General features: G+C 38.1%; 68 protein-coding genes, 1 tRNA gene and 2 pseudogenes. 13 read left to right on the plus strand and 58 right to left on the minus strand.

Going from position 1 to position 52,130, the window contains the following annotated elements; genetic code table 11:
* Window positions 1-166 precede the first annotated feature (166 nt).
* The 3 genes from C3Z13_RS12760 to mobH all read right to left on the minus strand — a co-directional run bounded on the left by C3Z13_RS12760 (window position 167) and on the right by mobH (window position 3,028).
* The gene (locus C3Z13_RS12760) at window positions 167-289 is read right to left on the minus strand and encodes a hypothetical protein (protein WP_342750321.1); all 123 of its coding nucleotides are present in this window, start codon (window positions 287-289) and stop codon (window positions 167-169) included.
* Window positions 289-837, minus strand: a complete 549-nt coding sequence (locus tag C3Z13_RS00315; RefSeq protein ID WP_342750322.1) for a tyrosine-type recombinase/integrase — start codon at window positions 835-837, stop codon at window positions 289-291. The genes C3Z13_RS12760 and C3Z13_RS00315 overlap by 1 nt, the downstream gene beginning before the upstream one ends.
* Before the next feature lie 229 nt (window positions 838-1,066).
* Complete coding sequence (gene mobH, locus C3Z13_RS00320) at window positions 1,067-3,028, minus strand: MobH family relaxase (RefSeq protein WP_103854619.1); 1,962 nt, start codon at window positions 3,026-3,028, stop codon at window positions 1,067-1,069.
* Window positions 3,029-3,294: 266 nt separating this feature from the next.
* Here mobH and C3Z13_RS00325 point away from each other — a divergent pair, with 266 nt between their 5' ends.
* The 4 genes from C3Z13_RS00325 (at window position 3,295) to C3Z13_RS00340 (ending at window position 6,356) form a co-directional block, all read left to right on the plus strand.
* A complete protein-coding gene (locus C3Z13_RS00325) occupies window positions 3,295-3,555 on the plus strand; it encodes a type II toxin-antitoxin system TacA family antitoxin (protein WP_103854620.1) in 261 nt (86 codons plus the stop codon).
* 4 nt (window positions 3,556-3,559) lie between these two features.
* Window positions 3,560-4,027, plus strand: coding sequence for a GNAT family N-acetyltransferase (locus tag C3Z13_RS00330; protein WP_103854621.1), 468 nt, complete (start codon window positions 3,560-3,562; stop codon window positions 4,025-4,027).
* Between the two features lie 441 nt (window positions 4,028-4,468).
* Window positions 4,469-5,791, plus strand: coding sequence for an AAA family ATPase (locus C3Z13_RS00335; protein ID WP_219827865.1), 1,323 nt, complete (start codon window positions 4,469-4,471; stop codon window positions 5,789-5,791).
* On the plus strand, window positions 5,766-6,356 hold the full coding sequence (locus C3Z13_RS00340) for an HNH endonuclease family protein (RefSeq protein ID WP_103854623.1): 591 nt from the start codon (window positions 5,766-5,768) through the stop codon (window positions 6,354-6,356). Before C3Z13_RS00335 ends, C3Z13_RS00340 begins: the two co-directional genes overlap by 26 nt.
* A 25-nt stretch (window positions 6,357-6,381) precedes the next feature.
* Here C3Z13_RS00340 and C3Z13_RS00345 read toward each other — a convergent pair whose 3' ends face one another.
* Window positions 6,382-6,645, minus strand: coding sequence for a hypothetical protein (locus C3Z13_RS00345; RefSeq protein ID WP_103854624.1), 264 nt, complete (start codon window positions 6,643-6,645; stop codon window positions 6,382-6,384).
* A 260-nt stretch (window positions 6,646-6,905) separates the two neighbouring features.
* Here C3Z13_RS00345 and C3Z13_RS00350 point away from each other — a divergent pair, with 260 nt between their 5' ends.
* The gene (locus C3Z13_RS00350) at window positions 6,906-7,385 is read left to right on the plus strand and encodes a recombinase family protein (protein ID WP_219827866.1); all 480 of its coding nucleotides are present in this window, start codon (window positions 6,906-6,908) and stop codon (window positions 7,383-7,385) included.
* A gap of 82 nt (window positions 7,386-7,467) precedes the next feature.
* Window positions 7,468-7,560 (plus strand): annotated as a pseudogene (locus C3Z13_RS12920) (hypothetical protein); the annotation flags it as partial.
* 612 nt (window positions 7,561-8,172) lie between these two features.
* On the opposite strand, the gene C3Z13_RS00360 reads toward C3Z13_RS12920, so the two are convergent.
* From C3Z13_RS00360 to C3Z13_RS00380, 5 genes are all read right to left on the minus strand, one after another.
* On the minus strand, window positions 8,173-8,589 hold the full coding sequence (locus C3Z13_RS00360) for a hypothetical protein (protein ID WP_103854626.1): 417 nt from the start codon (window positions 8,587-8,589) through the stop codon (window positions 8,173-8,175).
* A 153-nt stretch (window positions 8,590-8,742) separates the two neighbouring features.
* Window positions 8,743-9,711 (minus strand): ArdC family protein, encoded by a 969-nt coding sequence (locus tag C3Z13_RS00365; protein WP_103854627.1) that lies wholly within the window; start codon window positions 9,709-9,711, stop codon window positions 8,743-8,745.
* Window positions 9,712-9,789: 78 nt separating this feature from the next.
* Window positions 9,790-10,617, minus strand: a complete 828-nt coding sequence (locus C3Z13_RS00370; protein WP_103854628.1) for a hypothetical protein — start codon at window positions 10,615-10,617, stop codon at window positions 9,790-9,792.
* Window positions 10,618-10,808: 191 nt separating this feature from the next.
* A complete protein-coding gene (locus C3Z13_RS00375; protein ID WP_103854629.1) occupies window positions 10,809-11,066 on the minus strand; it encodes a hypothetical protein in 258 nt (85 codons plus the stop codon).
* 110 nt (window positions 11,067-11,176) lie between these two features.
* The gene (locus tag C3Z13_RS00380; protein WP_103854630.1) at window positions 11,177-11,521 is read right to left on the minus strand and encodes a hypothetical protein; all 345 of its coding nucleotides are present in this window, start codon (window positions 11,519-11,521) and stop codon (window positions 11,177-11,179) included.
* Between the two features lie 242 nt (window positions 11,522-11,763).
* On the opposite strand from C3Z13_RS00380, the gene C3Z13_RS00385 reads away from it, so the two are divergent.
* The 7 genes and pseudogenes from C3Z13_RS00385 to C3Z13_RS00415 all read left to right on the plus strand — a co-directional run bounded on the left by C3Z13_RS00385 (window position 11,764) and on the right by C3Z13_RS00415 (window position 16,316).
* Window positions 11,764-12,342 (plus strand): TIGR03757 family integrating conjugative element protein, encoded by a 579-nt coding sequence (locus C3Z13_RS00385; RefSeq protein ID WP_181021972.1) that lies wholly within the window; start codon window positions 11,764-11,766, stop codon window positions 12,340-12,342.
* Between the two features lie 2 nt (window positions 12,343-12,344).
* Window positions 12,345-13,300: pseudogene (locus C3Z13_RS00390) on the plus strand (TIGR03756 family integrating conjugative element protein).
* Between the two features lie 17 nt (window positions 13,301-13,317).
* Entirely contained in the window at window positions 13,318-14,394 is a 1,077-nt protein-coding gene (locus C3Z13_RS12925) for an integrating conjugative element protein (protein WP_103854632.1), read from the plus strand.
* Between the two features lie 26 nt (window positions 14,395-14,420).
* Window positions 14,421-14,873 (plus strand): hypothetical protein, encoded by a 453-nt coding sequence (locus tag C3Z13_RS12930; RefSeq protein WP_103854633.1) that lies wholly within the window; start codon window positions 14,421-14,423, stop codon window positions 14,871-14,873.
* Window positions 14,849-15,307: a lysozyme gene (locus C3Z13_RS12935; RefSeq protein WP_245872481.1), complete on the plus strand. Its 459-nt coding sequence runs from the start codon at window positions 14,849-14,851 to the stop codon at window positions 15,305-15,307. Before C3Z13_RS12930 ends, C3Z13_RS12935 begins: the two co-directional genes overlap by 25 nt.
* 47 nt (window positions 15,308-15,354) lie before the next feature.
* Complete coding sequence (locus C3Z13_RS00410; protein WP_146256837.1) at window positions 15,355-15,786, plus strand: hypothetical protein; 432 nt, start codon at window positions 15,355-15,357, stop codon at window positions 15,784-15,786.
* Between the two features lie 203 nt (window positions 15,787-15,989).
* Window positions 15,990-16,316 carry a hypothetical protein gene (locus C3Z13_RS00415; protein WP_103854635.1) on the plus strand — a complete coding sequence of 109 codons (327 nt, stop codon included), beginning with the start codon at window positions 15,990-15,992 and terminating at the stop codon, window positions 16,314-16,316.
* A gap of 50 nt (window positions 16,317-16,366) precedes the next feature.
* Here the strand turns inward: C3Z13_RS00415 and C3Z13_RS00420 are convergent, their stop codons facing one another.
* The 49 genes from C3Z13_RS00420 to C3Z13_RS00645 form a co-directional block, all read right to left on the minus strand.
* Window positions 16,367-17,875: a conjugal transfer protein TraG N-terminal domain-containing protein gene (locus C3Z13_RS00420; protein ID WP_103854636.1), complete on the minus strand. Its 1,509-nt coding sequence runs from the start codon at window positions 17,873-17,875 to the stop codon at window positions 16,367-16,369.
* 4 nt (window positions 17,876-17,879) lie between these two features.
* On the minus strand, window positions 17,880-18,173 hold the full coding sequence (locus C3Z13_RS00425; RefSeq protein WP_146256838.1) for a hypothetical protein: 294 nt from the start codon (window positions 18,171-18,173) through the stop codon (window positions 17,880-17,882).
* On the minus strand, window positions 18,157-18,516 hold the full coding sequence (locus C3Z13_RS00430) for a hypothetical protein (RefSeq protein ID WP_181021973.1): 360 nt from the start codon (window positions 18,514-18,516) through the stop codon (window positions 18,157-18,159). The genes C3Z13_RS00425 and C3Z13_RS00430 overlap by 17 nt, the downstream gene beginning before the upstream one ends.
* A 28-nt stretch (window positions 18,517-18,544) precedes the next feature.
* Window positions 18,545-21,424, minus strand: coding sequence for a conjugative transfer ATPase (locus C3Z13_RS00435; RefSeq protein WP_103854639.1), 2,880 nt, complete (start codon window positions 21,422-21,424; stop codon window positions 18,545-18,547).
* An 8-nt stretch (window positions 21,425-21,432) separates the two neighbouring features.
* Window positions 21,433-21,846: a TIGR03751 family conjugal transfer lipoprotein gene (locus tag C3Z13_RS00440; protein WP_103854640.1), complete on the minus strand. Its 414-nt coding sequence runs from the start codon at window positions 21,844-21,846 to the stop codon at window positions 21,433-21,435.
* Between the two features lie 14 nt (window positions 21,847-21,860).
* Window positions 21,861-22,235, minus strand: coding sequence for a hypothetical protein (locus tag C3Z13_RS11985; RefSeq protein ID WP_245872482.1), 375 nt, complete (start codon window positions 22,233-22,235; stop codon window positions 21,861-21,863).
* A 37-nt stretch (window positions 22,236-22,272) separates the two neighbouring features.
* Complete coding sequence (locus tag C3Z13_RS11990) at window positions 22,273-22,893, minus strand: hypothetical protein (RefSeq protein WP_245872483.1); 621 nt, start codon at window positions 22,891-22,893, stop codon at window positions 22,273-22,275.
* Between the two features lie 14 nt (window positions 22,894-22,907).
* Window positions 22,908-23,267, minus strand: a complete 360-nt coding sequence (locus C3Z13_RS11995) for a hypothetical protein (protein ID WP_245872484.1) — start codon at window positions 23,265-23,267, stop codon at window positions 22,908-22,910.
* 11 nt (window positions 23,268-23,278) lie between these two features.
* On the minus strand, window positions 23,279-24,139 hold the full coding sequence (locus C3Z13_RS00450) for a TIGR03749 family integrating conjugative element protein (RefSeq protein ID WP_103854641.1): 861 nt from the start codon (window positions 24,137-24,139) through the stop codon (window positions 23,279-23,281).
* 10 nt (window positions 24,140-24,149) lie between these two features.
* The gene (locus tag C3Z13_RS00455; protein ID WP_103854642.1) at window positions 24,150-24,788 is read right to left on the minus strand and encodes a PFL_4703 family integrating conjugative element protein; all 639 of its coding nucleotides are present in this window, start codon (window positions 24,786-24,788) and stop codon (window positions 24,150-24,152) included.
* 76 nt (window positions 24,789-24,864) lie between these two features.
* Window positions 24,865-25,152 (minus strand): TIGR03750 family conjugal transfer protein, encoded by a 288-nt coding sequence (locus tag C3Z13_RS00460; protein ID WP_103854643.1) that lies wholly within the window; start codon window positions 25,150-25,152, stop codon window positions 24,865-24,867.
* Between the two features lie 9 nt (window positions 25,153-25,161).
* The gene (locus C3Z13_RS00465) at window positions 25,162-25,527 is read right to left on the minus strand and encodes a TIGR03745 family integrating conjugative element membrane protein (protein WP_103854644.1); all 366 of its coding nucleotides are present in this window, start codon (window positions 25,525-25,527) and stop codon (window positions 25,162-25,164) included.
* A gap of 98 nt (window positions 25,528-25,625) precedes the next feature.
* A complete protein-coding gene (locus C3Z13_RS11480; protein ID WP_146256840.1) occupies window positions 25,626-25,787 on the minus strand; it encodes a DUF3262 family protein in 162 nt (53 codons plus the stop codon).
* Entirely contained in the window at window positions 25,784-26,110 is a 327-nt protein-coding gene (locus C3Z13_RS00470; protein WP_103854645.1) for an integrative conjugative element protein, RAQPRD family, read from the minus strand. The genes C3Z13_RS11480 and C3Z13_RS00470 overlap by 4 nt, the downstream gene beginning before the upstream one ends.
* Before the next feature lie 330 nt (window positions 26,111-26,440).
* Window positions 26,441-26,968, minus strand: a complete 528-nt coding sequence (locus C3Z13_RS00475; RefSeq protein ID WP_103854646.1) for a hypothetical protein — start codon at window positions 26,966-26,968, stop codon at window positions 26,441-26,443.
* A 43-nt stretch (window positions 26,969-27,011) separates the two neighbouring features.
* On the minus strand, window positions 27,012-27,701 hold the full coding sequence (locus tag C3Z13_RS00480; protein WP_103854647.1) for a TIGR03747 family integrating conjugative element membrane protein: 690 nt from the start codon (window positions 27,699-27,701) through the stop codon (window positions 27,012-27,014).
* A 1-nt stretch (window position 27,702) separates the two neighbouring features.
* A complete protein-coding gene (locus tag C3Z13_RS00485; RefSeq protein ID WP_146256841.1) occupies window positions 27,703-28,032 on the minus strand; it encodes a hypothetical protein in 330 nt (109 codons plus the stop codon).
* Window positions 28,022-30,196 (minus strand): type IV conjugative transfer system coupling protein TraD, encoded by a 2,175-nt coding sequence (gene traD, locus C3Z13_RS00490; RefSeq protein ID WP_103854649.1) that lies wholly within the window; start codon window positions 30,194-30,196, stop codon window positions 28,022-28,024. Before traD ends, C3Z13_RS00485 begins: the two co-directional genes overlap by 11 nt.
* Entirely contained in the window at window positions 30,193-30,705 is a 513-nt protein-coding gene (locus C3Z13_RS00495; RefSeq protein WP_103854650.1) for an integrating conjugative element protein, read from the minus strand. The genes traD and C3Z13_RS00495 overlap by 4 nt, the downstream gene beginning before the upstream one ends.
* 629 nt (window positions 30,706-31,334) lie before the next feature.
* Window positions 31,335-32,051: a lysozyme family protein gene (locus C3Z13_RS00510; protein WP_103854653.1), complete on the minus strand. Its 717-nt coding sequence runs from the start codon at window positions 32,049-32,051 to the stop codon at window positions 31,335-31,337.
* Complete coding sequence (locus C3Z13_RS00515) at window positions 32,030-32,752, minus strand: TIGR03759 family integrating conjugative element protein (protein ID WP_103854654.1); 723 nt, start codon at window positions 32,750-32,752, stop codon at window positions 32,030-32,032. The genes C3Z13_RS00510 and C3Z13_RS00515 overlap by 22 nt, the downstream gene beginning before the upstream one ends.
* Before the next feature lie 120 nt (window positions 32,753-32,872).
* Window positions 32,873-33,433, minus strand: coding sequence for a PFGI-1 class ICE element type IV pilus protein PilL2 (gene pilL2 / locus C3Z13_RS00520; RefSeq protein WP_181021974.1), 561 nt, complete (start codon window positions 33,431-33,433; stop codon window positions 32,873-32,875).
* Between the two features lie 212 nt (window positions 33,434-33,645).
* Complete coding sequence (locus tag C3Z13_RS00525) at window positions 33,646-34,104, minus strand: PcfJ domain-containing protein (RefSeq protein WP_103854656.1); 459 nt, start codon at window positions 34,102-34,104, stop codon at window positions 33,646-33,648.
* 397 nt (window positions 34,105-34,501) lie between these two features.
* Window positions 34,502-35,242 carry a hypothetical protein gene (locus tag C3Z13_RS00535; RefSeq protein ID WP_103854658.1) on the minus strand — a complete coding sequence of 247 codons (741 nt, stop codon included), beginning with the start codon at window positions 35,240-35,242 and terminating at the stop codon, window positions 34,502-34,504.
* A 125-nt stretch (window positions 35,243-35,367) separates the two neighbouring features.
* A complete protein-coding gene (locus C3Z13_RS00540; protein ID WP_103854659.1) occupies window positions 35,368-35,733 on the minus strand; it encodes a hypothetical protein in 366 nt (121 codons plus the stop codon).
* An 83-nt stretch (window positions 35,734-35,816) separates the two neighbouring features.
* Window positions 35,817-36,371 (minus strand): hypothetical protein, encoded by a 555-nt coding sequence (locus C3Z13_RS00545; RefSeq protein ID WP_146256843.1) that lies wholly within the window; start codon window positions 36,369-36,371, stop codon window positions 35,817-35,819.
* A gap of 242 nt (window positions 36,372-36,613) precedes the next feature.
* Complete coding sequence (locus tag C3Z13_RS00550) at window positions 36,614-37,261, minus strand: DUF3560 domain-containing protein (RefSeq protein ID WP_103854661.1); 648 nt, start codon at window positions 37,259-37,261, stop codon at window positions 36,614-36,616.
* A gap of 111 nt (window positions 37,262-37,372) precedes the next feature.
* On the minus strand, window positions 37,373-37,510 hold the full coding sequence (locus tag C3Z13_RS11570; protein ID WP_181021975.1) for a hypothetical protein: 138 nt from the start codon (window positions 37,508-37,510) through the stop codon (window positions 37,373-37,375).
* A gap of 10 nt (window positions 37,511-37,520) precedes the next feature.
* Window positions 37,521-37,790, minus strand: coding sequence for a hypothetical protein (locus C3Z13_RS00555; protein ID WP_146256844.1), 270 nt, complete (start codon window positions 37,788-37,790; stop codon window positions 37,521-37,523).
* 91 nt (window positions 37,791-37,881) lie between these two features.
* Window positions 37,882-38,178, minus strand: a complete 297-nt coding sequence (locus C3Z13_RS00560) for a hypothetical protein (protein WP_103854663.1) — start codon at window positions 38,176-38,178, stop codon at window positions 37,882-37,884.
* A gap of 64 nt (window positions 38,179-38,242) precedes the next feature.
* Entirely contained in the window at window positions 38,243-38,680 is a 438-nt protein-coding gene (locus C3Z13_RS00565; RefSeq protein ID WP_103854664.1) for an STY4534 family ICE replication protein, read from the minus strand.
* An 862-nt stretch (window positions 38,681-39,542) separates the two neighbouring features.
* Window positions 39,543-39,929: a topoisomerase DNA-binding C4 zinc finger domain-containing protein gene (locus C3Z13_RS12550; protein WP_281258749.1), complete on the minus strand. Its 387-nt coding sequence runs from the start codon at window positions 39,927-39,929 to the stop codon at window positions 39,543-39,545.
* The gene (locus C3Z13_RS12555; protein WP_281258750.1) at window positions 39,899-40,072 is read right to left on the minus strand and encodes a hypothetical protein; all 174 of its coding nucleotides are present in this window, start codon (window positions 40,070-40,072) and stop codon (window positions 39,899-39,901) included. The genes C3Z13_RS12550 and C3Z13_RS12555 overlap by 31 nt, the downstream gene beginning before the upstream one ends.
* Window positions 40,044-41,567, minus strand: a complete 1,524-nt coding sequence (locus C3Z13_RS00570) for a DNA topoisomerase 3 (protein WP_281258751.1) — start codon at window positions 41,565-41,567, stop codon at window positions 40,044-40,046. The genes C3Z13_RS12555 and C3Z13_RS00570 overlap by 29 nt, the downstream gene beginning before the upstream one ends.
* Before the next feature lie 543 nt (window positions 41,568-42,110).
* Complete coding sequence (locus C3Z13_RS00580) at window positions 42,111-42,614, minus strand: hypothetical protein (protein WP_146256845.1); 504 nt, start codon at window positions 42,612-42,614, stop codon at window positions 42,111-42,113.
* Between the two features lie 23 nt (window positions 42,615-42,637).
* Window positions 42,638-43,111: a single-stranded DNA-binding protein gene (gene ssb, locus C3Z13_RS00585; protein WP_103854666.1), complete on the minus strand. Its 474-nt coding sequence runs from the start codon at window positions 43,109-43,111 to the stop codon at window positions 42,638-42,640.
* Window positions 43,112-43,354: 243 nt separating this feature from the next.
* Complete coding sequence (locus C3Z13_RS00590; protein WP_181021976.1) at window positions 43,355-43,852, minus strand: DUF3158 family protein; 498 nt, start codon at window positions 43,850-43,852, stop codon at window positions 43,355-43,357.
* Window positions 43,839-44,597, minus strand: coding sequence for a PFL_4669 family integrating conjugative element protein (locus tag C3Z13_RS00595; protein WP_103854668.1), 759 nt, complete (start codon window positions 44,595-44,597; stop codon window positions 43,839-43,841). Before C3Z13_RS00595 ends, C3Z13_RS00590 begins: the two co-directional genes overlap by 14 nt.
* Before the next feature lie 277 nt (window positions 44,598-44,874).
* A complete protein-coding gene (locus tag C3Z13_RS00600; protein ID WP_146256846.1) occupies window positions 44,875-45,237 on the minus strand; it encodes a hypothetical protein in 363 nt (120 codons plus the stop codon).
* A gap of 96 nt (window positions 45,238-45,333) precedes the next feature.
* The gene (locus C3Z13_RS00605) at window positions 45,334-46,116 is read right to left on the minus strand and encodes an STY4528 family pathogenicity island replication protein (RefSeq protein WP_103854670.1); all 783 of its coding nucleotides are present in this window, start codon (window positions 46,114-46,116) and stop codon (window positions 45,334-45,336) included.
* 74 nt (window positions 46,117-46,190) lie between these two features.
* On the minus strand, window positions 46,191-46,751 hold the full coding sequence (locus C3Z13_RS00610; protein WP_245872485.1) for a DUF2857 domain-containing protein: 561 nt from the start codon (window positions 46,749-46,751) through the stop codon (window positions 46,191-46,193).
* 2 nt (window positions 46,752-46,753) lie between these two features.
* A complete protein-coding gene (locus C3Z13_RS00615) occupies window positions 46,754-47,491 on the minus strand; it encodes a hypothetical protein (protein WP_181021977.1) in 738 nt (245 codons plus the stop codon).
* Window positions 47,460-48,122 carry a ParB family protein gene (locus tag C3Z13_RS00620; RefSeq protein WP_181021978.1) on the minus strand — a complete coding sequence of 221 codons (663 nt, stop codon included), beginning with the start codon at window positions 48,120-48,122 and terminating at the stop codon, window positions 47,460-47,462. Before C3Z13_RS00620 ends, C3Z13_RS00615 begins: the two co-directional genes overlap by 32 nt.
* Window positions 48,088-48,507, minus strand: a complete 420-nt coding sequence (locus C3Z13_RS00625; RefSeq protein WP_103854674.1) for a ParB family protein — start codon at window positions 48,505-48,507, stop codon at window positions 48,088-48,090. The genes C3Z13_RS00620 and C3Z13_RS00625 overlap by 35 nt, the downstream gene beginning before the upstream one ends.
* A gap of 51 nt (window positions 48,508-48,558) precedes the next feature.
* Window positions 48,559-49,902, minus strand: a complete 1,344-nt coding sequence (dnaB, locus tag C3Z13_RS00630; protein WP_342750323.1) for a replicative DNA helicase — start codon at window positions 49,900-49,902, stop codon at window positions 48,559-48,561.
* Window positions 49,903-49,904: 2 nt separating this feature from the next.
* Window positions 49,905-50,747 (minus strand): ParA family protein, encoded by an 843-nt coding sequence (locus C3Z13_RS00635; protein ID WP_103854675.1) that lies wholly within the window; start codon window positions 50,745-50,747, stop codon window positions 49,905-49,907.
* Window positions 50,748-50,814: 67 nt separating this feature from the next.
* Window positions 50,815-50,901, minus strand: a tRNA-Leu gene (locus tag C3Z13_RS00640).
* Window positions 50,902-51,141: 240 nt separating this feature from the next.
* Window positions 51,142-51,270, minus strand: a complete 129-nt coding sequence (locus tag C3Z13_RS12560) for a hypothetical protein (protein WP_281258752.1) — start codon at window positions 51,268-51,270, stop codon at window positions 51,142-51,144.
* Window positions 51,224-52,060, minus strand: coding sequence for a mechanosensitive ion channel family protein (locus C3Z13_RS00645; protein WP_181021979.1), 837 nt, complete (start codon window positions 52,058-52,060; stop codon window positions 51,224-51,226). The genes C3Z13_RS12560 and C3Z13_RS00645 overlap by 47 nt, the downstream gene beginning before the upstream one ends.
* Window positions 52,061-52,130 lie beyond the last annotated feature (70 nt).

The raw sequence follows: 52,130 nt of genomic DNA on the forward strand, positions 1-52,130 counted from the left end.
GCGGCGGATTTTGAATCCCTTGTGGCTCTCGTTATACATCTACACCCTACGCAATAGAACAAAACCGATCCAAGTACACATAACCTCTTGAATCGGGATTCATTCTACTATTTTTTCATTGCTTGTAAAGCCTAGACATTAAATTTCATCAAATTTAGAGCTATTTTTACAAACCATCCACACACTCCCTTATCATTTCACTATCATATTCTATATAACTTAAGGTAACCTTTATATCACAATGCCCTAAAAGTTGTTTAACGCTATAAACATTGTCTACGTTCTTCATTAATTGTGTTGCAATTGTATGCCTAAAACGGTGAGCTGATACATAAAACCAACAAGTTTTGAAATAACCGAAAAAATGTGGCTCACCTGATTAACTGACATTTCCCCTCCTCTATTTACAACAACTTTAGATACTTTATTTATATTGAATAGCTGATCTTTTTCAGTCTGTTTCAATCTCAGCATCTCAAACTTTAATTTACATAAATATGGGTATAGTTTTTTCGAAATAGGGATTTCATGATAATGGTGATTTTTATTTATATGCGAAGGGATTGATATCACCTTACGTTCTAAATCTATATCACAAATTCTTAATTTTGTTAGTTGGCTTCGTCTTATCCCTGTATATCTAAACGTCTGAAATAGTGCCAAAATAAACCATCTTGGTGTTAAAATATCAGGCAAATTCTCTTTTGAACATAATAAATCATGGATAACATTTATTTGATCAATACTCAGCGTTTTTCTTTTTGCTTTGTCTTCAGTAATAAATAATTTAGTAAATGGATTTTTATCTAAAGAAATAAATTGATATTCTAATTGCAAAATTATATAAACTCCTTAAATGACGTGCGTAATTATTCCAAGTGACTGGTTTTGCTGATTTTAAAACATGCTCCCTCCATTGAATAACATACTCATGAGTAAAATCATTCGGCATAAGTTCAGGATAGGTTTTAGTTAAGACATTGACAATCTTCTTATACCCATCCATTGTACTTGGACGGAGTGATTTATATAAAAAATTTTTCAAGTAATTGTTTAAAAGTACATGTCATACTAATTCTCCTTGTAATTTTAACCATTGATTATTTAACAAAATTTTATCTCCAAAAAATAGGCTAGTATCCTCAATAAGATAACCGCTCAAAAAAGAATGTTTATTCGGACCAATAACTTTACATTCCCAAATATTACGACTGTCATCTTCCATATGTTGCCTTTTATGGATACCTAAATTCTGGAAGTGTTTTTGTAGCAGTTCCCACGATGCTTGATCAGTACTCCCCGCTACTTCTCGTAAATATAGCTGAAAGATACTTGGCGTAACAAGAAATAGATGATTCTCAACAATATGGAGTTTAGCATTAGGTCTATTCCAGGATAATTTTTCAGCAATCACCCCTGCTTTTATCCAATCAATAAATTTTTTACCATCTATCATGTCAGATAAATCTGTACTTACCGCCAAGGTGGGAGATACATTATTGGACTTGGCCTGCTTGGAACGTTTTGGTTGTTTTGGCTGTTGCAGTTGCCCTACTTGAATGATTTCTTGTCCGACTGTGACCGGAGGCACAGTATTTACTGTTTCAGTCATAGAAGTCTCAAATCCTGATCCATGTTTCACTGCCTCTTTACACGTGGGTTCAATTTGAGAAAATAAATTAAGTGTAAAATCAATATCACTTACGCCCACTGTTTCAACTTTTTTATTGTTTATTGCCTCTCTTTGGCATTCTGTTTCAGAGCCTTTATTTTCAGGTGTATTTTCTGTTACCGCCGACCTATTTAATGAAGATGATGGAGACATATCTGAAGAAATAGGGATAGTATTCTCCTCAGATTTTGCGCTCTCTTCAACCACAAAGGTTACTCGCCCTTCAAATAATTCAGGGCGTTTGTCTATACTATCCCAAATAATATTCGGATCAATTTTAAGTAATGTAAAAGGTTTCGCAGGTGCCCAACCCACATTTGATACTACTTGACCATTCCATATAGCCGTTCCCGATTGTGTTTTCTGAATCGAATTATGTGCTTGCAATTCATCAAATAATTTTCCATTCTGGCTCGGTACGGAAATGCCCTGGCTTAATAAGTGTGCTCTAATATTGTCAGCCGTACTTTTACTCATTAGCCATAATCCCTCCTCTGTTAACCAACCATCAGAACCACCTTTTGGTGCATTTAATTTAAAATGGCTCACAACATGCCGTAAGGCAATGTGTAATTGTTTTGCAAAAGAAACTTTAGGTTGTTCAGATAATTTATTAGGGTCGCCTCCCAAGGCCAGCGTCACACTAATTTGATCCGCTTTTTGGATAATCTCTGTAAGTATTCCCGCTCTGTCGTGATGACCTGTAATTGTATACATCAGAGATGAAAAGGCCTGCTGATAAGTAGCTAACCAATCAAAAGCCACGTTAGGAATAAGATAATTTGCAAAAAATCCCCCAATCGCAGGGGGCAATGCATAATCCCTGTCCTTGATATATCTAAACTTGTAAGGCTGTGTCGGTATGCCATTCCAAGGATACCAACGTTCCCCATTTTTTTGTATTACTTCAAGATCAACAGCAACTTTACCAATATCATGTAATAAGGCCCCATAAATAATTGCCGCAGTCCATACATCACGCTGTTTTGCTTGTTCTTCTGGCGCAGCATTTTGCGGTAAAACATAATTTTGACGGAGTTTTGTGGCAATTGAGATAACCTCTAAACCATGATCTAGCATACCGCCAACATGGGAATGATGATGGGATTCTGAGGCAGGTAATAATTGCACCATTTCTGCATATCTTTCTATCGGCTCACGGTAATAGTGCTTAAACATCTCAGGCGACATTGAGACATTTTGCCAAATGGTTGTTAGATATTGTTGTCTCAGTGGGGTATTTAGCAGCTCATCTGCTTTTTTAGGTATAAACCATCCCTCTTTATTAAAAATATGGGAGGGAGCAATATTCTCTTTTTCTACCTTTTTAAACTTAGAAAGAATACGTAATAGCATTGAAAACTCTTGTTACATAAATCTATGATGATTTATTAAAACAAGGTTTTGAGCTACTCAGAAGACAAAATTTAATATTATTTATTTATAGTTTTTAAATGTTATAAGTTTACCTATGTTCAAATCAATCCTTATTTAGAGTTTTCTACTTTTATCGCCAATCACGCAAGCCATACCTTGTTATGTTACCAAAGTGCTTGCATACACAATAACTACACATTATAATTTGTATATTGATTGTATATTAATAGGATATGGAGACAACTATGCGTACAGCTGCAATTAACTTACGAGCTAAACCAATACAGCGTGATTTGATTGATCATGCAGCGTCTTTACTTGGAAAAACACGCTCTGATTTTATGTTAGATGCTGCTTGCACTTATGCACAAAACGTTATTTTAGATAGAGCAGTGTTTCAGCTTAATGAGGATAAATTTAATCATTTCATTGAAATACTTGAGCAGCCAGACTTAACTAATCCTGGGTTAGAGAAATTGATGGCTATCAACTCACCTTGGGAATGATAACGTGTATTCTAAACCTGAATTATTAACACACAACCATCACCTTGATTTATTTGATTGTGGTGAAGATTCACTAAATAGGTGGCTTAGACACAATGCAGTTAAAAATCAACAAAGTCAAGCAAGTAGAACATTCGTAATCTGTAAAGAGAATGTTGTTATCGGTTTTTATGCCTTAGCGGCAGGGTCAATAACTCATGAGTTTGCACCTGGTTCGTTAAGACGTAATATGCCTAAACCTATCCCAGTTATTGTCTTAGGGAGATTAGCTATAGATGTAAAATATCAAGGAAAAAAATTAGGGGCTGCATTACTCAAAGATGCAGTATTGAGAGCAAAAGTTGTATCAGAACAGGTTGGAGTGCGAGCTTTGTTAGTACATGCTTTGAATAAGCAAGCAAGGCAATTCTATTTACATTATGGTTTTCAACCATCTCCAATTGATGATATGTTATTGATGCTCAAATTGTAATTATTAAATTTTTATTGAGCTAACATCATTACTAAATAATCACTGGTTTTAACGTTCCTGTTTAAAATAAGTCTTGTGAGACTCCTCTAGGGCTTTACGTTTCTATAGGAAAGCCCTTTAGCCTTTTCGCAAGGCCCTTTCGGGTAAGTCCGCTCCACTTCTGTGGAGCGGTTTACCCTTGAAAAATTCCCCTTCCCCCCTTGGCCCTTTACTAGTTAACTAATAAAAGCACGGTTGAAAATTTTATCTATCTGTAAATTGGCTAAAACTCCGCGTATTACAATATGATTTTTTATATAATTCATGCTATCCTTATTCTATGTCTAGGCTTTGCAAGCAAACCTTGCACCCTATACAAGTGGATAAACTTTTTAAGTATTACACCTAAGCCATCAACAGAACAGCTATTGGTACTTTCGGCGGTAAATGATGATAAACTCATTGAAATTAAAAAATGTTGGACCTAAAGACAATTTAGAACTAAAACTAGGAACAAGATTAAATATCTTTACTGGTGATAATGGACTTGGCAAAAGCTTTTTACTTGACATCATTTGGTGGGCGTTAACTCGAACCTGGCCCAATGATATTAATTCAGAGATTGTAACCGGTTATTTAGCCAAGCCACGTGATATGGCACAAAAAAAAGAAGCTAAAATTGAATTTAACATCATTGGTAAAACAGGAAAACCAAAGAAATACAGTAGTACCTACGATGCTCGTGATGAAACATGGTCTGGCAGACAAGGGAGGCCAATAAATCCTGGTTTGGTCATTTACACAATGTCAGACGGCAGTTTTGCTCTATGGGATCCTGCTCGTAATTATTGGAAACAGAAAGGCGGAATTGATATTCAAGAACGTGTGCCTGCTTATGTCTATACTCAAAAGGAAATTTGGGATGGGCAGATTATCAAAAATTCTAATAATAAAGATGAACAAATTTTTGAAGGATTAGTACGTGATTGGAGTTTTTGGCAAATAGGAAATACTGAAGAATTCAGGTTATTAAAAGAATTGCTCAAATCTCTTTCGCCTGAAAATGAATTACTTGAACCAGGTGAGCTCACTCGTATTCGATTAGATGATGGCCGGAAGATACCTACTATCAAAATGCCTTATGGTAAGGAAGTGCCCCTTTATCACTTATCTTCAGGTGTAAGAAGAATTATAACTTTATGCTATTTCCTTGTATATGCTTGGCAAGAGCATCGTGAAAATGCAAGATTATTAGGCGAAGAACCAACAAAACAAATCATTTTTTTAATTGACGAAATTGAAGCACATTTACACCCTAAATGGCAGAGACAAATTATTCCAACTTTATTAAATGTAATGACTAAACTTGTAAATGGCGCACAAACTCAATTAATTACGGCCACACACTCTCCACTGATTATGGCTTCTCTTGAGCCTATTTTTGATCCAGTTAAAGATTTATGGGTGGATTTTGATTTAAAAGATGGTCTAGTTGAAGTAAAAGAAGAGCTTTTTGAAAAATTTGGCTCCATTAATAATTGGTTAGAGAGCGAAGCTTTTAATTTAAAAAATAGTTATGCGTTTGAATATGAAAAGTTAATAGAGGAAGCTAAAGCTTTAATTAGTTCAAAAAGAAAAGCTCAACCAACCAAAGATGAAATAGAATCTATGCGTAAAAGACTATCAGACGCACTCTCCCCTACTGATGAGTTTCTATTTTATTGGCGTTCCATTTGCGAAAAAAAAGGATACCTCCCTCATGTTACCAGTAAAACCTCATCCTGAACCTGGATATTTCAATCAACAAATTAGGGAACCAGGTAAAGCATGCCTGAAAGCCAATCCTGGTAAAAACAGATTAAAACCTTTCTGGACAAAGTGTTTGGGAGATATGCATTCCATATATCACGGAATATGTTGCTACTATGCCATATATATTGAACTTGAAAACGGTGCTTCGACGGTAGATCATTTTAAACCTAAAAATAAATATCCAGATTATGCATATGAATGGAGTAATTTTAGATTTTGTTGTCTACAAGCAAATCGTAGGAAACGTGATTATGAGGATATAATAGATCCGATGCATCTAAAAAAAGATATTTTACAGTTAGATATTGGGTCGGGGGAAATATATTATAGTGATCAGATTTCAGCGCCTGAAAAAGCATTATTAGAATCCACAATTGATCGTCTAAAATTAAATAGCCAAAGAATGTGTAATATGAGAATACGTCATCTGGCTGAATATTTACAGGGAAACATTAGTGGTAAAGGATTAAAACAAGAAGCCCCTTTGTATATTATGAAGCTTGCCGTCAGGGCATATATAATTTCTTTAAAAGACTAATTAGTAATATCATAACTATCATCAATTATGATATTGAATTTTTTTCTATCTGATTTTCCTCATCATCTTCTGGTTCAGTGGCTCTACGTGAGTTTAACCATTCTTCTTCTGATAAAAATTGTCTATAATTACAAATCATCATTCCTACATCATCACGTCCCCATAATCCGGCATAGTTAAATATTGACTCCTCTGGCTCTGCATGACAAATTTCTCCTTCACTTTGAGCAACGGCCAAATTTGAAAGCATAACGACTAGAATAATGATTATTTTGATAATAGCTGGCATTTTGATGATGATTTAAAAGTATCAATGTTGTTCCAGTGTAATAAATTTCATCTTTTTCTCATCCTAGAAACTATCTGAAATTTCAAAACAATTAATTCTCCTAAAATCTCCTGATATTTTGCAAAATAAGTACGTCATTAGGGTATACCTCAATGACACAGGCAAAAAGCCATTAAATGCCTCCGTCATTTAGACCAAAAATGGGGTTCAATAACAGGGTCATAAAAAAATAACCTTAATGAAGGTATATTGAGTATTTTATGTTCGCACGAATTTATATGCGGGTTTCAACCGAAGAGCAAGACCTACAACGCCAAGATAAATTGATCGAAGATGCAAAACAAAAAGGATTTTATGTGGTTGCGGTTTATCGTGAAAAAATTTCAGGTACAACAGAATGGGAAAAACGCCCTGAGCTCTCACGGTTAATTAGTGATTTGCAACAAAATGACGTAGTGATTGCAGAGAGCATCGATCGTTTAACACGATTAGAGCCGAAAAAAGCCCTTGAACTGATTGATGCCATACAATCGAAAGGAGCAAAAATTCAGGTTCCCGAAGTATTTGACTTTGATACCGTATCACAAAGCCTCGGTACAAGTGCAGAGGTTTTTGATCCTAAATTTTTAATGTCTGATCTCTTTTTAGCAATGCAGAATATGTTTTTAAAACTCGCCGTCAGTGTGGCACACAATGATTTCCAAAAAGAAAAGCAAGACAACATCAGGGAATTGCACTAGCACGCAAACAAAAGAAATATCGAGGACGGCAACCTAATACCGCATTACACCACGCCATTATTGAACAACGGAAAATGGGACATCCATTAAAGAGACCGCGGCAATCCTTAATACAAGTGAAAGTACGGTATTACGGGTTTGGCGACAAAGAAAAATAATCGTGAGGAATAAGTAATGGAAAAAGTAACATTATCAAAATCAGCCAAACCAATTAAAGAAAAGAATACGCTCTTCGCAATTATTTGGATATCTTTTTTATTGATTTTGTATGTAACCTGGCGCTTCATTATTATTTTTTTGAAAATGAACAAAACTCTATTACTATTTTTAGTATTTTACTTCCTTTCGGTATAGGCATTCCTTGTCTATGCTTTCAAACTGCTTGCTCTTGGTCTTCAAAGTATGTATATAAATACGAAAGTAATACAATACCTGTTATATGGGGAGGGGACCTGAATAAGTATTTCAAAATAAAAATTAAAGCGACAACTTTGAGTTTTAAATATATAGGTTTAATATCCTTTATCATATCACTTCCTATTTTTATGCTCTCATTATTGGGTAAATCAAGCTCAATAGTTATTGAGTTTTTTATTCATATGCTATATTTAACTGTATGCTTTAATTCTGCCGTGTGTTTTTTTCTTTTTACTCAAGCTTTTTTATTAACAACTCAATACAGGAAAGATATATGAAAAAATATGACGATTAATTTTATTTATAGCCCACCACAACTGGAGGAACAAACCCTCAGTATAGAAAAACTAGAGTTAGTTATTCATCTATGTCAACTGAGACTTGAAAGGGATATTGATTTACCATTAACGCATATTACTTTTATTCGAACTGATTTTGTACTCAGTAAAGAATGACCGTTAAGCCAATGGATAAAATCACCCACTGTCCAGTGCCGCTCTCGTGATAACAAAGATAATCGTAACGCTTTCTTGCCATCTTTGATAAATTCATCAATTAACTCGTCGGTCAGTTGCTGTAACCTATCTAGCCCCAATAATCGAAATGATGGCCAACCATAGCCTCCAGAAACAATATTCACTTCTTCAGGCATTGGGATTAACAAGTTAAAATCAACCACATGCTGATTTTCTTCTTGATCGAAGCGGAAAACTTTTTCAACAATCGACTTCAGCATGGCAGAATCTTGAGCTGAGACTTCAAGGGTATTTTCACACCAATTTGGCATCGTGTATCTCCTTATTTAAGTGAAATGATAAAAGGGATACACTGCCCCAAAGGGATAAATGTATCCCCATTGGGAAAAGTGCGGTGAAATTTAACCGCATTTTTAAAGGTTGAAAGGAAGAGGGCATCATTAAATGATGCCACTCCGTATGGTTTACGCTGCTTCGGGATAGTAATGTTCATATTGTTTTTGAACATCAAGCGTCTCAAGCATATATTCACAGGCTTTGCGGGCAAATCCTGAAGCTTTGAGAATGGCACGATTATCCTCTTTCAAAATCTTGAGCCAACTTTGAATATAGGCGGCATTTTGTGGAACTTGGTTAAACCCAAGATGTGCACATAAAAATGCCCCGCCCATTTCAGCAATCAGTTCTTCAAAGGCATAGACTTTGTTGCCAAATTTGGCTTTCCCAGAGGCAATGCCTTCTCGATTTAAACGCGAGGCGTGCCCTGTGGCGTGCGTCATTTCGTGCAAAAGTACGCTGTAAAAATCCTGCTCTGAATGGAATTGCTTCATTTCAGGCATCACGATTTTATCGGCATTCGGTCGATAAAAAGCGTTAGGGCTTGGCTCGATATTAACCGTTAGCGACATACCGTCGATAATTTTGCGAATATCTGCGTAAATCTGGTATTGGGTCAGCTCAGCATCTACAGCACGTTCTTGAACGTTATCAAACATTACTTTCGGCAAACCGTCGCATTGTTCGATGTTGAAAACAGGATAACGTTTTAAAATGGCAAACTGCTCCATTTCAGGGTTGCCCTCTTCATCACAAATCGGGTTACCTTCGTCATCACATTTTTCACGCTCAATCGGGCAATAACTGGCGACAATAGTGGCTTTCTCACCTTTACGCACATAGCCACCTAATTTGTTAGCGGCCCGTGCGGTGATCCATTTACATTGTCGATAGCCATTTTCTGCACCAGCAATCCATAAAAGTAAGATATTTATTCCTTGATAGTATCGTCCTGACACGGCATTGCAAGGTATGCCTAAATTGCCTTCAGGGTTATCCCAAGGTTTTAGCCAAGGAACCGTGCCTGCTTCAAGTGCGGTGATAATTCTATCGGTAATTTCTTGATAAATATCTTTTTTCTGTGTTGAATTTTTCATTGTGGTTCTCCTAAATAAAAAGGGGAACCGCTCCACAATCGGAGAATGTTCCCCGATTGGGTTGAAAAGTCAGTCAATTTATTGAGGCTGACGTAATTGTGTTAAACCTGCCAACTTGTGTGCAAAGGTTCTCGCTTCACGAATGGCATCAAGGATTAAATCACGTCGATTGCCGCCGTAAGTGGTATCCTCACTCAAGTAAGTACACCAACCTAATGAACTTTCGCCCATTTGAATGTCGAGTGCTTTGTGATAGACCGTAGCACTTAAATCAACGATTTTCATGCCATTCAAAATGGCTTCGCAAAATTGATTGGTATCCTCATAGCCAAAATCTTCTGAGCTAAAATAGCCATAATGAAAAGGCACGGGTTCAACCGTAAATTCAATGCGATACTGTTTAGTGTTAATGGTGCGACGTTTTTCTTCTGGTTCAATATACATTGATTCCAGCAAACGATACCCAAGACGTTCCAGCATTGTTGAGGTGTCTTTAATGTATTCGCCTAAATCCGCAATAAAGTTGTCCCAGATTTCTCTGAATATGGCTTTATCTTTGTTGCGAATATCTCGAAAGCAAAACGCTTCTTCCGCTGGACGCGTATCAAGGCTCATTGTATTACAATGGGAATAGCGATAACCGAAATGATTACGCGTAATGTCAAGCACATTGAAATATTCATTCGCTCCAATATATTCGGCAATAAATGCAAATCGGCGATAGGCTTTCTCTGTTTGTTCAGGATAAATGTGTTTATACAGATTAATCCAATCATCAGAATAAAGCCGACCATAAAAGGCAACGCCATCGCCTTGGCTATAAGAAAGCGAACTTTCAATCGTTAACTCACTTGGAAAGCCTGCCTCAACCAATTTATTGTCAAAATAAGTGTGTAAAATATTCATTGTGTTTCTCCAAAATAAAAAAGGGGAAACACATTCCCTCAAGGGAAACGTTTTCCCCTAAGGATAGGAATATCTTATCGTAATACGATTAAGATAGGTGTTGAAAGGTTAAGCCCCTTTGCGTAAATCATCACTTAAGCGTAATAACGTTACCGTCTGTAAATGATGGAATAATGCCTTTAGCTTGGCTTTCATCTTGTTCGCCCTCCTGAGACCAACAAGGTATTTTCGTCTTTTTGAGTCACCTCTAAAAAACGAAAATGTGAACCATTCTGAGCAGGCATTTTTTGTAAAAATCGCACCGCACTTTCTTGTGGTTGGCGAGCAGCCCAAACAGCCTTAGCTTGCTGAATAACTTCATCAATCAAGGCTTGCTGGGGTTTCGTATCAAGATGCTGATATTTCGGCATATAATCTCCAATTGCCGAGAGTAAAATTTGCACTCTCATTGTGTTTCTCCTCGATAAAAGATAGGGAAACACTCCATAGAGAAGTATTTCCCTATGAAATATGAATAAAATCTTAATTAAATCACTAAGATTTACTATTTATTGACAAATTAAATCAACATGAAGTATGCCCCGAAAGCTCCCGCAAGTAATGAAAGCATCATCAATCCCAAAGAGATGAAAATCCAACGCTTTTTCTTTTGACGAGCTTCTTGTTCAAACGCTTCTGCTTGAGCGGCTAAATGAGCGAATATTTCCTGATCAATTAGCCTTTGCTCTTCTTCAATGCGTTGGTTGATCCCTTTTGTGACATCAAGGTATTTATTGGTTGCTGCTTTCTTTGCAGAAACAAACATACCACCTAATTGATGGCCCAATTTATTGAAGATATTAGATTTTGGTTTAGAGGCGAATGGATCAAATACATCCAGTTCTTTAGAAGTAAGATTATTCATAATGAATTCTCCATTAAAAGTTTAAAAAAATTCAAGGAGAAATCACCCACAGGGAATGATTTTTCCCTGAACAGGTTATGAATGTGAAAGATGCGTTCCCGAACAATATGTCGGAGTCCTTTTCAGAACGCTGAGGAACATTTAGGCAGTGAACCAATCTTGCCGCAACAAGATCGTAGCGTTATAGGTTCTCGCTACCTACTTTGCTATCCATGATAGCGAAAGATTACGATGATTATTTGATGTATTCACGTCATGATCAATCAAAAACTCTTTTTTCATTTTGGATAATTTATTCAATAAAAAATTCTCTAAAATTTAAACAGAGTTTTTCATTTCATTTACAACAAGAAATTTTTAAGGTTACGCTTAAGTTATTCTCTCTAAGGATTGTTATGCGAACCTTCAACTTAACCCCATTATTACTGTTAGTCTCGCCATTTTCTTGGGCTGCTCAAGAAACACAAATAACCGTATATACCAGTCAAAATTACCCTATACAGAATGCGAATTTAGCCCATCAAATCTACCTTATTGATCGTGTAGGACAACTTGAAACGCAATTTAGTGCCTCACTAAGCCCTAACCTGCAACAAGCAGAAAAAGAAGTCAGAAAAATGATGACCTCAGAAAATTGGAAGCAATTTGACAGAGCGATTCAAGAGGCTTATGTGGGAGTCACTAAAGCATGGGCCACGGGAGTTGCCAAAATCCCTGCCATTGTCTTTGAAAATGATACCCATACGCCGGCGGTAATTTATGGTGAAACCGATGTTCAGCGAGCCTTAACACGTTATGAACAATCCCATGTAAGGAAATGACGATGAAACAATCAATATTACGAAAAATACTATTAAGTCAGGTAACTGTAGCAGCTATTCATTTCATGCCTACGACTGCATCAGCGGAGATAAATACAGCAACTATCATGACATCAGGGGCTTCTCCAAGTTGTGCTGATTATCAAACCGTTGGCGTCTGTTATTGGCTGTACTGTACCTATTGGAGTTGCAGCGTAAAAACCTCCGTTAAGGTTCATCATTTTATTCCTGAGATGGTTGTCTCCGTCTATAACCATAATAATCAAAATCCCTGGAAAGAAGTGAATTTTATGAATCAAGGGGTTATGGGTGGCCAATATGAAACGCCAACTAAAAATACACGCAGTATACCTTTAAAAATGGCGATGCCATTGGCCATCCTGGGGGCATTATTTTGCAAATGCTCAGTAGCTATGGTTATTCATGCGAAAGCCAAACGACGCCATTTCAACCTTATTTTTTAAGCGCATTAGATGCCATTGCATGGCGCTCAAATATGCCGGAAATGTTCTATCCAGAGGCGATTACACCTGGCATGCGCGAAGTGAATAAAAACGGTGATGTGTGGGGAAATCTTTATCCACGCTCCGGAAGTGTGACTCAACCCCATGACTATAAAGCCGCGGCCGTTATCGCACAACGTATTGCAGACATTATTAGTCGTACAGGTCAGCTACATGTGTATTACCCTGCGACAAGACGAGGCGGCCAAGGTAAATGGTATCCCAAAGAAGTGAAAGAAGGCGATAAAAAAACACACCGTTGGCAAATGCTCAGCCCCAAAATGGAACAAAGTTGCTCTGTATTCCCTGATGGAAATGCGACAGATAGCTATGGCGATAAAGTCTCCCCAACAGAAAATTACAGTTGGGCACTTTGGCGTCCTTATGCCTGCTGCAAACGCGAAGGACAAGTATTTCTAGGCAATACAGATTGGATCACGACACATACTCATTAAATCAAGGATAAATTATAATGAAATTTAAAATAAGTGCGTTAAGTTTAGGTATTTTATTATCTTTATCAAATATCACACTGGCTAATACCGATTACGTTCAAGGTAGCGTATTATCCGATAAAGTTTTTTATCAAATCGGGGGAGGCTCAGCAATTGCTCCACCTCCGGCCCGAAAACGAGCTAATGAATATAGCCTCGGTATTGGATGGCGAGCGAACCTGATGTGCGGTAATTTTGACTTAAAAACAACAGTTAAAAATCAATTAAATGGGATTACTGAGGGATTTAAAGATTTGTACAGCAATGTCATTCAATCTGCAACGGGGGCAGTTGCAAGCCTACCAGCGATGATCATTCAACGCGCCAACCCACAACTGTACGATATATTAACCAATGGGCTATATCAGGGTAAAATTGATTTCGACAACTTAAAAACCAGCTGCGAAGAAATGTCTGAACAATTAGCCGACTATGCCATGGACAGTAAATGGGCCAAAATGGCGGGGCTAGAAAATTACAAAAAGATCACGGAATCCGAACCCGATGCGAAAAAAGCCAAAAAGAAACTGGAAAGTGAACAGGGGGAAAATGGGACGCCTTGGGTAGGAGGAGAAGCTAGAGGAGGGAAAGGACAAAAATCCCTTGAGTTAATTGGTGATGTTATCGGAGCAGGATTTAATATGGCTCAAGGACGCAACGTACTAAATAACAACCCAATACCTAAAACACAATGCGATGGGATGCTATGTACTGAATGGCAATCACCACAAGATATGCGAGATTATGCAATGCGTATCCTAGGTGAAAAAACAATGAAAACCTGTGATAATTGCGGCGGTAGAACCGAAAAAACAAAACCTGGCCGTGGTTTAGCCCAGAAATTGAAGCACAAACCAAAATTAAAAGCAACGCAATTAGAAAATATTTTAAATACGAATGACATTACCAATGAAAAACTCACTGAACTGAGCACATCAACGGTTGCCGTTACGAGAGGACTTATTGAAGCATTAAAAGAAGATCCTGATGCTCCAATACTTGGTGCGAGACTAGCCCAAGAGCTTGCAATATCCAAAGAGTTAGAAAAGCCTTAGTATTACGCCGAGTACTCTTAACAGGGATGCGAGAACCTAACGTAGCAAACAATGCTGCAGCCCAAGAAGATCTTGAAGTGGCCTTAAAAATGCTTGATAGAGAAATTGAACAAGTTAAATTAGAAATGGATTTGCAAAAATCAATTAGCAATAACACGGCAATAGCAATACTTAATAATCGAATCACTGACCAGTTACGTTCTCTTGATAGTAATGCGAACGATAACTCTAAGCGCTTAGCTAACTTATCTGGATTAGCCGGTAAAAATGATACTGATACCTCATTAGGTGGTGCACTAGGCTTTCCTAAACACCTACAAGAGCGATATATTTTAATCCCACGCTCTGAGGAAGCGAGTGGATTAGTGAATATCTATGCAAGTTATGCCCCAACAAGTCCTAGTTCTAGTTCAGGAGCATACTCTCCAATTGGTGTGCAATTAGTGGCACAGCAATGGAGCAAGCCTCTGGTTTATTAAAAACCTTTGAAGGCTACAGTAGCAAGGCATATTGGGATGTCAATGCTTATCGGACAGGATATGGCTCAGATACCATAACAAAAGCAGATGGAACGATTGTGCGTGTCACCAAAGACACTATCGTGACACGTGAAGATGCAGAAAGAGACTTGGCTCGACGTACACAAGAATTTGCCAATATTGCTAAAAGGGAAGTCTCACCAGAGACTTGGAATGCCCTATCTCCACAAGCACAAGCTGTATTAACCTCCTATGCTTATAATTATGGCACTCTGAGAAAAACCAAAAGCGTGATCACAGCCGCACAAAAATCTGCTGCAACAGGAGATATGACCGCACTTGCTGATGCGATACGCAATCGCCAAAACGATAACAAGGGCTCAAATGCAAGACGTCGTAATCAGGAAGCTGATTATATTCTAAATAAATCATAATAATGTATAATTTATCTAGAAATTAAACCTGACCATTAAGGAGCAATATGATGCGTAAAACACTATTCACGTTATTCGTTACAACAACACTTGCAACTATCACTGTACCTGCACAAGCTGCCACAGGAGCGATTTTTTCTTGTGTTTCAAAAGACGGTAATACCATTACTGTAGAAAAATCTGGTGCTAACTATGTGTTATCATACAAGAAATTAAGGCTCAGTAATGCGATAAAAGATATTATGCCGCGTAATAATACGATTGTTGCCAGTCGTTCTGGTCATATTTTGTATTCACTTGAATTTGAAGATAACCAAAATAGTTATTATGTGCAATATCAGGAGTCAATGGGCGATGGTAAACCACTATTTGCAGGGATATTTAAAGTACCTAACAATGCCGAACCGAAACAGTTTGCCGTGTGTAATACGAAAAAGCCTATGACGAAAAACTTTGAAACCTCACTTATGCCCCAATAACTTATGCCGCAATCTGGCGTAGGTTATTAATCATTATCTGCGACATAACGAAAAGCACACGAGAATGGTTTTATTCGTGTGCTTTTTTATCGCGCTATACAAGTCACGCTAACATCTGAATTCAATAAAATACGGTATTGACATCGAATAAAAAATAGTCGTATATTACAAATAATAAGGATAACTAATAGATTGGAGTATATATGTTAGGTCAAAAGATGAGTTATAAAGCGGGTCATAAATTAGGTTTATTATTTAAATCTACCCGAGCACTTTTTGAACGTTTAGCTATTAAGTTACGTATTCCTGCTAAATATGGCGAATATCTATTTATTGCCGTTTCTATTATTGTTGCTATCTTATCCCTCTATGTATTATTTGCCATATTTATAGTGCTATTTGTGCTGGCTTTTTTGAGGACAAAAACTCATTCGGATGATTCTGATGATACTAATAATGTGTGTTATGATGGCACTTCTCCATATGATCCATACTACTACGAATGGTATTACGGAAATGATGATGAATAAATGAGAAAATGCACTTATCTAATATACTTGAATAAGTGCATTTGGGCTTATTATAGGAGCTTATTCTTAATTTTGTCCGTTTCTTTCTCTGTTATATTACCTGTTTTATTTGCTCCTTTTTCCATAGCAGAAACTATATTACCTGCTTTTACTCCAGCCCATCCCATCATCCCCATCCATAAGGTTGGCAAAATCAGAAACAGTGTATTCACCACCGTTCCCATTACTGCATCATCAAACTCATTTTGAATGCCCATCCAGTTCCAAGAGGAATGAGTATCACTGAGATATAATGCCGAATACATCCAGGTATCTAACCACCTTGCCAGTTCCCACCAAAATGTGAGGAAAAATACCGAAAATTGCACAATAGTGATAGTGATTGCAGTAGAAATATTATAACCACTGACAACCATCAGAAGCGGAATCGCTAAATTAATAGCAAGTAGCATAATGCCCTGAAGCATCGGTAAGGCTTGCCGTATGGTTTCAAAGGTGGGCGCTGCAAATAATCCTCCTAGTGAATGGGTTGCATAAGTCGATATTTTTCGTAGACTATCAAAATGTATGCCATTATCTCCATCCGCAATCTGCCCACCATAACCACCATACACGCGGCCACTTGATACTTGGATATTTTGAGGACTGACTACGCGTCTTAATACGGCTTCTTCATACGTCTGCGCATCAGTACTTACTGTTTTTAACCGCTCCCAAATACTTTGTTCAACTTGTTGTAATAATCGCGCACGTAACCCAACTGAGCTATCAGACCACCAGGTTTTACAAGAGGGATACCCACCATTTCCCGTATTAGGTAGACCAACATCTCGCTTCGCATCATACGGCCAATGCGTCCGAGGTAACTTAGAACGATACGTATCATAAAGTCCTACGGTATTGAGCATAATCTTTGAACCAATCCAGTCTAAGTCTCTCGCTTGCGCTTCATCAAGTTCATATTGCAGACGTTTGATTTTAGAACGTGCGGGAATAAAACACTGCTCAACAAAGTCAGTGACCTCCTGACGTAATACTGGACTAGTAATCTGAGTATGTTGAATATCGAAGCGAATTTGCCTTAAATCTGGCTTACAAGGGATCGCCGCAACCATCCCATGTGTTATTCCCTTACTCAAAGTATAAGTAAATGCCCACCATATTGGTAAGGTGGCTTCTTTACCACTTAACTCTGAAGACAACTTTGCAAGCCCAGTATCTTGCGGTTTATAGACCGTATACCCACAGTTTTCCATCCGTTCGGTATTAAATTCTAATGTACTATATGACACCGTAAAAACAGGCATACAGGTCAGTATCATGGTCAAAAAGCTCATATAAATGGCATTTTCTAACCAACTTGCCAGCAATTTGCCTTTATTTCCCTCATCGTCTCCTTGCTCTCTTACTTTCAGCGTTAAGCCTATAATGTGGAAAAGAATAGGCAGGGCAAACACCCCAGTCTGAGTCAGTAAATCCCAAAGGTTATTGTTAATGATCCAGCCAAGTAATGTAAGAAAGTATTCAAAATAATTATCAACGGTAAGTGAGATATTCATCGTACTATACTCCTGTTCTGATAAGTTGCATCATATTGATACCCTCCATCACGACAACCCAAATCACACACGTAATCACTAACCGTTTAGTGTTATCTAATTTGTCTCGTAATTTGTATAAGAAAAATCCGACAACTGCATAAATAACAAATCGCAATAAGACGAATAACAACCAATATGATTTAAAAAGAGCAGGGAGTGCTAAATCAGCCCCATATTCTAAGGAAAAATGGGCAACCACAAACAATCCCACTATCAGGAAAAACACGATTGCAGCCAGTTTAGTCAGTGATTTCATTGTGCTCATCGTCGTGCTCCGTGTTAGCTTTTAAATGAATATTGGCTTGTAATTCTCGCTTTAATACCTTGGTTAACCAGTATGCATCGGTTGAATCAACAACACTAATATAACGTCGATAAGAATTATCAGTGTGATTGTTCGGAAATTCTGTATAACCGGCCACAATAATTTGTAACCCAAATTGACCAAGATCACCCCAAATAGTCAGTTTAATGTATCCCATATTTGTTACTCGATAAGGGAGCACATCTACTTTAGAAATATTTCCCGCATAGTGATGTACACATTCACACAGTGTATCAATCTGTTGCTGTACATCCGTTGAGAGTGTCTGTTTCAATGTACCCAAATCAATTGGCTGAGATGGGTTAATGTAAAATAGTGTGTGGCGTCTCACTGTCTATCCCCCTTGCTTTATCAATATTTTCAGCAACCTTAATTGCAGCATCGAGCTCTGAAATACCATATTGCCGCATCAGTGCTGCGCGTTCCGCTTTTTCTTCAGGTTCTGTCATCGCCAACGCTAAATATAAACTCGGTGGCACAACACGGAATAAGGCCTCCATTTTTGAGGACAACAAGACGCCTTCCGTATATTTGCGGTTCTCTTTTCTTACTGAAATAATTAAGTTAATTTGTTCATCGCTCAATTTTTTAAATCGAGACACTTGTTCTACCTCGTCTTTTTCAAGGCAAAGTAATTCCCAAAACTCAAGCATTGAAAGAAGCTTAGCCGCATCACCGGGGAAATCTTTTAAGTTTTGTGTTCCCATCCATAACCAAATACCTAGTTTACGCCACATTTTTCCAGCCTTGGTTAGAAAGCGAGCCAACATAGGATTGACGGTGATAATGTGCGACTCATCAGTGATGTTCACGATGGGACGTCCAGAAAACTGGTATTTTTCTCCCAATGAATTGATATGATTAATTAAGGAAATATACGCAATAGCAAGCTGTGCTTCATACCCCTCGCGAGCAAGAGTGGCCAAATCCACTAACGTCACATCAGCATCGGGCCAAATTACTCCTTCTCGGTTAAATAGTTCGGCCTCAAAACTGCCTTCTTGGCAAAACATCCCTATGGATTCTCCCATTTCATACGCGCGATTACGTCTTGCCTCAGGCAGAGACTCGTCTTGACTTAGCATAAAAAGGGCATCTCGAATATCTTGCGTCAGAGTTGTTCGATTTTCCGCATACGTTTTTTCTGCGGCCAAAATAATCGCTCTACGTATCATCGCTTTATCCGCACGCGTCATTTTTTCATCTTCTCTGATTTCACCACCGGTTATCATCAAGCGTGCTGCGATTTCCATCTCCCCTAAAATATCACGCTGATCGTCTCCCTCCTCATCGCTAGATGCTTCCTCATTCTCTATTTCACTTAACGATGTATCATCAATATCACGCAATATTTCTTGCTGAGCTTCAGATAAAGACGGATCGGCAATAAGTTTATGACAATCTGCAAACAGCGGAAGTGAAATTCCCCCACCTGGTTTCAATGTTACGCGATTTACACTCACCCCATAACGTTCAAGATATTCAGCCATTAACCCAAATGAGTTTCCCGCCTCAATCACAAACAATCTAGGGCGATGTATTGCCATCAATTGGGCAATCTTACCGTTAAATGTGGCCGATTTACCTGCACCTGTTGGTCCAAGGATAAGGCAATGCGCAGCTTTGGAACGATCTTCTTTGTTTAATGCATCAAAATCGAGTGGTGCACCACCTCGATTAAAATACGTAATACCTGGATGACGTGTTCCTATGCTACGCCCAAAAACGGGCATTAAATTCGCAATATGTTGCACAAAGTTAAATTTGGTATAGAGGTTTTTACTGTCATCTGCGGGATTAAAACACATTGGCAACCAACGTAAATAGCTGTTAAGTGGCGCAACTTCAGCACCCTCTCGAATCGCAACTAACCCTGTCGATTGTAACGTGGTTCTGAGTTTTCGAGAGCGACGTTTAAGCTCATCCTTGTTCTGTGCCTTTAAATAAAAGGCAAGTGAAGAACGGTATAGCTTGTGTTTTTCTTTTAAAAATTCTTTAACACGCTCACAATCTTTACGCGCATAAATAGATTCCGTATTTTCACCTAAGGCATTATCATAAATGCCTTGAATATGTAACTCTAATAAATCCTGTGGATAGACGACGACCGTCAAAGCCATCACAACCCCTTCGGGCAATAAATCAAATAACGTATTAAAGTTATCTCCGCGTTTCACTTCACCGGTCAAATGCCCGACTTCGGGTGCACGTCTAAGTGAGTCAACCATAATCACTTCGTGAGGCTGTTCATCAAATAGCCAATAATGCCCTTCGGTACGAGGTGGATTAACAAAGAGCGTTTCAGCAAAATCATTACTTAAATACAGATCATCTTTATTTTCCGTTTCTTTAATGGTGTAATGACAGGTCTTATAAAACTCTTCCGGATGATCATAAAGTTCTGGCGCGGGATTAAACCAACGTAGGAGCCACTGATGAATCGCATGACCATCTAAACGTGTTACTCGCACTCCCGCACTTAACAAGGCATTGGTCACTGTTTCACAGGTTGCGTTTAGGTCTTCTAAGGCTAACCCAAGCTCTGTATTGGCATCCACATAACGGTAGATCACCATACGCGTACGTCGTTGCTGCCCTCGCCATTGTGTTCCTGTTACGGTTTTATCCTCAAACAATCCACCTGGTTTCGATATGTCACGCAAATGTTTTGCCATAATATTGAGCCATTGTTCAGTAAATTCCGTCCCTTTGGCATTGGGTCTGACATACTCACGTAGCACTTGCTCATACTCAGCCGACATTTCATCATCCTGACAATAGAACTGGACGACCCAAGGATGTTTATCCAACTCAACAAATGAATCTTGAATGGCATTACAAACTTGCGCTCTAACCATGTTTAAATAATCGGATGATCGTCCTTCTGTTCCAATAACTGCCAATTCAAAGACGGCACCAAGAGAACGGCCATCTTCAAGCAATAAGGCTTTTTCATCATCTAAGAACTCAACCCAAGGCAATTTATCAACAATAGAGGGTTGCGGTTTATACTGTTGCAAATGTTGTGCCGTCGTATATTTTCCTTGTCGTAACAAAAATTGAGGCTTATTTGAGATGTTGTGAGAGATCTCGACTATCGCTTGAGTCTCTTCAACGCTATCCAATTGGGGCGCTATCTTCGCTTTTTTGTGCTTTGTGGTTTTAAACAGTTTTCCAAGCATAGTTACCTCTAGTAATCTCGAGTACGCTCACCAGGCTGTGCATATTGCACGCGTCCATAAAACGGAAATACGGTGGTATAACCAGGGATAGGGACTGGCTCTGCGGTATTGGATAAATGAGGAAAAACAAACATCGCTAAATCAGGATTAGGTAAGCGAGGAAATAAGTTTTTGGCTTCATTTTCCGCGGTGCGGGTATAATGATCAAACTCAGCAGATTGTGCAGCAGGACTCTCAATGGGTCTGACAAATTGTAAGGCATTACGTGCTTCGATTAAGGCTGATTGCGAACCTCCGCCTTGTTTCCACACATCCAGCATCGTTTCCCCATCTGTAGGGAGGAGTTCTTTTTGTGATGTTGAGCAAGCAATTACCCCGAAAGTACAGGTTGAAAGCACAATTATTTTTTTCAGCATAGACATAATAGTATTCCTTCTTAATCCATTTGGCGTGAACCACCTATTGTGGTGTAATTCACTTTTCGAGCCTGTCCGTCATAATCAATTTCAATTTGTTGATCAATATGTACCGCAATTTTTTGACCTGGTGGTACATAAACGGCATCAAACGTTTGACCATAACGTTGTCTTAACCAATCAGAGGTTTCTTTAAGCCCTCCGCCTAATGCTTGACCTAAAATATATTTACCTTGATTGCCTGTTACTGCACCCACAACTGAATTTCCCTCTGCGACCGTCGTCGTTTGTCCCATTGCTAATCCTTGTGCAGCTGCCTCTGCACCGGAAAGGAAAAACTGTGTCGTTAAATACTCCGGTGCATTGGTTTTACGCGTACCTGGAATACAAGGCACCCCTTCAGGGTTAGATAACCAACCAATCCCATTGTTATTATTTTGATTTTTTTTGCCCTGTCGAAGTCACAATGCGCCCATCACTGAATACAAAGGTCATACTTTCTACTTTTCCACGGACACAAGACAGCGTCCAATCGCCTGTCGCCGTTCCTGAAATGATTGCTCCTTCAACATCAGGTAACTCAATCCCATTAGCCGTTAAATTTTCTCGTCCAACTAATATTTTGAACGGATAAGGATCGGAAACACTGCCATTAAGTGGCACCCGCCCAAGCAATGCAGTCATAGAGACCGCGCCCATAAGCGTGGCGTTTCTTGGAATGGTATAAAAAGGAAAATTCACGCTTTTTTCTTTCTTTTTATAACGACTTTCTTGGCCAATAAATTCATTTGTTGCTTTACCCAGATGGGTATCATCCAACATTTTAAACGGATTAGAAAAAGTGCTTGTTTTCTGACCTTTGAAATTATTATCAACCACATTACCTTTGCTATCACGATAGACTAAGTCATCAGGTGATACCCATGTCACTGCACCCTCCATATATTGCTCATCTGAGGCAATGCCTTTGCCAATTGGAATATCAGAAGTACTTGTAGTTGTATTGACCTGTTGTTGAACGTGTTGCGATAATTGTGAAAAAACGTTGCTCAAATTGAGTCATTAATTCATTTTGTTTTTTGATTTACAGCATCTTGAATTTGACGATTTACATTAGATAAATCTCCTCTTAACGTCTGATTTTCACGTTTGAGGCGCTCATTTTCATCATTGGCTTTTTCAATATCTGAACGTACTTGTTTTAATGTCCCAACAAGTGTTTTTAGCGTATCATGTGGCGTATCACCTGCGATGATACCTAACTCTTGCTGCTCTTGCTTTGTCACGTCATAGATCACCCCTTCTGGTGTCGTGCTGATTGATTTTTCAGATTTTCCTCTTGAAAAAATGACAATCACAGTAGCGACTAATCCCAAAAAAATAACAAGAAGGAGTTTTAGCATGCCATTTGATTTATTGATATTCATTCCTTACGCTCCTACTTCTTCAATGCTTTCTTTTTTACTGTCACAATTTTCTTATTAGAGGGCACAAAATGCACCTGCGGAATAAACGCATTGCTTGGATTACCTTCTGTCACAAGATAGACAACCGTTGTATCTTCAGGCGATCCTGTTTCTCCTAGAAACGCATGTTGAAATGTGGCTGCGTAAAAATAACCTTGAAGATAGCGAGGATCTAAATCCACAGGATTTTTAGAGAGATTTTTTATACGCACAGCTGTCACGACATATTCACCTAATCCCCAACTTTCTAATGGCGTACTATGCACATATAAATTAGGTAACAATGTTGGTAGGGATTTTGGTAATTTTAGAGCGACACGACGCACACCAGGTAAAGGCTCGATGGTTCTTAATGGCGCATACAGAGATTGAGCAGCATAACGCGTTAACGCGGCCGGTATCGGTAATTGGCTTGTCAGTGACGTCATCGTCTCCTCATCTGAGACTGCTGTTTGGGGCAGATGTTTATTATTTGTTGCAACATCTTCATTAAATAAAATCCGTACAGGCTCTAAACGCCCTTTATTGGCTCGGCTACGTAGATCAATCAAGATAATCTCACCAGATTCAATATCCCGTAATTGTAATCGACTTAGCTCAAACACATCATTTGATTTTAGGTAGACAGTTCCCCCTGTGCTTTGCACGCGTAACTTGTTCTCTATCTCAGCAGGAATACCGACAGCAACATTCTTATCAACAAAAATTATCCGCTCTTCATTCACATTGAGATCAATAGTTAAAGGTATGCGCTTCCAAGGCATTAATAATTCTGCTTGCGTTAATGTGGTCGCCAAAGAAAGCAATATGGTCAGTAATAATTTAATTTTCATAGACAATTCCCTATTTTTTCTCTGAGACTGGCTCAATTTCTAATCGTTGTGGTGTTGAACGATAACAATTTAGTGCAAGTCCCCAAGGATTGGCTTCGGGATCGACATCATAACGCACCACATTTAGCGGATAACGCACTAGTACACGTTTAACGGGGTTATCCAAATAATATTCATCGGTGCTTAAATCAAGTGTCACATCCCAGCTATCTTGGCTATTGACTTTTACACGCGAATTATCAAAACCACGTCCAGGTATTTCATATACCCCACGTACACGTGAGCGAAGTTCACCTAATAAATTTCTGTTTTCATAATCTTGTTCCAAGAATCGTTGACATTGCGGCGTTAAATAAGCTTGTAAAGAGTGAATATTACGTTTATAATCATACTCACCGTCTTTCGGCCAACGATTAAGTTGCTGGAAAATATAAAATGTAAATGCATAGACCGTTGAAGGAGGAATTTCCCACCAAGCTCGAACAGAGCCTGTCCGTAAATCTGGCGGGTTATGTACGATGATGTTTCTAGGAACGGTATAAAGACCATATCCTAACCCCGTCACCACCATTAATAAAACAACAATAATGATACGCAAACTCTGGATATGAAACCGTTGACTCGTTAACTCGTGTTTATATTTACTCATTATCTGTGATTACCTTGTCCGTTTAATCGCCCAATCCTGTGCAGTAGTAATAAATTTTGAGGGAGAAAACTTGAGCTCAAAAAAATCTTTCAAGCCAGTTATCTGGTTTACCCCGTTTTAAGCGCGAAAGATAGACACCGCCAAAACGAATACTCAAAAATAAGGTGGGTACAATGGCTGTGGGTATCCAAACCCAATTACCTAAAAAGAGCACTATCACAACCCCTATTACAAACCCAATACCGAAGCCCGATATTGCAACAATAACAAGCTCTGATATTGTCATACCTCGATAGACCACAGGTGGTTTATTAAGTCTTTCAGGAATAAAGGTGATTGTTTCTGATGATAGATGCTCTTTCATACCGACTTCCTAATTCAAAATATCGACAGCCTTAGTAATTAACCAGATAATGACAACTAGAAGGATGACCCCAACGCCACAAATCATCCCAAACTCACCCCAGCTTTTTTTACCCGATCGAACTTCACCAAAGGTTTCAAGTGCGGCTGTGGCGACTTTTAAAAAAGCGATAGCACTAACGAGTAATCCACCAAAAACGATCCCATCATACGCATAGTTTTTAAGTGTTTCATAAAGCCCTGAGCCTTCACCTTTACTCGGTGCTTCCATTGTCGGTAACGCGGCAAAACTCATCTTAGTAGATGCCATAAATGCGCCTAATGAAACCAAGAGGTTAGTGGCCAGTTTTTTTATTTTTTGATATTGCTTTTTCATTGTGTATTCCTTAATTAATGATTAAAAATTAATGCAGTAAAAAATAACCCATCACTAAGCTAACCAGTGCAATACGCCCAATCATCCAACCTAATTATTTAAGGATAATTGTCCTTTTTTAGACCTTCATATGCACTTGATAAGATATAAGCCCAAACAAAGAAGAACACCGCAAAGATTATTGCCACAATAAAAATTCTGACCTCACCTGCACTGCTTCCCGCACCGATATCAAATGCTTTTATCAGTTCGTTGTTCATTGTGATGCTCTTATTTTGTTATAGTCACCAGAAAGTGTTTTAAGTTGCCTTGGATCTCGAGGTTGCGCACGATCGGTATTCAAATAATAATGAATACCCTCCTTGACTAACTCAATATCTTGGCGCGCTTTCAGATAATCAAAATAGAAACGAGCTTTAACCTGCACTTTTGATGACTGTCTAGCCTGTTGTTGTGCACGATAAAGCGCTTGTTTGGCAGATTCTAATTGTCTGAGTGCCTGATCTAGCTCAGCTTGTTCATTAGCAAAGCTGGGAACGGCAAATAGAGCTGGGAAAAGGAAAATGATTAGTGATTTACGCATTATGGTTCTCCTATCAATGAGTTACTGCAAAGGAAATAATGCAAAAATTACCTCTCAAATGTAATGATTAATTCTATTGAAATTTCAGAGAGTTTTTTAAGACGTGATATGAGAGAGCCCTATGAGAGAAAGGAATAAGCTTAATGCAAGATAAAGAAAATCATCTTGTGATTTTTATGATATGCCGTAATTTCTAAAACGCAGAGAGTGAGAAAGATACCTGCAACCAAAACAGAAAAGTAAGAGAGTAATAGCATAAACGTCACCTAATAATACAAATTTACTTGCCTATTAGGATAAACAATAAGGGTAAAAAATCGCTACATGAAACTATTTTATAATTTCGTTTAAATAATTTATAACTGTCGGAAATACAGGTAAGATAGATATTATTGATAGAATAATCCCAAATATAGCCAGCAACAAACTGCCTAATTTGTAACGTTTTTCTGAGATAAAAAGAGTATTAATGATCTCGGCTAACTGTCTAATATTTTCAGCATTATCATTCGTTTTTAATAAATTAATTTTATCCATTATATAGCTAGGGAGTTCTGAAAAATTGAACTCTTTCTGATAGTCCTTAAGTAAATCTTCAACACGCTTAGCATTATCGTCATCATTCTCAAGCTCATCTAAGTATAGTTTGGTTAACTGGTTAACTACTTGAAAGCGTTTTATCTTAATTTGATTCGATAGTGCTGTTATACTATATAAAGTCAATTTATTCTTATCAAGTAAACTTTTAGCTTTAACATAGAATGCATTATTTTTTCTTTTTTCAGACAAAGATATCACATAGACTATAATGAATAATATGAGATAAGCCCAGATTACAAAAAATTTATCATATGTCATAACTAATTCAATAAAAAAATAGTCTTGGGAAAATTATTACATATTATAAATACTTTTTAAAGTTAGAGGCTGTCAATGATATCATCAACCCAAATAGCACGGCACCAGGAATAAGGATCATATTAGGGTGTATTGCAAAGGGAATAGACAGATAAATAACCCACGCAATAAGCATAACAGGACCTACTGATTTTTTGGCATGATGATATTTAAAAGCAGACTCTCGTCCAATACCAAAACGCCTTAAATCACGTTGTACTAATCCATCAACTAACCCAACCAAGGCAACAAGAATAAATAACGGACTGGTTAATACAATAACAATCAATCTGATAATGAATGTCATCGTGACATACAAAACGGATTCAATATAAGCACGCGCATAAAACCATAGATAGGCAGAAAGACTATCGGGATTTTTTGGTGAGGTTAGCCAACTTTGAAGCCCAGTTTTCACAAACAACCAATGATGAATAAATGCTAGCATTTGCTGTGCCAGTATAACAGGATAGCTATGAATGAGGCTTTGTTGGAACCCTTCAGAAAACCAATTAAATTCAGTAAGCATCACTTGTTTGCTATGTTCAGCCCCTTGTTCTGACCAAAAATACGCAATGCCCACCCATTCAATCATAATACTAAGTAGTAAGGACGTGATAAGCACGCCAATCAGTGTACAGGGACGCGATGACGTTTGCTTGACAGGGCGTTGCGGTACATCATTGCCTTGCATATTAATGTATCCTTCCTTGTTCAAGCAACTCGCATTGAACTAAAATATCACCTTGATACTGCTTCTCAAATCGCATCCAGAAGGCAAATGCATTTTTGTTGGTTAGCCCCACCTCTGGTGCCGTCCAGAGTGATATATCAAATTGTATCAATGCATTAGCCAGCTGATGCAGTGAGTAACGACGTTCATACCAGAGAGGAAAGATGCGTTTTTCAAAAAATCGTAATCGTTCCTCATCAGACATACCACTGCTAGAGCAGAAAAAATATTGACTGTCTAAATCAATCAGACAATCAGGCACAGTTAAAACTGATACAGATTTATTCGCCATGGATATTATCATTTTCTTGCATTTCCTCGTCTTTACGTATATCAAACGTCGTTTGTCTATACTGTGATTGTTGAAAGGCCTCAAGGACATCTTGATTGGGTTTATACTCATCCACCCCTTCCCACCAAGATTGGCTTGTTTGATAGTTTTCTCGCATATACCCCACTAATTTTTGTAGGGATTCGGGCATACAATCATCTTTTCCTTTCGCGGGTAGTGGCATCCGTATTTTCCACAATTTACCACCTTCTAACAAGGCAAAGGCTTGTCCTTTTGGTAAATTAATAATATCTGAAGGAGAGATCAATTTTTGTCGGCTAGTGATCACGCGATCGCCTGTGCTTGAATTAAAATCTTTACTGTCCCCAGGATCGCTAGAGTCGGTGACATTTGACATGGCCATCACATCTAACACACTAACTTCAGGTAATTGATTTGTTAACAGTTCAGCCGTTGAAAACTCTTTAACCCGAAACATTAAAAGCGAGTTAAAGTTACCAATAATTTGCCCAGCTTTCGCTCGATTACCAATACGTGCTTCCACATCAGATAATGTCTGGGTATAGGCAATCACATTAATCCCTGCCCCTCGTGCTTTATTCAGTAATGGAATAAACTCATCGCCAATCAGTTCATTAAATTCATCAGCATGCACATTGATCACTGTTTTTTTGTTAAAAGATTGAGGGAGGCTATCATTGACTCCAAATTTATAAATATGACCTGCCATTGACACTAAGTCAGCAAACATACTGTTACCCACAGAGGCAGCTACAACTAAATCAGATAACGCATCAAGTCCCACATAAACAATGGCTTTTTTACGAATAACGGTTTCCCAATCAAAAATCGGTCTTGGATCAGAAATATCGGAATAATCAGGAGATAACAATTCTGAGACTTTCCCTGTGGTGAGTTTTTCTAATAATGGTAAAAGTGAAGCCACAATTTTATCAAAGTAAGTTTTATCATAGCGTACCGCACTACATAAACCATCTAAAATGGGTTCAAATTCTTTACTTTCTCGAATATATTGTTCAACGGCAACCACCATCGGATCACGCCCTTTCATCGCAATAGAAACGGTCTTTTGATCCAAATTCGCGGCAATTCCTGAAATAGCTAACCAAATTTGCGGATCTTTTTTGTCAAAATAGGTTTTTGCATAATCTAAAAATAACGCATCAATACTACGTACATAACGGGCAATACTCTCATAATCAGGACGAATTCCTAGGGCAACTAATGCTCGCGCGATAATATTGACAAATCGCCAAGCAAACTCTTTAAATGCAGCAGAGTTTCCTGCACCACTTAATTGCCCTGAAATCCGTGAGGCAACCTCAGTAATTTTATTAAAACGACCAATCGCATTATAACGTGCAGATACTTCGGGCCAACCAAGATGAAAGACATAGAATTCATTTTCTCGTCCGGCTCGTTTTGCTTCCGCATACATACGTAAAAGCATATCGGCATCACCCTTAGGATCGACAACGATAACCACTTCACGCTCATCAAAATTACGTCCCCGATGAATATCTTGTGTGACAAGCACTTCTGCACAACGTGTTTTACCAACCCCAGTAGTCCCTTGAACCAAAGTATGACCTGCTCTATCGACCATAGAAAGCATCACATTCATCTCCTGTAATTCAACACCGTGTAACTCCGGTTTACCTCCAACAGGTGGGAGCGGTCTAACAGGGTTAAAAACAGAGTCTGTTGCCGTTAATTTAGCTAGCATGCTTTTTTCATGTTTGCGTTCAAAAGCTCTCACAAAGTTAAATAGCCAAGAAGGTTGAATGTAAGGTCGTGCTTGAGGCAGACCACAATCATGTAAACGCTGAGTATGACGTTGCGTCCATAAAAAGCCTTTCCCCAAAAATAAGTATTTTTGACTTACGGGGATTTGTTTACTGGTTAATTCATAATGAGGTAAGCGTTTTAAATTACGGTGATAACGAAGAATTTGCCAACCTTGATAACCTCGTCTGATTCCTAGTAATGCAAAACCTGCTGCCATACCATAACCAATGTGAGGAGCTAATGCGATAGACCAAGGTGCCAAAATACAGAGTACGACTGCACCTACACAGACAGCGGAAGTATAAAGCTCAACGGGAGGTCGTAATAACGCTTCTACAAGATGTTGTTTACTCATTGTGTGATCCCATCCGCAGTAAGTAAGAAAGGATAATGATAAATCCCTAATCGTTCCGCTAAACTATCCGCAGGTGCTGGCATGAGCATAAGACCAGGGGCTAATTCTCGTAATGCTTGGAGTTCTTGTTGCGTTTCCACATTCACAACAATGCCCATTGCAGAAAGTGTCGTCAATTGCTGATAATGATCTTGCAACCAATTTTTTGAATATTCATCTGCACCAATTAAGAATAACGGCGAAGCACCGGGTAAATTGAATACTTGCGTTTCAACTTTTCCTGGAGATAGCTTATGGGAAACAACTGGTAACAATTGTGCTTCACTTACCTCTGATGGAATCGCATTAGGATGTTGAGGTGCATTGTCCGTATGAACGGGTTGGATAGGCTCATAAAATCGTACCGCACTTTCGCCGCCTAAATCGGCAAACACGGTAAGCACTGCTGAAACAGTACTAGCGCCAAAAACAAACATCGTACTCAAAATGAACGAACGAAATCGGTTCATTTATTTTCTCCTTAAAAAACACATATAGATGAAATAACCTATTACCGCAAAATTCAAACTAATGAGTAGCGTAACCCAATAAATCTGATTGAATAGGGCTTGATAGGCTAAAGGGTAACCTTGCAATCTGGCTAATTGGGCTATCGTTGTCTCAAAATAGGCAGGTGAGAAAAAATAGAGCCATACACAACCATAAACGACGAGAAAACAAATCCCAACAGTGAAAATAAATTTCATAATGGGAATAATCGATTTTTTACTCATCATTTTTCAAATCTCGCAAATTTCTCTTTTCATATTGCACAGTATAGATAATACATTTAAGACATCTAAATGTATGAAGAACGATTACAAGCGATAAGCTAAAATAAAAACACCCAAACAAAATATCGGTAATGATAGGGTAAAACTCAGTGAATGAAATTGCTTTATCAGAGTATTTCAACAAACTGTGCATCCAACAAAATAAACGCGAAGGCTAACGTGAGTACTACAATCTTTGCAACAAGGTTAAGCAAACTCATAACGGCCCCGAAGGTGCAGCGACAAGGCTCAGACTTCCAAGTATATAAATAAAGCTGAATTCTTGTTTTAATTACATCAATAACAATGTTCATCGTATCTCCTTCCTATTTAGGCTCAATCCAAACCAATGTGTTACCTTGTGGTTCAACCCAAAAAATTCCTTGATTTTTCACCGCACTTTTAGGGGTAACCCAAGCGTAGTTTTGTTCGTTTAAATGGATTAGATTATTCGCAATTTGTTTATGCAGTCGATAACGCTGGCCTTGATACGCAAGAAATTGCTTGACCGACATACCTTTACGCATACCATTGCGACGCATATTGCGAATATCTTCGGCATTCGCTCGCCCTAACAAGGCTCGATGTAATCCCTCCAAACCAATGTTATGGGCAAGATAGAGATGTTCATCAGTCGGCTTAATGCCTCGTAAGGCAAACTGTTCTAAATGCCAACGGGCTAATAAGGCCGTAGCATAGGTATTTGTGCGGTGATGACGGCGTGGATCGAATTTGGTGCCACGATTTGAGGGGGTTATTAATCGCATTCCAAGCATTTTCCCTCGCGTACTCTGTGCTAACCAATTCCAGGTTTTTTGTGTAAACTGCCCAACGCCTAATGCCCCTGTTGGCGAACGTTTTCCATACCAACCATCTTCCATCTTAATGAGACCGCGTAACATTGATTCGCTTACTTGGTAATGTTGAGCCGATTCTTTGATATATCCATCAATTTCACGACCAAATCCTGAAAATGCAAAGACAGAAGAACATAAGGATAAACTGACTAACCCCACCCTAATCAATACGCGAGAGATAACCATTGTCCATCTCCTTTGATTTGATAAGCAGCAGGCATCTTACCTTTGGCATATTTAAACCATTTGCCATTATCATGATTTAGCGTAATTTGACGGCGTCTTACCTTGTCAATATCAATATTATTTTTCACCGCCCAATCACGGATTTTGTCATCTTTTTGCTCGCTATCCACAACATAGATATCCAGCGGTACAGCTTTTGCATAATCCATAATTTTTCGTAAATCATCACGACAAGGTTCACAATCAGTTCGAGTAAAATAAATCACGCGATTTTCTGTTGAAAATACAGCGTTGCCTGCTTCATCCATCCGGAAAGGTAAAATATTTGGATAGAGTTTTTGGAATGCTTGACTATATGAAATCTGGAAAGCGATTTCTTTCTCTGCGCGTTGAAACTCTTTTTTTGCCAATAATTCGGCAAAATGTTGTCTTTCTGCCTCATTTCTTGCTTCAACCCCTAAGACAACGAGAGGATCGAGATTAGGCGTCCAAATCCCCCGAGGGCCTTTCATGATTTCTTCATAACGCATCCATTCCTCTTGAGTCAATCCCCACTCCGACCATTTATCCACTTGGATATGTTGCTCATTAATGCCATGGACATTTACCTCTTGTGAGACCACATTCTGAATATTCTGTGCCTGATTTAATGTATTCAAGGTAGTTGAATGGTTTGTCTGTATTTGTGCTAAACTTGACATCGACAGAAGATATGCAAGGAAGGAAAAAATAATGTGTGATAAGAAAATTTTGCCATAGTGATATTCCTAAACTATGTTTTTAGAACATTTTTTCATCAAAAATGTTCTATTTAGTTATTTTCACTTCATTTTAATATAAACGTTAGTCTCTGCAGGTATTGGTAATGCCAGTCTACGCTCAAAACAAACTTCACGCTTGGAATCATTAACCGTTAGCTCATGAGCTTCTCCAGCAAGCATTTGGAGTGCATCACGCAACTTCATTGGGCCAAATTTGTAATGGACTTTAGGGAGTGGAAGATTGAATAGATGAGTGATTTCTGGACTAGACAAGCGACATAGTGTATAGCCTGTATTATTTAGTGTCTTTTCAAGCCCCTGACGAACAGAAAGGAGATATTTATTTGTTCCTTTCCCTACCATATTGACCGACACTAATTGGTCCAATAAATATTTTTGCCCGCCCATTGGTGAGGTGCTAATAAGCGTATATCGGTCATAACGTACCACCTCGGGGTATTTTTGATATTCTGATGATTGATAAATATCTTCTTGAACGACTCTCGTTAACTGAAGAGGATCAGGTTGGATAGGTTGAGGTTCTTCATGATGCGGTGCTTTATTGGCGCAACCTGTTAACAAAACACCACATAAAGCGAAACAAAAGGGAGATTTATTCATATATTGCATCCTTTAGTTAAATGGGATTAGAGAAAATAACTATCGGAAGCACTATGCAGAAAAATAATGTGATTTTTAACAGAAAATGAAATATGAAATCTTAACGATTAAATCTATTAGGAAATTTTAAAAGATCATTCCCTCCCTTCAAATGACAAGGCGTTTATCAAAAGAGGCAGTGGCTTACTTTTCGATGATCTTAATACGTCTACCTAGTTCATTTTTGCCTGATTATTAACACATAGAGAATCATTGAGAACAAGACAAAATTGTTTCGCGATATACTCAAGATATTGACTCACAGACTGATTACTTTTACCTCTATGTTGCTCAATTTGCCATTGTTGATTTTGTTTATTTCGATATAAACCCAGCGTAGAATAATGTTGCTTGACTTCTTTTCCTAACTTTTCAGCATATTTTACGGAAAACACTAAATAACATCCTGCATGACATCGTTCAGTATAAGTAAAGATGCAATGCCTCATTCGTTGTCCTTCCTCATAGAGAGCTTTACCTGTCGTCAATGCGGTAAACTCGACCTCTTTAATCTTATAGTAAGGTATATAGCCATCCCAAGATTTTAAAAGCTGTTGTTGATGAATTTCATCTTCCCGCCGTTGCTGTTCTTCAAGGAGTCTACGATGCCACAATTCACTTCGTTCGACCAAACGTCCCCACGTCTACGGCAAGCCTCGTTGCTGCTCATTATCTCTGGCTAAATAGTCAATAATGTCATGGAATCTACCGTTCATATCCCCTTTCAAATAGCTTCTTAATGCCTTAATACCCTCGTTTTTCCAATAGTCTACGGCATATCGGATAAATAGCCTAAGTAAACGTTCCTTGTTCTTATCCGAGATATGTCGATAATCGAAAAGATGCCCGTACATAAAAATTGTTATTTTAAGGCATACTGGAAGTTTTTCTGAGATACCCGGTTGCATCAATACAGAAAGGACATATTTGCAATAAGACCAATTGTGGTATTGCCAAACGCGAATAAATTGGGGAGATTGTCTTTTTATCCAACGCCATTGCTGCTTGCTCTCACAATAAGGCAACGTATCAGTACAAATTTTTTTGATTTGACTGTGGCGTTTCACCGTCACTAGGCGCAACCCAATAGTGATAGCTAAATAGATTGGGATCATCCCAATAGCGAGGATTAATTTGACTTAATAAGGGGAAAAGATTGGGGTATTCACAGGTTACGCGTGCTAATTTGTCAATATGTTTTTGATAAAAAAGGTAATGCCCCAAATGCACTCGATGTCCTTCTATTTTGATAACAGTCGAAACAATAGACTTATCCCAAAAATATTGCCATAACCATTTTGTCAGGCGTTTTGTATGGTTAGCATAGTTTTGTAATATAATACTACGACGCTGTAAGTATTTTTTTAGGATCTCAACCAGTTTATCCTCATAATGCAGCAAGCTATTTTTATTCTCAAGATACTTTTTCCTCAAATACGCTACAATCTTTCTAATGACATTATCTTGTATAATGATTAAAGATTTTAAAAAGGAAGATTCAAAAAAAGGTATCGTATAACAATATTTCAGGTCTTTTTTTGCTCGTTCTTTCTTCCATTGTTGTGATACCAAGCACCAATATTCAACACGAATTAGCCCCGTTTTGTGGTTTTTAGTATAACGATAGAAATTAAACAACGTCAAAACAGCCTCTGTTTCGGTATTTTCCAAACGATAGACCTCATAAAACTTATGCTCAAAAATAAAATCTTTGCAGCTTTGATAAAACATCGTCAGTTTTGGACTGCCAAATAAATTTTTCTTTACCATATACCCCTCAAATAGTGAAGCAATGATCATTGGATAAAAAAGAAAAAAATGTAAGTAAAAAACAATTTTAAAATGACAATAAAAAACCCGTTTATTACATAATAAATGGGTTCGTGAGTTAAATGTTAATGTAATGTGGATTTGATTTCTTCCACTTTTGCCATAAACTCATCAAGCGTATTAATCGCTTCACCATCAATACAAAAATGGCTATCAAAGTCATTCACAAAGGTAAAAACATCGATGCGTTCGTCATCTTCGGCTAAATCAAGCTGCTCAAAGAATAGGCATTCCAACCGACCAATAACCAGGCTTTGGTAAATATTACCAAGGTGAGGAATTTCCTTACAACCTCGTGCAATCTCCCAAACCTCTTCATCTTCAACGCTGGCATCAAAATGAAAGAGAATCGCTTCCCAGTCCGCTAAATTTTCACTTACCCCACCCATATAAAGCAGAGGTACCGTGTTATAGGTTCTGTTGTAGTACATATGTGTTTCTCCTAAATAATCAATCAGAGAGAAACACACCCTAGAGGGAAGTATTTCCCTCTAGGGTTAAGATGGTGTAATAATTAGTTTGCCCGTACAGATAAAGCCACTTGTCCTTTTTCTTGTTCAATGAGCATTAAGGCATCATTGAGCAAACGATGAACTTGCTTTTTCCATTGCTGTAATAATTCCCACGGATTTTGTGGTACTTCAGCAAAACCACGCTGTTTTGTAAGTTCAATGACACATTGAGCTTTGTGCATAATGCTTTCAAGCTCAATGAGCAAACTTTTTACCCAGTACGTTTTACCTGGCGAGATAAAAGAGAAATTACGCATTTGTGCATTGATTTGTTCCATTGCCTCTAACGCCTGCTCTGAGATTAGTTGAAAATCCCAGTGTGTTGGTTTGAGCTCGAATGGACGCCCAAAAGCTAAAAGTGCGTGACTGCCATTTAACAATTGTTGACATTGTTGAATAAAGGCTGGGTTTTGCATTGTTTTTTGAAAACAAGCATGTTCTGGCTCAAACGCCTGAATACAGGCAAAATCCATACTCATTGATTCATCACATTCAATTTCACGTTGGCACTGTGATAATTGACGATAGAACCCTTTCACTGAGGACAGATGAGTCAACTCACTGACACGATCGCAGAGTTTATAGGTTAAATAGATGAATCGTTGCTGAATATTTTTTACGGTTTCATCGTAAATTTGAGCCGACTTCCAAAACTTGGTTTACCGTTAATGTTGTCATGGTGTTTCTCCTTAATTGATAAAAAATGAAAGGGAAACGCCCCATAAGGGAATGTTTCCCCTATGGGTGAATAAAGTGCGGTCAATTTTCACCGCACTTTTAACGTTAAAGATAAATGCAATTAGCCCCAAAGCCGCTGAGCTAGCTCAACTTTTTTCGCCAATTCATTAACTGCTTTTTTAGCATAAGTTAATGAATATCGACTCAAGCGTTTTTCTGGATTTTCTTTTAGTTCTTGATGATTAGCTTTGGCTTTTTCCAACTCGAACTGAAAATACGCAAGACTTTCTGGCATAGATAAATCAATGACGTCTGCACGCTCTAGCCAATAAGGGATTTTGTCCTCATTGTGCTCAGCTTTTTGCATTTCTTCGACTGCTTTATCCATACGTTTGGCATTACGCTCAATTAAGGCACGATGTCGTCTTTCGCTATGATGTCCCACTTTAATGGGTTCACCGAGGCTTAAAAACTCACGTCCTTCATTTGCAGCTTCACAATACTGTTCACTACGCGTTTGTGCATTGTCTGCCACCGTTTGATAATGTGCGGCTTTTTTAAGTGCATAGGTCTGACGGTTTAATCCATCACAACGCACGAAAGAATAAAAATAGAAGTCATCTTGTTGCTTCACAAGGTTATAGATTTCTACTTCCGTTTCTTTCCCATATTTACTGGTTAGCGTGACAATATCCCCTCGTTGATGAGGTTCAGCACATTTCGCCAAAAATACGTTTGGGACAAATTTTGCATAAGTGTTAAGTGACATAAGATATTCTCCTAATAAAATGGGGAATATCTGCCCCACAAGGGAAAATATTCCCCTATGGGTATTGAACGGAATCTACTTATTCAAAATAAGCAGATTTAATGTGAAATGTTAACGGGATTTGGCTCGTTTATCTGCTTTCGTATTTTTACCTGAAATCAGATCCCAATTAGCCCAATATACCAAGGCAGTAAAAGTACCTGCAGCCAGGACTAACACACTTGATACACCTAATAACCACCAATTCATACAAGCCTCCTTAGTGATGTTGCTTTATGTGTTTTACTGGTTTTTTTGTCTTTTTATTCATTATATCTGCCACATAATTAAGAAGCAAACCAAGCATCCAAAAGCTCACACCAACGATTAAGAGGGAGGATGCCTCCATTTCATTAATATTGTCTTTGGATAAGACAAAACCAACCAATCCCACACCAGCAATTGCTCCCGCTTTACGAAAATCATCTGCGATATATTGCAATATTTTCGCTGGGATTTTGCTAAAAAATTTGTGAATCATTTCGTTCACCGCCTTTCATAAAAAATTTAGGGAACGCCCCCACAAGGGAAATCATTCCCTAGGTGGGTAAAATGAATGTTAAAGCTAACAATCCAAAAAGTTAATCATCACGATAAATATCACCTGTCACCGTGTTGACTGCGCCACAAATTTGCTGCGCTTGAACATCGTCGTTGACGGTTTTCACATTCCCTGATATATCACCTTGAATAGCAACATCACCATTGACAGTCTCAACGTGTCCTGCATTACCTGTAACGACAATATCAGTAGCATTGTTTGCTTCAATGTGATTCACATTGCCAAAAACTTCAATGTGTAAAACAGGGGATGTATCAAGCGTGATCATTGCAATTTTCATCACTTGTTTACCGTTGACATAAATGCCTTGTTTCATTGTTTATTTCTCCAAAATGGTTGAAAAAAAGACTGACATCTATTGTCAGTCTTTATCAGTAAAGTTACGCTTGAGGCTTTTCGGAATCTGATTTTTCAGCTTCACTATACTTCAATTCACCATCAACTTTGACAGACTTGATGCGAATTAAACGACCTTTAAGCATTGTGCCAACATCACCTTTTTTGTGATATCTGCTCTCTGCTGTATAGGTAAAGGTATCTACCCACAAATCTGCAATCACAAATGAAATTAATACTTTTTTCTCCGCATTAACCGCATTTTGACAGCGACGAATAAGATTTGCAGTCTCCTCACCCACAACATTCACATCGAAATAACGATATTCTGGCTCTTTCGCATCACCCGTTAATGCAGCAATACGACAAGCAAGGAAAGGCTTACCTTTTTTCGGCGTGACTTCACGGATATTATTCAAACATCCAATACCTTGTGTGTGTAAATTGAAGTAACCGCTAGTTGGTTTAGATTGAGTAGTCATAATAAGTTTCTCCATAAATAAAAAAGACGGAGAAACATTTCTACCCAACACGGGAAAAATGTTTCCCGTCAGGGGTTAATTGATAAGAGGTAAAAGGTACACTCGCAAAAAATAGATGACGAAGAACGATTTTTTGTAATGGCTTTTCAGAGTGCTGAGCCAAATATGGGCTAATGAACTCTCTCTATCTACATAGAGCGTCGCTTTTCAAGAGTTCTGCGACTTATCAAAGTGCTATCAACGATAGCAACCTAACTAATCTGTAATGTACAATAACCTAAAACAAAATAGAACAATTAATTAAATATTACTATAGAATAGTTAAACTTGACCATACAAGACAAAATAAAAAGAAAAGCCCCGAGAAGTATTCACTTCTAGGGGCTTGACTAAAACAAGATAATAATCACGATTAACTATTTGATTAAATCAAGATAAAGATGACCATATAATACAGAAAATCGTTGAATAGTTTCTGTTCTCGTCAAGACATCACTATCCATTTTACTCCATACTACCCAATAACAATGTGGTCATTTATTGGCATAACGCGCACCAAAATTGGCACAAAGGGCACTCGTTTTTTTTCACCAGCGAGCTCTGGTAAAAACAAAGATACATTACTGCAAAGAAGAAAATGGACGCGCAGCCCCATCACCCAAAATGAATAATCCACTTTCTTCTTTGCAGTAAGCAAGATAAAAATAAGGTAAAAGATACACTCGCAATTCTATTGCCGTCTTTTTCAGAGTGCTAAAGAACGTTTGGGATGTGTAGTTTTACGCTTGACCTAAACTACAAAAAGGTCATCAAAGCTTAATTATTGTATCACTAGATACTCGATTAAAAAAGGTTTCCCCATTTATAGCAACTGCCCACGTACTTGCGAGGCTATTGAAACCGGCTTTCTTCCTCTTTTCTTTTTTACCCCAATATTTTCAATACCATTACAAGTAGGATATTTGGAGCATCCCCAAAATGGCCCATTTTTGCCAGCCCGTTTTACCATTGGACTATCACACTTTGGACATTTTTTTATTTCTATTTGTCCCATTTTAATCCCTTGCTGCATACAGGAGTTCATCAAATGACGAATAAATGCCTCTTGTTTTTGCATAAATTCATCAAGTGACAATAGCCTTTCGGCGATCTGGTTGAGTGCTTGTTCCCACAGCGCTGTAAGACCTGGATTTTTAAGTAAATCGGGTAAATTATCAATTAAGGTATTCCCCTCCACGGTCGCAAACAATGATTTACCTTTTTCTTAATAAATCCTTTTTGTAATAAAGTTTCAATGACACCCGCACGAGTAGCTTCGGTGCCCAATCCTTCAGTTTCCCGTAATCTTTGTTTTAAACGTTCGTCAGTAACAAAACGCGCCGCATTTTTCATCGCACTTAATAGCGTTCCCTCGGTATAATGTGGAGGGGGGAGAGGTTTTTAATGATTTCACTTCGGTATTTTGCACCGCACAAACTTCATTTTGACTAAGTTTAGGTACACATTGTTTCTCGCTTTCCTCATTGTCATCATCAGGGCTATTACCAAATAACATTTTCCACCCTTGCGCAACAATCACTTTACCTCTTGCGATCAATTGATGATTGACTGATTGTAATTGTATAGTTGTTTTATCTGCTTCAAAATATGGTAAAAACTGAGCCAAGTAACGCCGACAAATTAAATCATAAACTTTGCGTTCATCTTCATTCATTTTAGTTAATGACACATTTCCAGCTGTTGGGATAATGCCATGGTGAGCCGTTACTTTTTTATCGTTCCAGGCGCGAGATTTTTGCGATAAATTTAAGTGCGGTGCAATTTTCTGCCAATTTGGATTCACATTGAGTAGGCTTTTAATAATTTTAGGCACATCCGCAAATTGGGATTCGGGCAAATAACCACAATCTGTTCTAGGGTAAGTTGTTGCTTTATGTGTTTCATAAAGGGATTGCGCGATATCTAAGACTTGTTGTGCCCCCATGCCATATAATCGGTTACACTCACCTTGTAAATCACTTAATGCAAATAAGAGTGGTGGTGCATTTTTCTCTCGCTTAGTTTCTACATTCAATACTTGAGCTGTAGCAGATTGACGAATTTGTGCCTCGGCTTGCTGTATAACTTGGCTATTTAAACACAATCCTGACTCATCCAAATAATCTTCTGGAACAACATATTGTGCGATAAATTGAGCCTGCTGCTGTGTAGTGAGTAACACGTTTAATGCATAATGGTTTTTAGGCACAAAATTTGCGATTTCCCTATCTCGATTAACGACCATGGCTAATGTGGGACTTTGTACACGACCAACGCTTAATGGTGACCCCTGGTACCCTTTTTGCTGAGCCAATAACGTAAATAATCGAGAAAAATTCATTCCGATGAGCCAATCTGCACGACTGCGCCCTAACCCCGCATAATAGAGCGGTAAGGTTTCCTCATTACTTTTTAATGAACCTAATGCTTTTCTGATGCTGGCATCATCAAGTGCTGAGAGCCATAAACGCTGAATATGTCCGCGATAACCTGCAATCTCTAATAATTCTCGGGCAATCATTTCTCCCTCACGGTCAGCATCGGTCGCAATAATTAAACTTTTCGCTTGCTTAATCAATTTTATGACCACGTTATACTGTTTCTTACCTTCCTTTTTAGGAGATAAGCCCCATTTTTTCGGGATAATCGGTAATGTTTCAAACGTCCAACGCTTATAAGCAGGATCGTAATCTTCAGGTTGAAATTGTTCGACTAAATGACCAAATCCCCAAGTTACAAAAACAGATTTATCTGCATTAGCAAGAAATCCTTCACCTCGATGCGTTGCGCCAAGCACTTTAGCAATATCATTCCCTTGAGAGGGTTTTTCACATAAAAATAGCTTCATCTTATTCACCGTAAAATAAATTTTTAAGCTCAGGTCTATCGGTTTCTGAAATGGTTAATATCGCTAAAACAATTTCTTGACAATACTCACAAGATTGAATGTAATGACCAGCGGAACCAAGCATTAAATGCGAATGCAGAAAATCCCTCTAGTCATCAGGATAAATATAACCGTGCAGACTTGTTAGATAGTCTTTTATTCTTCTATGTCTGCCTGTATAACCCAATCTTCAAGCTCTATCTGAAATTCATGCAATACTTGATGGCGAGTTCGAGGAAAAGTCATTGTTATCTCCGCTATATTAAATTAAGCACATCATTTTTATATTTAACCAATAACAGTGTTCACTAACAATTTTTTATTCTTTCTAATCAAAAGATAGATATAAAAAAATTAACCTAAAAAAACTTTATTAAATAGATAATAAAAAAACTCTCGATTTTCATCGAGAGTCAATGCGAGATTTAGTATTTGTTATATTTATAATGTTATTTTGGCAAGAATGAGAAAATAAAAGTAGCGTTATCTATTTTTTGCTAATTTTTATTTAATTGCCGTCAAAATATCAGATTTAATTTCTGCTGCAAACTCAGTACTTCCACGCGTTTTCCAATAAATCTTGGTTCCCGTTCCATTTTTCTCTAATGTCACTACCGCATAAAAACGGCTATTGGCATTATTAGGCGATTTAGGATTAGTAAAAACATCTGCCATCTGATAATAAACACCAGGGTTCACTTCATGGATAAATCCACGATTGTCTAATTCAGCATCATACAGCTTACGGCTTGATGAATCACGCGTACCACTGAGCTCTTCTGTTCGTGTAGTAAAACCAACTTGACGTTTAATCCGAACATATAATGTATCAATATCACGCTTAGATTCAATGCTCCCTTTGATGGTCTGTTTATCTGCATTCATTTGTCTATTTAATTGAGCCGCCCAATCACCTACCTGTTGATTAAGTGCAGAAAATTCAGCACAACCTGAGAGAAGAATGCCTAACATAAAAAGTGCGGTTGTAATTTTTAATGTTTTCATCATACCTGCCCCATATTATATGTGACTCAAAACGGAATATCATCATCTAAAGGAATTTCATTAATCTCTGGCTGTGGTGCCGACGTTGATTGTGGAGCATGTTTTGGAGCTTGATGCTCAGACTGTGCAGGTTGAGCATATTGGTTACCACCTTGACCACGATCTGTACGACTATCTAGCATTTGAAGTACATCGCCTTGAATTTCTGTAGTGTAGCGATCTTGTCCATTTTGATCTTGCCATTTACGGGTTCTTAAACGCCCTTCAACATAAACTTTTGAGCCTTTACGTAAATACTCTCCGACAATCTCAGCTTGACGACGATAAAAAACGATACGGTGCCATTCCGTTAATTCACGTTTTTCACCTGTATTCTTATCTGTCCAACTTTCACTGGTTGCCACACTAATATTAGCAACAGCTTCGCCATTCGGCATTGTTCTCACTTCAGGATCTGCACCAAGATTCCCCACGATAATGACTTTATTAATCCCTGCCATAATGTTGTCCTCACAAATGATGAATAATTGATGTTATTTGTATTAAACGTGATTTTAAGTAAGAAAGGAGTAATTAATTAAACTTTATTTCTAAAGAGTTACACATAGACTCCTCACCATCAATGCACGCGACATTGCTTTTTCTCGTCAAAGGTAAGGGGGCTTGCTCCCTTACCTTTAAAAGGCCTTTTAGTCTAGGCTTTGCATACAACCTCAAATCTAGGATTTACCTACAAGAAAAATCTAGGCTTTACCTACAAGATTAGTCGTAATATTTTCGACCTGCGCCAATTTATCCCGACATTCTTTTAGCTGGCGAAGTATATGCACAGTGATAGCCATCTGCATATTTAGAACAATTCGTTCTTTTTCCGCCTGAAGCAATGCTCCCTTAAGCTCACTAGGTTGGGTTGGAGCAGATAATACCTCTTGAACGATTAACTGACCGTTCTTAGTATTATCAAAATTACGCCAACGTAAATAGCTAGCACCAGAACGACTTGTATTATCTTTAATAAATCGAATAGGTAAATGCCTAACAAGATTAGTTGATATCCCTTTAATCATCTCTGGTTGCAAATTAACAAATCCCTGACGCAACCTATTAAAGTCCTCAATGAGATTATCAAACTGCGCCAATGAATCAATGGGACTAAAAAGATTTCGCATCATCTGATGAAGATTTGTCTTCTGCGTCAATTCTCTATACATCCCCTCTGGGATTAAACTATATATGTTCATTCTTCGCCTCATATTCTGAATCTAAGCTCGTCACCTCACCCAATTCTGCTTCAGAACTCAACTGTCTAATGACTGGAGCAAACATAGCACGACGCTCGCCACTTAAAATATCTTGAGGTAATTCTAATTTAAAGCGTGCCACACACTCTTGATAGCGTTGGTTATTTTCAAGTGCATCTTGTCGAGTGATGCCTGAATGGCGATAGGTTTCAACCACCCCAAAGCATTTACGGATAAGTCCAGCCCCTGCTTCTAACCACTCTCTGGCTTGTTCTTTAGTCATAAGGGCAATATGGCTGGCGGTCATAACAGAACGTGCAAGCACATCAAATTCAGAAAGTAGGTAAATGAGTTTATAACCGAGTTGTGAATTCACAAAAATAGGGTAGGTTACGGGCGAAATATTTTCGCACCGTGATATATCAATATTATCTGGTAAATTCTGGTTATATACATCAACAAGATCATTCACCAGCTGTTTCATATTGTCCGTATAGCTCAACACTTTTTCCTCAAACTGAATCAAATACCAGTCTGCATAAGGATCGTCATTTGTGGCATCTTTTTGGATCTGCGATAAGATCGCAAGGCACCCAGGCATACTCATAATAGGGGGCTTTACAACTTTATCGCCATCACGTACGACGGTACGTCCCAACCATAGTCGTGTGGCATACTGAGAATGCAAGGTAAGCGTAATATTACTACGTAAAGCTCCAAGCTCTTGGTTGTAGTCTTGAGTCATATATTTTCTCCTGTGAAGTTATGTATTTTTCGTACACCATAAATTATATCTATTAGGCTTATTTTTTGTACAAATAAGCACTGACTGCGCCAATTCATATATTTTTTGTACAAACTGCCACCAGTGGTGCCACTTAGTCTATTTTTTATACAAACTGGCACCTAGGGTGCCACTCAGTATGTTTTTTGTACAAACCGCCACCAGTGGCGGCACTTAGGCTGTTTTTTATACAAACTGGCGCCAGTGGAGGCACTTAGTATATTTTCTGTACAAATTGCTATCCCCTTAAATTTGCCCGTAATTGTTGAGCAAGGTTGGCTACAACGGCTTTCGTGTGAGCCATATCGGTATTAGTTTGAGTATTTGCCTCTAACAAGCGTCGAGAGCTCACTAATCCAGTCTGACAAGGCTTAGTCTGATTTTTTTGCTGACTCTGTTTGTCCTGCCAATAAGGTTTAAACTCCCCTGACTGCGCTTTACGAATAATGCCAAAAATATACCCTAAAGGGTTTTGAATATTTCCTCGATGAATGCGTTGCTCTGCTTCAACCAAAATAGCTTGTGCAGTCTCCTTATCCAGCTTATTCAAGGCTCGATAAACGGTTTCTGTTTCTAATTTGCCTAAATTTAAACAATTCAAGCTATCGTACAGTACAGTACTTTTTTAGTATTTAATACAGTACTAGTACTCTCTGAGTTCCCATTTGGAACTAAGCCTAAAATCAATGACTTATCTTCATCTTGATGACTGAGTTCCGTATTGGAACTCAGTAAAATTGACCTTTTTCACTGAGTTCCCTGTCGATTTTCCAAGTTCCTTATTGGAACTCAGTAACCTTTGCTGCGTTTCTTTAATGGCTTCATCCACATTCTTAGCTAATGGCGTAATTGGAGAACCAATGTGGAAACCCTGTTTATGTGCTTGATAACGTGCTTGTATTGCCTCAATATGAGAGACAAGAAGCCATAACTGCGCATCTTGATTGAGCATATCGTCAATAATACGTATCGCGACATCTTTAATTAAAGGGTCTTTATGTTTCACTGATTTTTCAAGCAAACGGAGATAGTCATCATTCAGTTGCAAACAATCAACGACACTTAATGGCTCATCATTCATTACATAAACATTACCTAGAATTTGCCCTCGTTCATTTCTGACCGTCTCACACAAGGTCAACCACCTTGTTAGACGTAACAGTAATAATGTTTGGCTGATCACTTTACGGGAAACACGTTTCCCCTCAAATGCACGTTCAGACAGCCATAACGAAAGTTCATCATAGGATGGAAACGCTGCCCCCTGAAATTGGTAAGCATTCAGTTTTATCAATTGCCAAGCAAGTTTTGCTCGAGGCGTTAAATAACTATCAGTTAATAGCCGTAAAGGGACACTTTCATGCCGATTACCAACAAAGAGTAAACCTTGAAAATCGGCCCGCTTTTTCTGTTCTGCTTTTTCTATCAATTTTTGTTTTGCAGACTCTGCGAAATGCCCTATAATCTGTGTCGATTTCATTAGCTGAATCCTCCTATTTATATAGCTGAGAAAATCATATAAACCGAGAAAGCGTCCACTTTCTCGGTTTTTTATTACAGTCCATTTTTCTGCCAACCAATGACTAATCGAGAGACTTCAGTCAGGCTGACCTGAGATTCTTCTGCGATATACATTAGTAAATCAAATCCCTCAAAGGTAAGCGATACATCATAGGAAACAGATTGCTTATGCTTTTGCCATAAGTCCCAGATTTTATTTTCTTCTTCCTCCGTGGCATTTCGTTTACGTCCCATAGACTCATTAATACCAAGTAAACGACGTCGTGCAGACACTTCCGCTGAACTCCAACCAAATCGACTATGCAAGATTTCTGATGATGCCCCGAGTTGTAATGCTCTATCAATGGCATTACGTTTTCGGGTTTCTTCTCTGACTGATTCAATCAAACTCCAAAAGGCATTATGATTAACCTTAATCTCCGCAAAATTAATTTTACTTTCAGCTAAATCACAAATTTCTTGTGTCGATAAATTACATAATTCAGTTAATTCTGTTTCATCAAAACCAAGTTGAGTACAGTAATTAATTTCACCACGACGAATATGGTTAATTAAATTGTAAATGATGGCTTGATTTAAACTTGCATTGACCATAGTTATTCTCCTGCTCGAGATTGTTCTTTGATATAACGCACTACGCGTAATAAACGGATAAGACGGACTAATAGCAAATCATCAATTGCTGGTTCTTCTTGATAAGAGCCAACTAACCAGGATGCAGATAAACGCAATTCAGTATCAGAAATTGGTACCTCCTCAGTGGCACAAGCACAAAGAAATTGATAGACAAATGAAACCAAAGGCGTAGGCTCAGTAATGTCTAACGGTAAGAGATTAAAGCTATAATCGACAGGTTGCTTTACAACATGTTGGACTAAATGCGCTAATCCCACACTTTGGGCTATTTCAAGCGCTAGGGTAAAGGCATCCATCTTATGTTTACGTTTCGGATAAATTTTCCATAAATTTGTTACTGGACATTTACCCACATTAGCAAATTCTAATCCATTAAGTTGTGCTTCTTCTGCGCGTTGTGCTTCTGGGTTCACACCTGGAACAAAACCTAATTCTTGATAATGGGTATGGATTGCCCGATTTAATTCATTTTCATCTGAATTAACGAGTTCAGATGGCAAAAGAGTAGAAATGCGCTCTTCAGAGATATCTGGGCTGTTAGCATCAGAGGATAAGGGGCCCGTCATTTCAGTTATGCCATCAAGTACTCCCGAATCCAACATTGTCTCTATGCTATCTTTCTGCATTTGGAGGGAAGATATAGCTTGTTCCTCGTCGGTTTCTCCATTATTGTCTCTTTGTCCCCCCACCGTTTTCACTCCCTTGAGCGCGTAAAGCGCTTTCTGTGGCTAATTGAGTAATATGTGGTTGCTTTTCAATTAACCGTCTTAATTTACGCTCCTCAAGATCGATATCTATTTTTAACGTATCGTAAGAGACCTCATAGCTAAATGCTTCACTTAATTTGCCTATCAGGCTGTCTTGAAAGGTTTCTATGGCAAACTCCGTAGGATCTTCATCAAAACCAGATAAGACATTCATCCAAACTTCATCAAAGGTTGCATGAGGAGAATGCTCATCTTTATATTTATCCCACGCTGATTGGGCATTACGATGAATATGCAATAATTTTTCTATTTGAGCTTTACCTAAGCCATCTAATAGAATGTTGGGAATATGAGGATATAAGTAGGTTAAGCATTGCTCCATACGAGCAAGTATCTGATGAGATATTGGATATCCATTCTCACCTAATTTTTCTGAGAGCTTACGATGAGAAAAATATTCTTTATATTTTTCTTCATATAATGCTTTCACCTCTCTAATCCCTAAGGCTTTTTCAATAAAAGACAACTCCCCACGAATATCATTTTCGGCTAAATGCCCAATCAAAATATTTAATTTTGAATTAATATCATTTGCTTCCCCCCTCCCAAGGTTTAAACACACATTCAATTGACCAAAAACGGGGATCTTGGGTTTCCTTAAATAATTCATTCAAGGCTTGCAGACGAGTATTTCCCCCGTCTGCAATGGTATAAAAATCCTCACCAGGACGTTGAGTGATATTCGGTGCATGATCTAGCCCACGTGCTTTAATTGAAGCTTTAATTTCTTCATAAGCTGGATTTTTGGTTTTACGCGGATTCCCTTCATAAGGACGTAATTTATCTAATGTCACCACGATTAATTGTTTTCTTTGTGGCATCACTGGTACAGCTTGATGATACTGTGGCGTATGATTTTGAATCGCGGGCTCAGTTAATCGTGCAAACATATCTTGACGACGATCTTTTGGTTTTCCAATAAATGGATTTGATTTTCTTCCGTTCATAATTCTCTCGCTTAACTGACAAGTCGCTGATATTCATCAGCAGATAAATTTTCAAACAAAGGAAAATTCGCCTCTAAACTTAGCCATTACCGTACCTATTGGACCATTACGTTGTTTGCCAATAATAATTTCAGCTATCCCTGGATACTCTGTATTGTTGTGATAGACTTCATCGCGATAAACAAACAAAATTACATCCGCATCTTGTTCAATACTGCCTGATTCTCGAAGATCAGCTTGTAACGGACGTTTATCCGCACGTTGTTCTAAATTACGATTAAGCTGTGACAGGGCGATAACTGGACAAGCCATTTCTTTTGCTAAGGCTTTTAACGCGCGGGAAATAGAAGAAATTTCCTGAGTGCGGTTATTTCCATTTTTAAATTCTGGGTCAGACATTAATTGAAGATAATCCACAATGATCAAGCCAGGTTTGCCATATTTACGTGCATTACGACGCACTCGGCTACGCAATAATTGTGGCGTGAGATAACTGCTATCATCAATTAAAAAATGCCCTCTCCAATTCTCTCTTATATAGATAAACGCCTCATTGAAACGGGCGAGATCTTCATCTGAAAGATGAATCGCTTGGCGATATTTTTGCATTGATACTCGTGTTCGCATGGATATCAGTCTTTGCATCAACTGTTCAGCGGGCATTTCAAGGCTAAAATACTGCACGGTAGTATCCTTTTCTTTAAGATGTTCTAATGCGGTTTCAGCAAATTTTAATGAAAGGGCAGTTTTCCCCATAGAGGGGCGAGCGGCTAGAATAATTAAATCCCCATCTTGCGCACCCGATGTATTGTTATCAAGCCTATCAATCCCAAAAGGCACACCAGTAATACCAGATTTATTTTCAAAATTTGCGTCTATCTGATCTAAGATATTTAACATCACTTGATTCAAATCTACGGTGGTATCTATATCAGCTTGATTAAATACAATCTCCGTTAAGGATTTTTCTGTTTGTTCAATCAAGGATTCTAATTTGTCCCTAGAATTGATTTTGATAGTTTCTGCTCTTAACAAATTACCTAATGCAAATAATTTACGAGCTTGACTATCATTTCTCACAATATCAGCATAAGCAAGGATATTAGATGCACTCGGGGTTTCTTTACATATCTCTGCTAAATAAGCTAATCCTCCGCATTCTTCCAGTATGCCTTTCTCTTTTAATGTGCGTTCTAAAGTAAGCAGATCGACGGATTGTTTTCTTTCGATAAGCTCCCTGATTGCGCTATAAATTTGTCGATGTTCATGATGATAAAAATTATGCTCAGTTAATAAGAGGCTGACATCATCCCATTTATCATTAGATAAGATTAATCCGCCAAGTACTGATTGTTCTGCCTCAAAAGAATAGGCGGGAAATGGTTTACTGCTCATTGTTATTCACCTCGTTTTGTTTCAGTTTGGAAATGCGCTTTCCAACAAGGGAATAAGAGTGAACATAATTGACGAATGTTTTCTGCCTCTATTTTATTATGTCTATGGACAGGTAACGCTCGACTTGCTGCTTCTCGATAAGCTATTCGATGAGGAATTTCAAAATTGATGAGTTCAATTTGTGAATTTTTTTCAGCAAGATTAGAAAAAATGTCGTAAAGATTAGCAACAATGTCTTTGGCATCACGTGTCCTATCAAGACAATTAATGACGGCTTTTAAAGGGGGAAGTGAAATACCATACCCCGTAAAAATACTTAATGATTCATAGAGATTGATAGTTCCTCTCACAAACTCACGTGCAGACACCAGCTCAGGTTTAATTGGAGAAATCACAAGATCACTTGCCAATACGGTCATATCTACCGTAATACCTCGTGTCCCACGCGTATCAATAATAATTAAATCATACCCTTCAATTTTTTTAATTAATTCGCGGAATTTTAAAATCCCACCCGGTAAAGTATTTAACTCTGTAGTAAGACGGTCTAGTGGATCATTTGACTGAATCACATCTAAATTATCAAATTCGGTCTGCGTAATAATTTTGGCGATAGGTAAATCTGGGCGATTAAATAACTCATAGAGCCCAAAGGGCGATTGATTGGAAACATGATAATAAGAAGATAAGGTTGGTTGCGTGTCCGTATCAATCATTAAGGTTTTTATACCATGATCAGCACAAAACGCACCAATGTTTGCAACATTGGTGGATTTAGTTACACCACCTTTAGTGGAGATAACAGAAACAACGAGTGAGGAGTTTTTTGATATTAAACTTTTCATAACAAATTCTCGCATTGAAAATTAATGGAAAATTTGCTCTATTGTGATCAAATAAGGAGATATAGAATGGTGCCAGTGGCCGGACTCGAACCGGCACGCTTTTAAGGGCGGCGGATTTTGAATCCGCTACGTCTACCAATTTCGTCACACTGGCTAAGGCGTTTGAGAAAACAACCTAATGTGTTGTCGATGTGGTGAATTATACGGAGTTGATTTTTGCTTGCAAGTAAAATTTATGAATTTGATGATGAGTGAAGTTATTTTAGTCAATTTTAAAGTGCGGTAAAAATTTTTATGATTTTTCACCGCACTTTGTAAGTGAAAATAAAGAAAAATACCTTTACTCGGCATAAAAAAGCCTATCATTACAGATAGGCCAATGCTTTATTTTATCTTATTGTGCTTTTGTCGCTAATTCATTGTCATTGATTTGAATGGCTTTATCGAACAAATTCACGCCGCCTTTTACGCCGAAATCAAGCGTAGTTACGTTGTAAGCAATGCTGATATTTTCTTGTTTCAAAGCGTTTTTTCAGCGCCATAATGGCTTGGCTTTTGGATTCTAAATAGTCTTCATAGGTAACGAAATCCACCCAAAAACGAATGATGAAATCGAAAGTTGAACTACCAATATCGGTGAAGTAGAAGTTGATGTCATTTTTATCGATCACGAAATCCCATTCTTGCATTAAATCTAAGGTAACTTGGCGAACTTTGTCTAAATCATCACCATAAGACACGCCTGTTGATAAAATAACGCGACGTTTTTTCAGTTTGGAATAGTTAAAAAACTCATCGCTATAAATCATCTGATTTGGGATCAGGGCGGTTTCGCCTTCAATGGTCATTAATTCTACTGTTACCAAGCCGATATTCACTACTTTACCAATAGAATTATTAATATTGACCCAATCACCAATTTCAAACGGCTGTTCTGATTTAATCAATAAGCCAGAAAAGGCATTAGAAGCAATATCTTTAAAAGCAAACCCAGCGATGATGCCTACAATCCCCGCACCAGCGAGAAGATGAGTGAGAAAAGAGGCGAGATGTAACACTTCTAAGGCAAGAATGATTCCAAAGAACCAAATGAGAATTTTTACGCCAATTTCTATTCCTTTTGCCGCTCGCGGATTTGCAGGGAAAAGGCGACGATAAATGCGTAATGCTGCCTTACTTAAGATTTTTGCTAAAAAATAGAACAGGGTAAGCAAAATAATGGCAGAGAGGATATTGGGAATAAAGCCAATTAGCCAGTCTTTCCATTGAGAAATCGTGTGAGTTACCAAGGTTAATGAATTGTTTTCAGTCATAAAATTTCCTATCATAAATAATCAAAAGAAAAGCCATTTATAAAAAATGGCTTTTTTATACCGCACTTGG

The organism is Avibacterium endocarditidis, from assembly GCF_002921145.1.
GTDB lineage: Bacteria > Pseudomonadota > Gammaproteobacteria > Enterobacterales > Pasteurellaceae > Avibacterium > Avibacterium endocarditidis.

Excerpts from the sequence above, each read along its gene's own strand:
- C3Z13_RS00380 (WP_103854630.1), bottom strand. The coding sequence starts at position 11,521 with ATGAATAATCTTACTTCTAAAGAACTGGATGTATTTGATCCATTCGCC.
- C3Z13_RS00580 (WP_146256845.1), bottom strand. The coding sequence starts at position 42,614 with ATGATGAAAACATTAAAAATTACAACCGCACTTTTTATGTTAGGCATT.
- C3Z13_RS00550 (WP_103854661.1), bottom strand. The coding sequence starts at position 37,261 with ATGTCACTTAACACTTATGCAAAATTTGTCCCAAACGTATTTTTGGCG.
- C3Z13_RS11480 (WP_146256840.1), bottom strand. The coding sequence starts at position 25,787 with ATGAACAACGAACTGATAAAAGCATTTGATATCGGTGCGGGAAGCAGT.
- C3Z13_RS00565 (WP_103854664.1), bottom strand. The coding sequence starts at position 38,680 with ATGACTACTCAATCTAAACCAACTAGCGGTTACTTCAATTTACACACA.
- C3Z13_RS00610 (WP_245872485.1), bottom strand. The coding sequence starts at position 46,751 with ATGGTCAATGCAAGTTTAAATCAAGCCATCATTTACAATTTAATTAAC.
- C3Z13_RS11995 (WP_245872484.1), bottom strand. The coding sequence starts at position 23,267 with ATGAATATCAATAAATCAAATGGCATGCTAAAACTCCTTCTTGTTATT.
- C3Z13_RS00360 (WP_103854626.1), bottom strand. The coding sequence starts at position 8,589 with ATGCCAAATTGGTGTGAAAATACCCTTGAAGTCTCAGCTCAAGATTCT.
- C3Z13_RS00410 (WP_146256837.1), top strand. The coding sequence starts at position 15,355 with ATGATGCGTAAAACACTATTCACGTTATTCGTTACAACAACACTTGCA.
- C3Z13_RS00540 (WP_103854659.1), bottom strand. The coding sequence starts at position 35,733 with ATGTACTACAACAGAACCTATAACACGGTACCTCTGCTTTATATGGGT.
- mobH (WP_103854619.1), bottom strand. The coding sequence starts at position 3,028 with ATGCTATTACGTATTCTTTCTAAGTTTAAAAAGGTAGAAAAAGAGAAT.
- C3Z13_RS11570 (WP_181021975.1), bottom strand. The coding sequence starts at position 37,510 with ATGAATTGGTGGTTATTAGGTGTATCAAGTGTGTTAGTCCTGGCTGCA.
- C3Z13_RS00535 (WP_103854658.1), bottom strand. The coding sequence starts at position 35,242 with ATGGTAAAGAAAAATTTATTTGGCAGTCCAAAACTGACGATGTTTTAT.
- C3Z13_RS00595 (WP_103854668.1), bottom strand. The coding sequence starts at position 44,597 with ATGACTCAAGACTACAACCAAGAGCTTGGAGCTTTACGTAGTAATATT.
- C3Z13_RS00435 (WP_103854639.1), bottom strand. The coding sequence starts at position 21,424 with ATGCTTGGAAAACTGTTTAAAACCACAAAGCACAAAAAAGCGAAGATA.
- C3Z13_RS00460 (WP_103854643.1), bottom strand. The coding sequence starts at position 25,152 with ATGAAAGAGCATCTATCATCAGAAACAATCACCTTTATTCCTGAAAGA.
- C3Z13_RS00605 (WP_103854670.1), bottom strand. The coding sequence starts at position 46,116 with ATGAAATCGACACAGATTATAGGGCATTTCGCAGAGTCTGCAAAACAA.
- ssb (WP_103854666.1), bottom strand. The coding sequence starts at position 43,111 with ATGGCAGGGATTAATAAAGTCATTATCGTGGGGAATCTTGGTGCAGAT.
- dnaB (WP_342750323.1), bottom strand. The coding sequence starts at position 49,902 with ATGAGCAGTAAACCATTTCCCGCCTATTCTTTTGAGGCAGAACAATCA.
- C3Z13_RS00645 (WP_181021979.1), bottom strand. The coding sequence starts at position 52,060 with ATGACTGAAAACAATTCATTAACCTTGGTAACTCACACGATTTCTCAA.
- C3Z13_RS00450 (WP_103854641.1), bottom strand. The coding sequence starts at position 24,139 with ATGAAAATTAAATTATTACTGACCATATTGCTTTCTTTGGCGACCACA.
- C3Z13_RS00475 (WP_103854646.1), bottom strand. The coding sequence starts at position 26,968 with ATGACATATGATAAATTTTTTGTAATCTGGGCTTATCTCATATTATTC.
- C3Z13_RS00455 (WP_103854642.1), bottom strand. The coding sequence starts at position 24,788 with ATGAGTAAATATAAACACGAGTTAACGAGTCAACGGTTTCATATCCAG.
- C3Z13_RS12760 (WP_342750321.1), bottom strand. The coding sequence starts at position 289 with ATGAAGAACGTAGACAATGTTTATAGCGTTAAACAACTTTTAGGGCAT.
- C3Z13_RS00470 (WP_103854645.1), bottom strand. The coding sequence starts at position 26,110 with ATGCGTAAATCACTAATCATTTTCCTTTTCCCAGCTCTATTTGCCGTT.
- C3Z13_RS00570 (WP_281258751.1), bottom strand. The coding sequence starts at position 41,567 with ATGAAGCTATTTTTATGTGAAAAACCCTCTCAAGGGAATGATATTGCT.
- C3Z13_RS00440 (WP_103854640.1), bottom strand. The coding sequence starts at position 21,846 with ATGTCTATGCTGAAAAAAATAATTGTGCTTTCAACCTGTACTTTCGGG.
- C3Z13_RS00635 (WP_103854675.1), bottom strand. The coding sequence starts at position 50,747 with ATGAAAAGTTTAATATCAAAAAACTCCTCACTCGTTGTTTCTGTTATC.
- C3Z13_RS00365 (WP_103854627.1), bottom strand. The coding sequence starts at position 9,711 with ATGAAAAATTCAACACAGAAAAAAGATATTTATCAAGAAATTACCGAT.
- C3Z13_RS00480 (WP_103854647.1), bottom strand. The coding sequence starts at position 27,701 with ATGCAAGGCAATGATGTACCGCAACGCCCTGTCAAGCAAACGTCATCG.
- C3Z13_RS00625 (WP_103854674.1), bottom strand. The coding sequence starts at position 48,507 with ATGAACGGAAGAAAATCAAATCCATTTATTGGAAAACCAAAAGATCGT.
- C3Z13_RS00375 (WP_103854629.1), bottom strand. The coding sequence starts at position 11,066 with ATGAGAGTGCAAATTTTACTCTCGGCAATTGGAGATTATATGCCGAAA.
- C3Z13_RS00370 (WP_103854628.1), bottom strand. The coding sequence starts at position 10,617 with ATGAATATTTTACACACTTATTTTGACAATAAATTGGTTGAGGCAGGC.
- C3Z13_RS00350 (WP_219827866.1), top strand. The coding sequence starts at position 6,906 with ATGTTCGCACGAATTTATATGCGGGTTTCAACCGAAGAGCAAGACCTA.
- C3Z13_RS00420 (WP_103854636.1), bottom strand. The coding sequence starts at position 17,875 with ATGAATATCTCACTTACCGTTGATAATTATTTTGAATACTTTCTTACA.
- C3Z13_RS00325 (WP_103854620.1), top strand. The coding sequence starts at position 3,295 with ATGCGTACAGCTGCAATTAACTTACGAGCTAAACCAATACAGCGTGAT.
- C3Z13_RS00345 (WP_103854624.1), bottom strand. The coding sequence starts at position 6,645 with ATGCCAGCTATTATCAAAATAATCATTATTCTAGTCGTTATGCTTTCA.
- C3Z13_RS00495 (WP_103854650.1), bottom strand. The coding sequence starts at position 30,705 with ATGAACCGATTTCGTTCGTTCATTTTGAGTACGATGTTTGTTTTTGGC.
- C3Z13_RS00415 (WP_103854635.1), top strand. The coding sequence starts at position 15,990 with ATGTTAGGTCAAAAGATGAGTTATAAAGCGGGTCATAAATTAGGTTTA.
- pilL2 (WP_181021974.1), bottom strand. The coding sequence starts at position 33,433 with ATGAATAAATCTCCCTTTTGTTTCGCTTTATGTGGTGTTTTGTTAACA.
- C3Z13_RS00465 (WP_103854644.1), bottom strand. The coding sequence starts at position 25,527 with ATGAAAAAGCAATATCAAAAAATAAAAAAACTGGCCACTAACCTCTTG.
- C3Z13_RS00425 (WP_146256838.1), bottom strand. The coding sequence starts at position 18,173 with ATGAAATCACTGACTAAACTGGCTGCAATCGTGTTTTTCCTGATAGTG.
- C3Z13_RS12930 (WP_103854633.1), top strand. The coding sequence starts at position 14,421 with ATGCGAGAACCTAACGTAGCAAACAATGCTGCAGCCCAAGAAGATCTT.
- C3Z13_RS12925 (WP_103854632.1), top strand. The coding sequence starts at position 13,318 with ATGAAATTTAAAATAAGTGCGTTAAGTTTAGGTATTTTATTATCTTTA.
- C3Z13_RS12555 (WP_281258750.1), bottom strand. The coding sequence starts at position 40,072 with ATGAAAAATGCGGCGCGTTTTGTTACTGACGAACGTTTAAAACAAAGA.
- C3Z13_RS00385 (WP_181021972.1), top strand. The coding sequence starts at position 11,764 with ATGTATTCACGTCATGATCAATCAAAAACTCTTTTTTCATTTTGGATA.
- C3Z13_RS00515 (WP_103854654.1), bottom strand. The coding sequence starts at position 32,752 with ATGTCAAGTTTAGCACAAATACAGACAAACCATTCAACTACCTTGAAT.
- C3Z13_RS00560 (WP_103854663.1), bottom strand. The coding sequence starts at position 38,178 with ATGAAACAAGGCATTTATGTCAACGGTAAACAAGTGATGAAAATTGCA.
- C3Z13_RS12935 (WP_245872481.1), top strand. The coding sequence starts at position 14,849 with ATGGAGCAAGCCTCTGGTTTATTAAAAACCTTTGAAGGCTACAGTAGC.
- traD (WP_103854649.1), bottom strand. The coding sequence starts at position 30,196 with ATGAGTAAACAACATCTTGTAGAAGCGTTATTACGACCTCCCGTTGAG.
- C3Z13_RS00340 (WP_103854623.1), top strand. The coding sequence starts at position 5,766 with ATGTTACCAGTAAAACCTCATCCTGAACCTGGATATTTCAATCAACAA.
- C3Z13_RS00485 (WP_146256841.1), bottom strand. The coding sequence starts at position 28,032 with ATGGCGAATAAATCTGTATCAGTTTTAACTGTGCCTGATTGTCTGATT.
- C3Z13_RS00590 (WP_181021976.1), bottom strand. The coding sequence starts at position 43,852 with ATGAACATATATAGTTTAATCCCAGAGGGGATGTATAGAGAATTGACG.
- C3Z13_RS00510 (WP_103854653.1), bottom strand. The coding sequence starts at position 32,051 with ATGGTTATCTCTCGCGTATTGATTAGGGTGGGGTTAGTCAGTTTATCC.